The sequence below is a fragment of the Akkermansia sp. KLE1798 genome (genome assembly GCF_001580195.1).
GTDB lineage: Bacteria > Verrucomicrobiota > Verrucomicrobiia > Verrucomicrobiales > Akkermansiaceae > Akkermansia > Akkermansia biwaensis.
In genome coordinates, this window is sequence record NZ_KQ971082.1 from 140029 (window position 1) to 197699 (window position 57671).

General features: G+C 58.3%; 43 protein-coding genes and 2 pseudogenes (1 of these 45 running past the window's edge). 13 read left to right on the forward strand and 32 right to left on the reverse strand.

The window, feature by feature from the left end:
* The 3 genes and pseudogenes from HMPREF3039_RS07270 to HMPREF3039_RS07280 all read left to right on the forward strand — a co-directional run.
* Positions 1-522 (forward strand): annotated as a pseudogene (locus tag HMPREF3039_RS07270) (hypothetical protein); the annotation flags it as partial.
* A 122-nt stretch (positions 523-644) separates the two neighbouring features.
* A complete protein-coding gene (locus HMPREF3039_RS07275) occupies positions 645-1172 on the forward strand; it encodes an STAS domain-containing protein (RefSeq protein WP_067573801.1) in 528 nt (175 codons plus the stop codon).
* A 22-nt stretch (positions 1173-1194) separates the two neighbouring features.
* Positions 1195-2550 carry a DUF2851 family protein gene (locus HMPREF3039_RS07280; RefSeq protein ID WP_067952036.1) on the forward strand — a complete coding sequence of 452 codons (1356 nt, stop codon included), beginning with the start codon at positions 1195-1197 and terminating at the stop codon, positions 2548-2550.
* A 286-nt stretch (positions 2551-2836) separates the two neighbouring features.
* On the opposite strand, the gene HMPREF3039_RS07285 is transcribed toward HMPREF3039_RS07280, so the two are convergent.
* The gene (locus tag HMPREF3039_RS07285; RefSeq protein ID WP_067573807.1) at positions 2837-4237 is read right to left on the reverse strand and encodes a glutamate decarboxylase; all 1401 of its coding nucleotides are present in this window, start codon (positions 4235-4237) and stop codon (positions 2837-2839) included.
* 470 nt (positions 4238-4707) lie between these two features.
* Between HMPREF3039_RS07285 and HMPREF3039_RS07290 the strand changes: the two genes are divergently transcribed.
* From HMPREF3039_RS07290 to HMPREF3039_RS07305, 4 genes are all read left to right on the forward strand, one after another.
* A complete protein-coding gene (locus HMPREF3039_RS07290) occupies positions 4708-8361 on the forward strand; it encodes an autotransporter domain-containing protein (protein ID WP_167506763.1) in 3654 nt (1217 codons plus the stop codon).
* A gap of 294 nt (positions 8362-8655) precedes the next feature.
* On the forward strand, positions 8656-8790 hold the full coding sequence (locus HMPREF3039_RS14495; RefSeq protein ID WP_269447940.1) for a hypothetical protein: 135 nt from the start codon (positions 8656-8658) through the stop codon (positions 8788-8790).
* A 47-nt stretch (positions 8791-8837) separates the two neighbouring features.
* Positions 8838-9779, forward strand: coding sequence for an IS1595 family transposase (locus HMPREF3039_RS07300; RefSeq protein ID WP_067573813.1), 942 nt, complete (start codon positions 8838-8840; stop codon positions 9777-9779).
* Positions 9780-9786: 7 nt separating this feature from the next.
* Positions 9787-10638 (forward strand): DNA-methyltransferase, encoded by an 852-nt coding sequence (locus HMPREF3039_RS07305; protein ID WP_067573815.1) that lies wholly within the window; start codon positions 9787-9789, stop codon positions 10636-10638.
* On the opposite strand, the gene HMPREF3039_RS07310 is transcribed toward HMPREF3039_RS07305, so the two are convergent.
* Positions 10628-11215: a ScaI family restriction endonuclease gene (locus HMPREF3039_RS07310; protein ID WP_067573817.1), complete on the reverse strand. Its 588-nt coding sequence runs from the start codon at positions 11213-11215 to the stop codon at positions 10628-10630. The two genes, HMPREF3039_RS07305 and HMPREF3039_RS07310, sit on opposite strands and share 11 nt — an antisense overlap.
* A 4-nt stretch (positions 11216-11219) precedes the next feature.
* On the reverse strand, positions 11220-11441 hold the full coding sequence (locus tag HMPREF3039_RS13315; RefSeq protein WP_082770162.1) for a helix-turn-helix domain-containing protein: 222 nt from the start codon (positions 11439-11441) through the stop codon (positions 11220-11222).
* 132 nt (positions 11442-11573) lie between these two features.
* On the opposite strand from HMPREF3039_RS13315, the pseudogene HMPREF3039_RS07315 reads away from it, so the two are divergent.
* A pseudogene (locus HMPREF3039_RS07315) lies at positions 11574-11897 on the forward strand (GNAT family N-acetyltransferase); the annotation flags it as partial.
* A gap of 234 nt (positions 11898-12131) precedes the next feature.
* On the opposite strand, the gene HMPREF3039_RS07320 reads toward HMPREF3039_RS07315, so the two are convergent.
* The 3 genes from HMPREF3039_RS07320 to HMPREF3039_RS07330 are packed head-to-tail and all read right to left on the reverse strand — an operon-like array spanning position 12132 to position 17296.
* A complete protein-coding gene (locus HMPREF3039_RS07320; protein ID WP_067573821.1) occupies positions 12132-12683 on the reverse strand; it encodes a GNAT family N-acetyltransferase in 552 nt (183 codons plus the stop codon).
* Positions 12684-12696: 13 nt separating this feature from the next.
* Positions 12697-16221: a DNA polymerase III subunit alpha gene (gene dnaE, locus HMPREF3039_RS07325; RefSeq protein ID WP_067573823.1), complete on the reverse strand. Its 3525-nt coding sequence runs from the start codon at positions 16219-16221 to the stop codon at positions 12697-12699.
* A gap of 28 nt (positions 16222-16249) precedes the next feature.
* Positions 16250-17296, reverse strand: a complete 1047-nt coding sequence (locus HMPREF3039_RS07330; protein ID WP_067573825.1) for a quinone-dependent dihydroorotate dehydrogenase — start codon at positions 17294-17296, stop codon at positions 16250-16252.
* A gap of 88 nt (positions 17297-17384) precedes the next feature.
* On the opposite strand from HMPREF3039_RS07330, the gene thiE reads away from it, so the two are divergent.
* Positions 17385-18029 (forward strand): thiamine phosphate synthase, encoded by a 645-nt coding sequence (gene thiE, locus HMPREF3039_RS07335; RefSeq protein WP_231863874.1) that lies wholly within the window; start codon positions 17385-17387, stop codon positions 18027-18029.
* Between the two features lie 8 nt (positions 18030-18037).
* Here the strand turns inward: thiE and HMPREF3039_RS07340 are convergent, their stop codons facing one another.
* The 11 genes from HMPREF3039_RS07340 to HMPREF3039_RS07390 all read right to left on the reverse strand — a co-directional run bounded on the left by HMPREF3039_RS07340 (position 18038) and on the right by HMPREF3039_RS07390 (position 31054).
* Entirely contained in the window at positions 18038-18709 is a 672-nt protein-coding gene (locus tag HMPREF3039_RS07340) for a TetR/AcrR family transcriptional regulator (RefSeq protein WP_067573827.1), read from the reverse strand.
* 30 nt (positions 18710-18739) lie between these two features.
* On the reverse strand, positions 18740-19480 hold the full coding sequence (locus tag HMPREF3039_RS07345; RefSeq protein WP_067982326.1) for a TlpA family protein disulfide reductase: 741 nt from the start codon (positions 19478-19480) through the stop codon (positions 18740-18742).
* A gap of 19 nt (positions 19481-19499) precedes the next feature.
* Positions 19500-21779 (reverse strand): tetratricopeptide repeat protein, encoded by a 2280-nt coding sequence (locus HMPREF3039_RS07350; RefSeq protein WP_067573835.1) that lies wholly within the window; start codon positions 21777-21779, stop codon positions 19500-19502.
* A gap of 90 nt (positions 21780-21869) precedes the next feature.
* Positions 21870-23195: a hemolysin family protein gene (locus HMPREF3039_RS07355; protein WP_067573837.1), complete on the reverse strand. Its 1326-nt coding sequence runs from the start codon at positions 23193-23195 to the stop codon at positions 21870-21872.
* Positions 23192-24529, reverse strand: coding sequence for a hemolysin family protein (locus HMPREF3039_RS07360; RefSeq protein WP_067573838.1), 1338 nt, complete (start codon positions 24527-24529; stop codon positions 23192-23194). Before HMPREF3039_RS07360 ends, HMPREF3039_RS07355 begins: the two co-directional genes overlap by 4 nt.
* A 189-nt stretch (positions 24530-24718) precedes the next feature.
* Positions 24719-25078 (reverse strand): cyclophilin-like fold protein, encoded by a 360-nt coding sequence (locus HMPREF3039_RS07365; protein WP_147549833.1) that lies wholly within the window; start codon positions 25076-25078, stop codon positions 24719-24721.
* A 185-nt stretch (positions 25079-25263) separates the two neighbouring features.
* Entirely contained in the window at positions 25264-26496 is a 1233-nt protein-coding gene (locus HMPREF3039_RS07370) for a DUF418 domain-containing protein (RefSeq protein WP_067573845.1), read from the reverse strand.
* The gene (locus HMPREF3039_RS07375) at positions 26468-27700 is read right to left on the reverse strand and encodes an MFS transporter (RefSeq protein ID WP_067573847.1); all 1233 of its coding nucleotides are present in this window, start codon (positions 27698-27700) and stop codon (positions 26468-26470) included. Before HMPREF3039_RS07375 ends, HMPREF3039_RS07370 begins: the two co-directional genes overlap by 29 nt.
* A gap of 32 nt (positions 27701-27732) precedes the next feature.
* Positions 27733-28656: a DUF3737 family protein gene (locus HMPREF3039_RS07380; protein ID WP_067573849.1), complete on the reverse strand. Its 924-nt coding sequence runs from the start codon at positions 28654-28656 to the stop codon at positions 27733-27735.
* Between the two features lie 295 nt (positions 28657-28951).
* Positions 28952-29908, reverse strand: a complete 957-nt coding sequence (locus HMPREF3039_RS07385; protein ID WP_231863875.1) for an EamA family transporter — start codon at positions 29906-29908, stop codon at positions 28952-28954.
* Between the two features lie 150 nt (positions 29909-30058).
* Complete coding sequence (locus HMPREF3039_RS07390) at positions 30059-31054, reverse strand: alpha/beta hydrolase (protein ID WP_343124312.1); 996 nt, start codon at positions 31052-31054, stop codon at positions 30059-30061.
* A 453-nt stretch (positions 31055-31507) separates the two neighbouring features.
* Between HMPREF3039_RS07390 and HMPREF3039_RS07395 the strand changes: the two genes are divergently transcribed.
* Complete coding sequence (locus tag HMPREF3039_RS07395) at positions 31508-32371, forward strand: AraC family transcriptional regulator (RefSeq protein ID WP_067574089.1); 864 nt, start codon at positions 31508-31510, stop codon at positions 32369-32371.
* A gap of 115 nt (positions 32372-32486) precedes the next feature.
* Here HMPREF3039_RS07395 and HMPREF3039_RS07400 read toward each other — a convergent pair whose 3' ends face one another.
* The 11 genes from HMPREF3039_RS07400 to HMPREF3039_RS14140 form a co-directional block, all read right to left on the reverse strand.
* A complete protein-coding gene (locus tag HMPREF3039_RS07400) occupies positions 32487-34628 on the reverse strand; it encodes a polyribonucleotide nucleotidyltransferase (protein WP_067573851.1) in 2142 nt (713 codons plus the stop codon).
* A gap of 352 nt (positions 34629-34980) precedes the next feature.
* On the reverse strand, positions 34981-36396 hold the full coding sequence (locus HMPREF3039_RS07405; protein ID WP_067573857.1) for an efflux transporter outer membrane subunit: 1416 nt from the start codon (positions 36394-36396) through the stop codon (positions 34981-34983).
* On the reverse strand, positions 36393-37952 hold the full coding sequence (locus HMPREF3039_RS07410; RefSeq protein ID WP_067573859.1) for an MFS transporter: 1560 nt from the start codon (positions 37950-37952) through the stop codon (positions 36393-36395). The genes HMPREF3039_RS07405 and HMPREF3039_RS07410 overlap by 4 nt, the downstream gene beginning before the upstream one ends.
* Positions 37953-37963: 11 nt before the next feature.
* Positions 37964-38974, reverse strand: a complete 1011-nt coding sequence (locus HMPREF3039_RS07415) for an HlyD family secretion protein (protein WP_067573863.1) — start codon at positions 38972-38974, stop codon at positions 37964-37966.
* Positions 38971-39588 carry a TetR/AcrR family transcriptional regulator gene (locus HMPREF3039_RS07420; RefSeq protein WP_067573865.1) on the reverse strand — a complete coding sequence of 206 codons (618 nt, stop codon included), beginning with the start codon at positions 39586-39588 and terminating at the stop codon, positions 38971-38973. The genes HMPREF3039_RS07415 and HMPREF3039_RS07420 overlap by 4 nt, the downstream gene beginning before the upstream one ends.
* A gap of 148 nt (positions 39589-39736) precedes the next feature.
* Positions 39737-39991, reverse strand: a complete 255-nt coding sequence (gene rpsO, locus HMPREF3039_RS07425) for a 30S ribosomal protein S15 (RefSeq protein WP_067573867.1) — start codon at positions 39989-39991, stop codon at positions 39737-39739.
* A 98-nt stretch (positions 39992-40089) separates the two neighbouring features.
* Positions 40090-40722, reverse strand: a complete 633-nt coding sequence (locus HMPREF3039_RS07430; protein ID WP_067573869.1) for a sugar O-acetyltransferase — start codon at positions 40720-40722, stop codon at positions 40090-40092.
* Entirely contained in the window at positions 40700-41596 is an 897-nt protein-coding gene (locus HMPREF3039_RS07435) for a L,D-transpeptidase family protein (protein WP_167506764.1), read from the reverse strand. The genes HMPREF3039_RS07430 and HMPREF3039_RS07435 overlap by 23 nt, the downstream gene beginning before the upstream one ends.
* 110 nt (positions 41597-41706) lie before the next feature.
* A complete protein-coding gene (locus HMPREF3039_RS07440; RefSeq protein WP_067573871.1) occupies positions 41707-43338 on the reverse strand; it encodes a phage terminase large subunit family protein in 1632 nt (543 codons plus the stop codon).
* Complete coding sequence (locus tag HMPREF3039_RS07445) at positions 43325-48478, reverse strand: hypothetical protein (RefSeq protein WP_067573874.1); 5154 nt, start codon at positions 48476-48478, stop codon at positions 43325-43327. The genes HMPREF3039_RS07440 and HMPREF3039_RS07445 overlap by 14 nt, the downstream gene beginning before the upstream one ends.
* Before the next feature lies 1 nt (position 48479).
* Positions 48480-49745: a hypothetical protein gene (locus HMPREF3039_RS14140; RefSeq protein ID WP_067573876.1), complete on the reverse strand. Its 1266-nt coding sequence runs from the start codon at positions 49743-49745 to the stop codon at positions 48480-48482.
* Between the two features lie 153 nt (positions 49746-49898).
* Here HMPREF3039_RS14140 and truA point away from each other — a divergent pair, with 153 nt between their 5' ends.
* Positions 49899-50693 carry a tRNA pseudouridine(38-40) synthase TruA gene (gene truA, locus HMPREF3039_RS14145; RefSeq protein WP_067573878.1) on the forward strand — a complete coding sequence of 265 codons (795 nt, stop codon included), beginning with the start codon at positions 49899-49901 and terminating at the stop codon, positions 50691-50693.
* 17 nt (positions 50694-50710) lie between these two features.
* On the opposite strand, the gene nadD is transcribed toward truA, so the two are convergent.
* Entirely contained in the window at positions 50711-51298 is a 588-nt protein-coding gene (gene nadD / locus HMPREF3039_RS07460) for a nicotinate (nicotinamide) nucleotide adenylyltransferase (RefSeq protein WP_082770167.1), read from the reverse strand.
* A 28-nt stretch (positions 51299-51326) separates the two neighbouring features.
* Positions 51327-52004, reverse strand: coding sequence for a M23 family metallopeptidase (locus HMPREF3039_RS07465; RefSeq protein ID WP_067573881.1), 678 nt, complete (start codon positions 52002-52004; stop codon positions 51327-51329).
* A 193-nt stretch (positions 52005-52197) separates the two neighbouring features.
* Here HMPREF3039_RS07465 and HMPREF3039_RS07470 point away from each other — a divergent pair, with 193 nt between their 5' ends.
* Complete coding sequence (locus HMPREF3039_RS07470; protein ID WP_067574091.1) at positions 52198-54276, forward strand: alpha-L-fucosidase; 2079 nt, start codon at positions 52198-52200, stop codon at positions 54274-54276.
* Positions 54277-54837: 561 nt separating this feature from the next.
* Here HMPREF3039_RS07470 and HMPREF3039_RS07475 read toward each other — a convergent pair.
* Both HMPREF3039_RS07475 and rph read right to left on the reverse strand, forming a co-directional pair.
* Positions 54838-55596, reverse strand: a complete 759-nt coding sequence (locus tag HMPREF3039_RS07475) for a type II secretion system protein (RefSeq protein WP_067573882.1) — start codon at positions 55594-55596, stop codon at positions 54838-54840.
* 189 nt (positions 55597-55785) lie between these two features.
* Complete coding sequence (gene rph / locus HMPREF3039_RS07480; protein ID WP_067574093.1) at positions 55786-56571, reverse strand: ribonuclease PH; 786 nt, start codon at positions 56569-56571, stop codon at positions 55786-55788.
* 80 nt (positions 56572-56651) lie between these two features.
* Between rph and HMPREF3039_RS07485 the strand changes: the two genes are divergently transcribed.
* A protein-coding gene (locus tag HMPREF3039_RS07485) for an alkaline phosphatase family protein (RefSeq protein ID WP_067574095.1) crosses the window boundary here: on the forward strand, positions 56652-57671 show its 5' portion. 366 nt of this gene lie beyond the right edge of the window; only the first 1020 of its 1386 coding nucleotides appear in the window; it begins with the start codon at positions 56652-56654; its stop codon lies off the right edge, out of view.

The window sequence follows — 57671 nt, forward strand, 5'->3', positions numbered from 1 at the left end:
GCCCTGCGCAAGGCCGCCATGTACTGCCGCAAGACTGCGATGCCAGACGGCCTGTTTTCCTACCAGGAAAACGGCAAGGAACCCCGCGCGTCCCTGGTGGGGGTGGGGGTGCTGTCCCTCCAGATGTGCGGCAGCGGCTCCGACAGCGCCGCGCGCAAGGGACTGGACTGGATGCTCAAGAGCACCAACAAGCCTTTCAACTGGAAGGCGAACAACACCACCTCCAACCTCTACCAGCATTACTACGGCGTACAGGCGGCCATGAACCGCGGCGGGGACGTGTGGACGGCTTACAACAGGGCCTTCCGGGATGCCACGTTGAACGCGCAGAGAACTGACGGGAGTTTTGCACCCAACGGATTCGGAGGCCCCGGCGGCAACGTTCAAACAAGCCAGAACCGTCATGCCAACGACAGGATTTACCGCCAATGCCTGGCCACGCTGATGCTGGAGGTTTACTACCGGTTCCTGCCCGGTACTGGAGAAGGGGTCGGAATGGCCTTCAACCGTCCGGTTTTGTGACCGTCCGTCAACTATCGCCCCTTCCTGCGGACAGGCCCGCCTGTGCCCCCCATGCATCTTAAATCCTGACTTGACCGGCGCTGCTTCTCTTGTTATTCATACGGTTTCCATTATCCAATAACGTGAATAACAATTCTTCCATCCTTTTCGGCCGTTTTGACGAATTCCTCTGGATTCGGTGCTCCGGCCGCGGCAGTTTTTCCAACAGTCCCACGGTGAAGTCGCTGGGGGACGAATACATCGCCTCCGGAGGACGCCTGATTGTGATTGATCTGGAAACATGTTCCGGCATTGATTCCACCTTCATGGGAACCCTGGCGGGGCTGGCCCGCAGGCTGATGCCCATTGACGGGGCCGTGCAAATAGCCTCCCCAAGCGAACGCTGCCTTTCCGCCCTGGAAAGTCTGGGACTGGACGCCCTGCTGAGCATTGAACCGCCCACCGCCCCCTGGCGGGGCAAAGTGGAGCAAATACGCGCCAACCTCGGTACGGAGACAACCCCCGCCGTTCATCTGGACGCCAGGGACCAAACCCTCCACGTTCTCGACTCCCACCTGACTCTGAGCGAGCTGAGCGAAGAGAACGAAGAAAAGTTCCGCAATGTGACCGACTGCCTCAAGGACGAGCTGAAGAGGCAGAAAGACCAGTAAATCCTCCTCTCCGGATATGGATATGAGTTCCCTGGCCTCCCTGTACGGGAGCGCCCTGTCCGCCAGTGAAACAGATTCCGTCCGGGAACGGGCCGGTTCGCGGCATTCCGCATTGCCGGATGAACGCACGCTTCAGCTCCTGCTGCTGGAAGGCAGGTTTGGCTTTTCCTTCACGGACGACCTCGGAAGATCCGTCCGTATTCTGGACTGCGGGGACTGGAACAAGTCCGCCGGACCGGATTTTCTGAATGCCCGCATTCAACTGGACGGTGTTCCGTACACGGGAGACATGGAACTGGATTCCTCTCCGGAAGACTGGGAACGCCACAACCACGGCTCCAACTCCGCATTCGACGGCGTCATCCTGCACCTTGCCTGCACCCCGAGCCGCAAGGAATGGTTCACCCGCAATTCCCGGCATGAACGCATCCCTCTGGCCATCATTCCGGCATCCATGCTGCATGGCACGGAAGCCTTACCGGCCGCCGCTCCGGACCGTTCCTGCCGCCATGCGGAGGTTCTGGAAACGATGCCTGCCGAACAGTTGGAAATCCTGCTGCAATCCGCGGCGGCCTACCGCTTCCAGCTCAAGCACCGCCGGCACGCGCAACGGGGCGGACTGACGACTCCCTCGCAGCTTTTATACGAAAACCTGGCGGAGACGCTGGGCTACCACGCCAATAAAAACGCCATGCGCCATCTGGCGCAGCGGGCGCCCCTGCATGCGCTCCGGGATTGTCCCGAAGCTCTGCTCTTCGGCACCGCGGGCTTCCTGGTTCCCGTTCTTCCCGATTCCTGCACGCCGGAAGCCATAGCCCACCATAAAAGGCTGTGGGAGCAATGGTGGCCCCTGCGCGAGCATTTTGAACTGGCGCCGGAACGCATGTTCCCCTGGACGCTGTCAGGCAGCAGGCCAGCCAACCATCCCCAGCGGCGCATCGGTGCCCTGGCAACTATCGCCGCCGATTTTTCCGCCTTCCAGCGGCTTTGCACTCCCGACCATCTGGATGACCTGGCGGATTATCTCTCCTCCCTGAAGCATCCGTACTGGAGCAGCTATGTCACGCTGCCTTCCGCTCCTTCCAAAAGTCCCATGGCCCTGATGGGCCGCGACCGCATTCATGAATTCATCATCAACCATATTCTGCCGGGAGAAGGCTCCGAGCGGGCGTGGCAGCTGTATCTGACGCGCCCGGGCACCCAGGCGGGGGCCAGAGTTCTTTCCATCCACCAGCGCCTTCTGGGAAAGAGAAAAGATGCGGCCGCATTCCTGAAGAGGGCATGGCATCACCAGGCTCTTCTTCAGATTCATGAAGACCTGTGTTTCCGGCATTCCTGCTGCGTCTGCTCCCTGCTGGAGCATATGAAGGGGGTCTGAACGGCCCGCGTCCTTTCTTTCTGCTGTGCCCGGTTTCCGGAGAAGGCGGCTCAACGAAAAACCGGAACGGCCATCCAGCGCGGAACAGACCGGATTCGGCAGGTTCAAGTGCGGCCCATCAGGAACGGCCTCTGAAAAAACGGCGGGTACTTCCGCAGAATACCCGCGCTGTCCGGGTATAAAAAGGCTCCGCAGCCGCCAGGTCCACGCACAAACCTTGACAACTGCGGAGCCGTGCTTACACACACTTATTCATCCAACAAAAAGCCTTATGAGGCCTCCTCCATCAGGAATGGTGGAAGGAGGTGCCTTCTTCCGCGGTCATCGGCGAGGTGACCGGGTGTTTCTCGAAGAAATCGATCATGCGCTTGTAGTCTTCCAGGAAGAGGTCTGCCAAGTCCTTGGAGAAGCCCTGGCGAACCATCACGCGCATCACGACCGTATCCTGGCAATCCGCAGGCAGCGTGAAGGCGGGCACCTGCCAGCCGCGCGTCCTGAGCTTGTCGGAAAGGTCAAAGAGGGTGTAATTGGTCTTTTGCCCGTCCTTGATGAAGAAGCAGGCGGCGGGGATGCCTTCCTTGGGATCGCCCGTGCAAATGAATTCATACGGTCCCAGCTTGGCTATTTCCGATGAGATGTACTGCGCCACATCATATGCCTGGGTATGGATATTGGTGTATCCTTCCTTGCCCAGGCGAATGAAGTCGTAATACTGGCAGATGATCTGTCCGGCAGGACGGGAGAAGTTGATGGCGAAGTTGGGGATTTCCCCGCCCAGATAGTTCACATTGAAGATCAGTCCTTCCGGCAGTTCGGAAGTGTCTCTCCACACCACCCAGCCGCAGCCGAGGGGGGCCAGGCCGTATTTATGGCCGGACGTGCTGATGGATTTCACGCGGGGGACGCGGAAGTCAAAGGCAATGTCCGGAGCGCAGAAGGGGGCCAGGAATGCGCCGCTGGCGCCGTCCACGTGAATGTCAATATTGATGCCGGTCTTGGATTCATAGTCATCCAGGGCCTTGGCGATGTCCGCCGGGAATTCATAAGCCCCTGTATAGGTCACGCCGAAAGTGGGCACCACCACGATGGTGTTTTCGTCCACCTGTTCCAGCATGCGTTCAACGTCCATTTTCCATTTGCCGGGAGCCATGGGGATTTCACGCATTTCAATGTCCCAGTAGCGGCAGAATTTGTGCCAGCAGATCTGCACGGGGCCGCACACGAGGTTGGGCTTGTCGATCGGCTTGCCGGCAGCCTTGCGGCGGGCGCGCCATCTCCAGAGGGCAGCCATGCCGCCGAGCATGCACGCTTCACTGGAACCGATGGTGGAGCAGCCGATGGGCTTTTCATCCTGGTTCACATTCCACAGATTGGCAAGAATGGCGGCGCAGCGCATTTCAATGGCTGCCGTCTGGGGGTATTCATCCTTGTCGATCATGTTTTTGTTGATGCTGATGTTCATCAGCATCCTTACCTGCTTTTCATCCCAGGTCTGGCAGAAGGTTGCCAGGTTCTGGCGGGCGTTGCCGTCCAGCATCAGCTCGTCGGACACGAGCTGGTAGGCGTCCTCGGGACGCATTGCATAGTCGGGAAATTGAGTCTTGGGCAAAATATTGTCCGCCTCCGGAGAACCGAAAATGGAGTTCTCGGCACGGGCGGTATCGGGTTTCTGATTTGGAGCAAACATGACGGTATGTATTTATTTCATCGTTGCCGGAAAGCCCAGTCAGGCTTCCCGCATACATGGATAGAAGCCCGCAAGCCGGCAAGCGTTCATATTTCCATTGTCATTCCCCCTGTCATAACTTTTTAGGCAAAATACAGGAACAAGCCTTCGTTTATTAGTCATCTCTTACTAAATATCACACAATTACAAATTTTGTTATTATTTCTTATATAAATTCTAAACAGAACCTATGTATGACACAAACTCCATCTAACAAAAAATATAACGCGACATTTTTACTTTCAACGGCCAGCCGGAAATGACCCGCGGCTTTCCCTCCGGGAACACGCGTCATTGCGTGAGAAAATTCGCGGTTTAAAGACTCTTACTATTCCAGACGCCGGATGTACCACGCCAAAAGCCCACCCACCCGGGCGCCCGCGAACCGGACTAATCTGGACATCAAACAAAGAACCTTATACCGCATATTAATGAAACCAAAATTAGCAGTATCCGCCATCCTGTTCCTCATGGCCTCTTCCCTGGTGCAAACGGGGGCAGCCCAGCAGAGTGAAGACCTTTACCAGGGCACCGTCACTGCCCGGCAGGAAACAGACGGAAATATTACCTACAACCTGAAGGAAAACCTGTCTTTTGAAAACTTCCAGACAAACGACGGCGTTTACGCAGGCAGCGTTTTCTTCAACCAGACCACGGACTCTGGTACGGCCCCCAATACGTCTGTCATGACGTTTACCGGCACAGGATTGTCCATGAGTTTTGAAAATTGTTCCTCCATCCACACCGACCGCTGGACCAATACCAACGAAGGCGGGGGCGCCATCCGCGCGGAAATGCTCGTCTTCACGGACATGGGGGATCTTTCCTTCAACGGGAGCAAGTCCATCGTCAATGCCGACACCAATGCCGGGGGAGCCGTGAATGTGCGCGGAGACGCCACCTTTTCCAATATGGGCAACATCTCCTTCACCAACAACGAGCTGGGAGACAGCGCCGCACAAGGGCAAGCCCTGGGCGGCGCCTTGTTTGTAGGGGGTACAATCACCTTTGAGAATACCAAGTCCATCCTGTTCAGCGGGAATACGACCGGACATTCTCTGACAAGCTCCCACTCCAACATCGGAGGAGCCATCTATGCCGGTGCCAGTAATTCCTCCTCTCCGAACGTTAAGAATTATATTCCCGAAGGTGAAGATGCCATTACCTTCCAAGGTATTGATGGAGACATCATCTTTGAAGACAATTCCGCCTGGATGGCCGGAGCTATTTATGCCTATGCGGGTACCGTGGACGGCCAGGAAGGCACTGGAGGCGGCATGACGATCAACGGCGTCACAGGAGACGTCATTTTCAGGAACAACCGGGCGGACGCCGGAGACAAGACCTCCGACTGGAACGGCGGCTTCGGGGCTGTTTACAGCGGCCAAGACCTGGACATCTCCAACGTTCAAGGAGACCTGCGCTTTGAAGGCAATTACGCCAGCAACAGCGCCGGGGCGTTCGGCGTCAGCGGAAGCCTCAACCTCGACAATATCGGCTCCGTCACCTTCATCAACAACCACGCGGACAAGAATTATGCCGTAGGCTGGATTACCGAAGACTGGAACGTCACCCGTACGGGAGACATCACCATTTCCGGCAACAGTTCAGACGCACAGATGGGCGGCGTAGCCGTCTTCGGAAACACCACCTTTTCCAACAACGGCGACATCACTGTGGAAAACAACTCCACCGCCGGCTCCAACGGAGCGCTCCGCTTTTACGGAACGTTCAGCGTCACGGATGCAGGGAACATTTCCATTTCCGGGAACAGCGCGGACAACTACAATGGAGCCATGGAGGTGGACGGTGATGCGTCCTTCACCCGTACCGGCAACATCAACCTGGACAATAATACGGCGGGCTATCATTACGGCGTGGGACAGTTCCACGGAAACCTCGCCTTTTCCAACACGGGGGACATTTCCATTTCCGGAAACAAATCCACGGATTACGGCTACGGAGCCCTGAGAGTGGACGGGAAAACGTCCTTCGTCAATACCGGAAAGGTCACCATCTCCGGCAATTCGGCCAAGTGGGATGTGGGCGCGCTTCAGGCAGCCAACGGACTGGAATTCATCAACAACCGCGGCGGCGTGCTCATTGAGAACAACGCCGTGGACGGTGTTGCGGGGGCCATGCTCCTTTATTACGGGAACGCCATCTTCTCCGCAGACCAGGGAGACATCATCGTGAAAGGCAACACGGAAAAACGCGGAGGAAACGACCCCATCCTGAATTCCCTTGTATTCACAACCAACGGAGAAATTTCCATGAGCAGCGTGGTACTCCGTGCCCAGGAAGGAAGGACGGTCACTTTTTACGACCCCTTCCGCAATGAAGGCGACGGAGAGGAGTATGACAATATCGTCTATGACTTCAATAAGTCCGAAGGAGTGGACACCACTCCCTATGAAGGAACGGCTCCCGAATTCACCGGAACCATCCGCTTTTCCGGAGCGGAGGCGGACAGGCTGATCACCCAGGCTGCCGGGGAGTCGGAGAGCGACTGGCAGAACCGCCTGGCGGAATCCAAGTACTTTAATGTCTCCGGGAAAACCACGCTGTATGACGGCACCCTGATTCTGGAAGACGGCGTCACGTACGGCAGCAGCGATCTGACCAAGGATTCCTCCTTCACCATCGATAAAGGCGTTTTGGAAATCACGGGCAACAGTTCCGTGAACAGCAAGGCCATCGTCTTTAACGAAGGAGTGACCCTGAGGGCCGGCCGCGGTGCGACTTTCCGCGGAGACACGATCGACTTCAGCAAGGGCGTTATCTTCGACCTGCGCCCCTTCATGGACGATTACAGTTCCGGACTGAGCATTGAACAGGCCAATTCCCACACGCTCGGCGGCCTGATGGGCGTGGCGGACACTCTGGACGACTACGCCCACGAACGCTGGGCAACCAAGCAGAGATTCCTGGCGCTTTCCTACACTGATGGCACCGAAGACAACAGAACGGGCGATTTCGATGACATTTATTCCACTGCCACTGGAACGAACGTAGTCGATTCCCCCTACACGTATGAAGGCTACTGGACCAAGGAATGGGTAGATACGGACGGCGACGGCATTGACGACCAGCTTTATGCGGTCTGGAACCCCACCGGCGGCATTGAAGATATTCTGCCGGAGCTGGCCGGTGCGGACATAGGCAATTCCATGTGGAGCTCCGCTTCCAACATGAAGTCCGTTTCCAACGCCGCCCTGGGCAAAGTGGGGATCACTCGCTTCCTGCTGGGACCCAAGAATAATTTCTGGGTCAACGGCCTGGGCGATTTCACCTACCACGCCACCAGAAACGGCATTGACGGCTACGATTACAACGGCGGCGGCTACGCCGTGGGCGCCGACCGCAGATTCACGCCGAACACTATCCTGGGCGCCGCCTTCGGCAACCTGTACGGCAAGAACAAGAGCCGCACATGGATCAGCGAAGTGGACCAGACGTCCTACGTGGCCCTGCTCTACGGAGCATGGAGGAGGCAGATGTCTCCCGGCAACATGCTGAACATCCAGGGAACCCTGGGCTACGGCTGGACCCGCAACAAACTGGATTCCTACTATTCCGGCGGCTCGTCCAACGGCAAATGGGAAAACAGGATGGGCTTCGCCACCTTGCAGGCCACCTGGGACCACAACCTGAACAAGGGATGGACGCTGTCCCCGTTCCTGGGAATCGAGTACACCCAGGTGAACCAGAATTCCTTCACGGAAACGGGATATGACCCCCGCCATTTCGACAGGGGAGACCTGAAGAACCTGAGCCTCCCCGTGGGTGTGGGAATCAGCAAGTCCCTGCAATTCAGCAACGGAGTCCTGTGGGTGAACAGCCTGGCCGTGAGCTATGTTCCCGACGTGATCCGCGACAATCCGGAAACCCGCGCCAGACGCCTGATGAACGACTTTTCCTGGACTGCCAGGGGGTCCCGCCCGGACCGCAACGCCGTGCGCGTCAATTACAACAGCACCGTGGTCATCAATCCGCGGTGGACGGCCTACGCCGGTTATGAATTTGAAGGCAGAAGCAAGTCAACCTACCACCGGGTCAACGCCGGGGTAAGCTACGCCTTCTAAGTCGCAAACAACGGGCCTGGGAGAATGCTTCCTCCCAGGCCCACAGCCCCAACCCCGAATCACCGGGATGCAGTTCCTGCGGAACTGCATCCCGTTTGATTTTCCATGCGCCCCCCGCAAGCAAAACCGCCAGTTCCACAAATACTGTCAGAACGTTTATGAACAGCGGCATGAAACCATGGCGCGGCAGGGTCCGTTTGACATGGTTATATGCGGAAATCAGAATGGAGGAAAATTCAGCAGTTGCGCTTTTGGCAAATGAGGGGTACTTGATTAATCAAAATTGGACGCGGTATGAATATAAGGATAGCCGACATGGAAGACAGGGATTCCCTGTTGCTGAAACAGCTCCTGAACGTCTGGGAAAACTCGGTCAGGGCAACGCATTTGTTTCTGGCAGAGGCGGATATGGAAGATATCAAAAAATAGGGGATTATATACTTGGCTCAAGCATAATCTTATACTAACTTTCCCTCATGAACGCCCACTTGACCATCTCAGTCTTTGAACTCATGGAGAAATTCCCTTCGGAGGTTGAAGCTAAAAGGTACCTTGAAAAGAAACGCTGGAATGGCAAACCAGTCTGCCCGTTCTGTAACTGTGAAGAAAAGCAGTACCGTTTCACCAAGGATGGCGTTGAAGGTTACTACCTGTGTTCATCTTGCAAGAAAAACTACACGGTGCGGACTGGAACTATTTTTGAGAAGTCACACGTTCCTCTCCATAAATGGATTTTCGCTTTCTACCTCGTAATGACCTCACGCAAGGGTATTTCCTCACTCCAACTTTCAAAACAAATCGGGGTTACGCAGAAAACTGCGTGGTTTATGCTTCAAAGAATTAGAGAAGCTTGTAAACATAACGATGACGATAAAGGGCAAGGCGGGTTTCTCTCTGGAATTGTAGAAGCCGATGAAACCTACATTGGCGGGCGCGAAGATAACAAACACTCTTATAAAAAGTTGAACGCTGGACGTGGAGCTGTCGGGAAGACCGTAGTCTTTGGTATGCGTGAGCGTGGCGGCAAGGTTATCGCCAAAGTTATTCCTTACACCACAAAATCAACAATCCACGCCAAACTGAACGCTACGCTTAAAGAAGACGCAACATTGTGTTCTGATGAACACAGAGCTTATCTAAACTCAAAATTCACCCACAAGGTTGTAAACCATAGCGCAAAACAATTCGTGGATGGAATGACTCATACCAACAGCATCGAGAGCGTCTGGGCAGTCCTCAAGCGTGGTTTTTATGGAATCTATCACTCCTTTTCTGTAAAACATCTACAGAGATACGTGAATGAATTTATGTATGGACTGAACGAAGGAAATGTGCAAAATCATGTCTGGGATAGGATAGATTCTTTGTTGAAAAAATCATTTGGACAGAGAATAGCTTATACTTGTTTGATTCAATAAACCAACAATGCTCGAAAATATAAAGCAAATTTTAGGAATGCCATTTTATGAAAATAAATATGGTTTGATTTATAATATGGATTGTATTGAAGCAATGAAAACATTGCCCTCAGACATTATAGATATAACATTTACAAGCCCCCCTTATAATATTGGAAAGTTCTATGAAGATGTATTGGATATAGAACATTATGTAGAATGGTGTAGTATATGGTTAAAAGAAATACATAGAGTTACTAAACACCACGGTTCGCTCTGGTTGAATATAGGTTATTTATTTTTACCTCATATAGGAAAGGCGGTTCCTATAAGTTATTTATTGTGGAATAAAACTAGGTTTTATTTACAGCAAGAGATAGTTTGGAATTATGGAGCAGGTGTTGCTTGTAAAAACATGCTCTCCCCTAGAAACGAAAAGATACTATGGTTTGTAAAAGACGAAGATAACTATATATTCAATCTTGATGCTATAAGAGATAAAGATGTTAAATATCCCAACCAGAAAAAGAATGGTAAATTACGATGTAATACGCTAGGGAAAAACCCATCAGATGTTTGGCAAATAGCAAAAGTCACATCAGGTAGAGGGAGAATGTCGCCTGAACGTACTCAACATCCAGCTCAAACTCCTGTTGATTTGTTAGATAGGGTCATTTTAGGTGGGTCTCATGAACAGAATATAGTCTTAGACCCATTCATGGGTTCTGGTTCTACTGCTATTAGTGCAATCAAAAACAATCGCCGTTTTATTGGGTTTGAAATCAATGGTCATTATTGCGAGCTAGCAAAAGAGAGGATTACTTCTTTTATTAAGGAGCAAGAACAAAAGCACGAACAAATGTATTTATTCAGAGAATAGAAATAAATTTATGTTCGTAAATATCTGGACTAAGGTTAGCTTGTTGACCCGTTTGAGATTCTTGTCCCTTCCAATCTTGTTCATCTAACCACCCAAATCGTATTTTAAGAATTTGAGGGGTGGTTAAACTATTAGAAAATTTCTGGTAATTAACCAATAGATAATAACCAGATTTATCTTTAGTTCTTTTACCCGTTGTTGATGTTTGTGCGTAGCTTCGATTTGCAAACACCTTACTGGAATTGCTAGATGTTTTTATCTCAATAGAAAATTTCTCATCAAGCATGTAAACTATATCCTTATCTTTTTTCTCCTTATCAATTCTCCATTGGCTTGGATATTGCTGTGCTAATTTTAAAGGAATCAATTCGTGTAAGAGAAATCCCATAATTTGAGGTTTAGGTTGAATGTCCAACCCTATTTTATAATTCCCTATGGATGATTGAAATATTTCATCCCACGCCTCTAAAACGCATTTTTTAAGGTCTTGGGTGCTAAGGGGGTGAGAAGCTACCAAGTCTTCAGTAATTGTTTTCCAAATAGAAACATCCTGATTATAATAAGGAGATTGGAGCATATATTTATAGGGAAGAAAAGAAATTACAAATTTGGGAATTTACCCCCCGTAAAATATCACATAAAGTCATCACGGAAACATTTCTCTCTCCTCTCTCAAGACCTCCAATAAAAGTTCTATCCACTCCACTTTTCTCAGCCAACTCTTCTTGGCTTAATCCCTTCTCTAACCTCAGTTTTTTAATTTTTGCACCTATACGTTGCAATATGTTGGAATCATCCTGCATTTAATTACTATACAGGAAACAAATATGGATGTCTGATGATTATAGTCATCTAAACAAAAAGAGCTGCCTTTGTGAGGTAGCTTTTAAATAGTGGTGTAAGATAGATTTAATTGAGTTAAGTATATAATTCCCAAAAATTATGTTCCTCAAGCATTGAGAGACATTTCTCATTTGATTGTCGCAGAGAATGAGCAGGGGGCTCTTGCAGCGTTCATGGGGATAGAGGGGCAAAAGCTTGAAATGCTGTTTATTTCTCCGGAAGAAAGGGAGCGGGGGTTGGAAAGAAAGCTATTTCAATACGGAATGGAGAAGTTCGCCGTCAATACGCTGGGTGTCAACGAACAAAATCCGCAGGCAAACGGATTTTACGAACACATGGGATTCCAGGTGTTCAAAAGAACCGATCACGACGAACAGGGCAATCCGTACCCCATTTTATACATGAGGCCGGTTTAACGGGTTGCTCTGAAAAACGGTGTTTTCTTCCATTCCTCCGGGGGGAATGACCGGCAAAAAGCATGAAGACGGAAATCCGGCTTCTTCACAGGAAGCAACGCCCCGTTTACGCTCCGCAAACTGGAGAGTCAAAGCCACCGGGCGCCCCATTGCCTTCAGATGGCCGCCATGCCCCCACGGCTGCCTTTTTTATTTCCGGAGGGTCTTCCCCGAAAATAAATCGTCTTTCCCCCATTATTTGCACGGAGCTTCCAGCATGTATAAAACGTGCGGATGGAGAGGGGAAGCCGCAGACACTTCCGGATGGTTGAATTCCGCCGTTTTTTTCATTCCGGCACGCCGCATCACGGCTTGTGAAGGATGGTTCACACAGGCGGTGAAGGAGTACACCCGGTCAAAGCCCAGGCGGGAGAATCCGTATTCCAGGCACGCCACGGCTCCTTCCGTGGCATAGCCATAGCCCCAGGCTTCCGGCACCAGCCGCCAGCCTATTTCTACGCAGGGGGTGAATTCCGCCTCAAAGTCCGCCCAATGGAAGCCCAGAAGGCCGATGAGGGCGCCGGAGGATTTAAGCTCCACGGCATACAGGCCATAGCCCTTTTCATCCAGCTCCGCCCGCATGCGGTCCCACATGGAGCGGGATTCCTCCTCCGTCAGCACGGAAGGGAAGAAGCGCATCACCAAGGGGCTGGCGTTCATGGCCGCAAAAAAGGGCCAGTCCGCTTCCTCCCACGCCCGGAATTTCAAACGGGCCGATTCCGGAAACACCTGCGGTTCCTTTTTCACGAATTCAGGTTTTTCAGTTGTACATGGAGAGTTCCGTTTCCAGCGCGGCACAGCGGTTGACGCGGAATTGCTCGTCCAGCTCCAGAATCCGGCTGTGCCCCAGGCTGTCCTTGATGGTGAGGTTGACCTTGCCGCGGCCGGGATATCTTTTCAGGATGTTCCGGATATGCTCCAAGTTTTCCCTGGTGTGGCGCAGGGGACTGACAATGATGTTCAGCGGCCCCTGGTCTCCGGATTTGGTTCTGCGCTTTTTCCCGCCCAGCGGGTCAATGCCCTGGGCGGCCACGCTCTTGGAGGAGGTGCGGTCGTCCTCCCGGATGTTGGCGCGCACGGCCACGAAGACGCCGGGTTCCAGGCCGCCTTCCATTTCCAGGGCTTTTTCATAGACGTCCGACCACAGAAGCACTTCCACGCTTCCGGTAAAGTCTTCCAGGGTCAGGATGGCGAATTTCCTTCCCGCCTTGCTGATTTTGGGAATGACGGAGCGCACCATGCCGGCAATCTGGTGCTTCTGCTTGAGTTCGTGGGATTCCAGGGAGTCTATGAGGCCGATGCGCGTGTATTTTTCCGCATCAATGACGCCGCGCATGGAGTCCAGGGGGTGCCCGCAGAAGTAGGCGCCCAGCAAGTCCTTTTCATCAGTCATGCGCTGTTCCTTGGGCCATTCCGGAACGGGAGGCTCATCTTTTACCCTGGGGGCCTCAAAGGTCATGTCAAACAGGGAGCCCTGCCCCAGCGCCTTGTCCTTGTGCACCTGGGAGGCGCCGCTGAGGGCCAGGTCCACGCGCTCGAACATGACGGAACGCGGTTCCAGCGTCCAGTCCAGCGCACCAGCGCGAATCAGGGATTCCAGAATTTTCTTGTTGACGGATTTGGAGTCCAGCCTGTTGCAGATGTCCTCCATGCTGGTGAATTCCCCGTTCCTGTTCCGCTCTTCCAGAAGAATCTGCATGGCGCCTTCACCCACGTTCTTGATGGCGGCCAGGCCGTAGCGCACGGCCAGCTTGCCGGAAGGCGTTTCTTCAGGAGTGAATTTGAGCATGGATTTGTTCACGTTGGGCGGCAGGATTTCAATGCCCATGCGGTTGGCCTCCTGGATGAATACGCCGATTTTGTCGTTATTCACTTCATTGGACATCAGGCCGCAGAGGAATTCCACGGGGAAGTGGGCCTTGAGATAGGCCGTCCAGTAGGAGATGTGGCCGTAGCAGGCGGAGTGGGATTTGTTGAACCCGTACCCGGCGAATTTTTCAATCTTGTCAAAGATGGCCGTGGCCGTTTTTTCGTCAATCTGGTTGGTTTTCCAGCATCCTTCCACAAAGTGGGCCTTTTCCTTGGCCATTTTCGCGGGGTCTTTCTTACCCATGGCGCGCCGCAGAAGGTCGGCGCCGCCAAGCGTGTAGCCCGCCAGCAGCTTGGCCGCTGCCTGCACCTGTTCCTGGTAGATCATCACGCCGTAAGTTTCTCCACTGACCTGCTCCAGCAGGGGGTGTTCATATTCCACCTTCCGGATGCCCTTCTTGACCTCGATCATTTCATCCATGAACTGCATGGCACCCGGACGGTACAGGGCCAGCAAGTCAATGATGTCTTCAATTTTCTGGATGCCATACCTCCGGCAGGTATCCACCATGCCGCCGGATTCCAACTGGAACACGCCCATCGTGTCCCCCCTGTTGAGCAGGTCCAGCGTTTCACGGTCGTCCAGGGGCACGTCATCCAGTCTGAATTCCGGAACGCGCCAGCGGGCGTATTCCTCCGCGTCGTGCATGACGGTGAGGGTTTTCAGCCCCAGAAAGTCCATTTTCAACAGCCCCACTTCATAAATGGCACTCATGTCGCACTGGGCGACGACGGCGGCGTGGGGATCGGAAAGGTCGTCACGGGTCAGGGCCACGTGTTCGTCCAGGGGACGGTCGCCGATAACGACGCCCGCGGCGTGCACGCCCACGTTGCGTATCAGGCCCTCCAGGCGGGTCGCGTACCCCCAGAGTTCCGTGTACGCTTCATCGGACGCAATAAGGTCCCGCAGTTCCTCATTGCTTTTATAGCTGGATTGCAGCGTCACCTTGGGGCCCGTTTCAATCAGCTTGGAGATGCGGTCGCCGTCGGCATAAGACATGTCCATCACGCGCGCCACGTCCCTGAGAACGGATTTGGCGCCCATGGTGCCGTACGTGATGATATGGGACACGGCGCGCTCCCCGTATTTCTGCCGTACGTAGTCAATCACCTCCGGACGGCGCGTCTGGCAGAAGTCGATGTCGATATCCGGCGGGCTCACGCGCTCCGGATTCAGGAAGCGTTCAAAGATGAGGCCGAAGCGCAGCGGGTCGATGTTCGTGATTTTCATGGCGTACGCCACCAGGGAGCCGGCGGCGGAACCGCGGCCGGGCCCCACGGGAATGTCGTGGTCCTTCGCCCAGTTGATGAAGTCCGCCGTAATCAGGAAGTAGGAAGCGAATTTCAACTGGTTGATGATACCCAGTTCATAGTCCAAGCGGGCGCACAGTTCCTTGTCCGCGGCCACGCGCTCCTTGCCGTACCGTTCTTCCAGCCCCTTGTAGCACACCTTGCGCAGGTATTCCTCACGCGTGGAGCCGTCCGGCGTGCCGAATTCGGGGTACTTTTCCGTGCTGGTGGAGTCCAGCTTGATCGTGACGTTGCAGCGCTCCGCGATTTTCAGCGTGTTTTCCAGCGCGTCCGGATAGTCCTTGAATACTTCCCTCATTTCCTCCGGGGATTTGAGGTAAACTTCCGTGGAGTAGCGCATGCGCTTGGGGGAGGCCAGTTTTTCGTTGGTGCCGATGCAGATGAGCGCATCGTGCATGTCGTGGTCCTCCCTTTTCAGGAAATGAACGTCATTGGTGGCCAGGATGGGCGTTCCGGTTTTGCGGGCGATGCGCACCAGTTCCGGAAGGCACTTTTTCTGTTCCTCCATGCCGTGGTCCTGCAATTCCACAAAGATGTTGTTCTCCCCGAAGACGTCTTTCAGGGCCAGCAGGGCTTCCTCCGCCTTTTCCGGCTGGTCGTTGAGCAGCCATTCATTGAGGGGCCCGGCAAGGCACGCCGTGCAGCAGATGAGGCCCTCATGGAATTCCCGCAGGGTTTCCATGTCCACGCGCGGCTTGTAGTAGAAGCCTTCCAGATGGGAGCGGGAGACCATCTTGACCAGGTTCTGCCAGCCCGTTTCATTTTCCGCCAGAAGAAGAAGGTGTGTGTATTTGCGCCGGCCGGGAAGCTGCTTTTTCACGCCGATGGGCGTGGGGGAGAGGTACACTTCACAGCCGAAGATAGGCTTCACGGGCTGTTTCCATGGGCCTTCCGGGTGTTCCTTGTTCCAGGCTTCCGCGGATTTGTTGAGGCTGTTGGTCTCCATGACCAGCTCAATGGCTCCGAAGAGGTTGCCGTGATCCGTGACGGCGACGGCGGGCATTCCCATGCGGGAGCATTCCGCAATGAGGTCCTTGATGTGGACGGCGCCGTCCAGAAGGGAGTATTCCGTGTGGTTGTGAAGGTGTACGAAGGTGTCAGCCATGAATCAGGGTCTGTGCAGGGTGAGGGGTTCAGGAGTTTACGGGGCATTCCGCCTTCATGGCTTCCACACATTCCCGGATCAGGTTGGGGCCCCGGTAGATGAAGCCCGTGTACAGTTGGACCAGACTGGCACCCGCCTTGATTTTGGCGACGGCATCCGCCCCGCTCATGATGCCGCCTACGCCGATGATCGGGATACGGCCTTTCAGTTCCGAGGCAAAGGCCCCGATTACTTCCGTGGAACGTGCGGTGAGGGGTGCTCCGGAGAGGCCGCCCGCTTCCTCCCTGCGCGGACTGTTTTCCGCGCCGGAGCGGGAAAGCGTGGTGTTCGTGGCGATCAGGCCGTCCAGCCCTTCATCCAGAAAGACCCGGCTGAGTTCCGTGATTTGTTCGTCCGTGACGTCCGGAGCCACTTTCATGAAGATGGGAACCTGCCGCCCAGTTTCCGCCGCCATGTTCGCCTGTTCCGATTTCAGGGAAGCCAGCAGGCGCGCGGCGGGCTCAGCCGCCTGGAGGTCGCGCAGACCCGGCGTATTGGGGGAGGAGAAGTTGATGGCAATGTAGTCCGCCACGGGCCACGCCGCTCTCAGGCAGGCCAGGTAGTCCTGGGCGGCATCTTCGTTCGGCGTCACCTTGTTTTTGCCGATGTTGACACCAAGCACCCCGTTGAAGCGGGTGGCCTCCCGGATGTTTTCCACGCCGGCGGCAATGCCGTGATTGTTGAAGCCCATTCTATTGATGATGGCACGCTGGGGAATGAGGCGGAACAGGCGGGGCTTGTCGTTGCCGGGCTGGGGGCGCGGCGTCAGCGTTCCCACCTCCACAAAGCCGAATCCCACCTGGCCGAAGGCGCTGACCGTATCCGCCTCCTTGTCCATCCCGGCGGCAAGGCCCACCCTGTTGGGGAATTTCATGCCCAGGATTTCCACCGGATCGGAAGGTACGCCACCCATCAGGAGGGGGAGAACGCGCATCCTTTCAGCCATGCGCAACCCGAACAGCGTCAGGTTGTGGGCAGTTTCCGGATTCAACTGGAACAACAAACTTTTGGCAGCAGAATATAATGCGGGGGACACGATGGGGGGGAGTGTACCACACAGCCCTTTACGGTCAAGATTGGGAAGCGTCTTGCCCGGATGATTTTATCCGGTACAATTCCCGTGCATGAACCGGATGGAACGCCTCAACGCCTGCCGCCTGTACGGCATTGTGGATTTGGGATACACGCCTGAAGATCAACTGATACCTGTCTCAAAAAAACTGCTGGAGGGAGGACTGGGCATTCTTCAGCTCAGGGCGAAGAACCACGCCCCGGAGCACATAGAGCGCATGGGCCGCCAACTTGCCCCCCTGTGCCGGGAATACGGCTGTCTTTTCATCATCAACGACTACCCGGAAGTCGCCCGGAGCATCGGCGCGGACGGGGTGCATCTGGGGCAGGAAGACGGGAAGCTGGAGGCCGCGCGGAGCCTGCTGGGGCCGGACGCCCTCATAGGCCGCTCCACCCACAGCCCGGAACAGGCGCTGGGCGGCTTCCGGGAGGGGGCGGACTACATAGGATTCGGCCCGCTGTTTCCCACAGGCACCAAGCCGGGAAGGCAGGCGATCGGCCTGGAGCACATTGCGGGCGTGCAGGCGCAGCTTCCGGAGGATTTCCCCGTCTTCTGCATCGGCGGCATCAATGAGGCCACCCTTCCCGCCGTTCTGGATGCCGGGGCGACAAGGGCCGTGATCGTTTCCTGGCTGCTCACGCATCCCGACATCACGGGAACCGTTGAGGCGGTAAGGAGGCGGCTCGGAGAGGCCTAGAAAGGGTTTTATGCGTTCCCTTCTTCATCCGGAGAAAGAGCCGGACGGGAAATGAGCAGCACGGCCGTGTCCACGATCATTTTCAGGATGCGGTCCTGGTCCTTCATCCAGGGCTCCTTGTCGTGAAGGTCGGGGCGCGTGGCGTATTTACCCAGCGTGGCATGAAAGATGGAGCTCATGATATGAACATGCCAGGACAGGGAAAGTTCATCTCCCCACGGACAGATCTGGCGAACCCTTTCCGTCATTTCCCGGATGACCGGAGCATAGAATTCGTCATAGATTTTCTCAACGAGGCATTCCGGTTCCTGCGGCAGGCGCCACAGCAGGCGCATATGGTCCGGGCCGCCCAGGCTTTCGTCCAGAAGTATGCGGAAGGCAGGCTCAATGAATGCGCGGGCGTACGCCCTGAGGGACGGTTCCCTGTCCGCCTCCTTCAGCAGTTTCATGCGTTCTTCCATCAGAGGTTCCGCATAATGGCGGAAGACGGAGAGATAAAGCCCTTCCTTGTTTTCAAAGTAATAAACGATGGAAGCCAGGTTCACCCCGGCCTCCGAGGCGATGGCGCGCATGGTCACGCCGTCAAAGCCGCTGCGGGCAAAAAGCTTTTGTGCGGCGCGGAGAATTTTGCCGCTGGTTTCCGCGGAACGGTCGGCCTGGGATTTACGGACTGCGGGCATCGTTTCAAAAACGCGGGAAAGTTTTTGCGCCTAGCGTGATGGTCGGGAGGAACCGGCCGCCTTCACCAACTGTTCCATATTCTGGGAGGACTGGAGCGCTTTTCCGTCCTTGTCCATCAGAACCATCGTGGGAATACCGCGCGGAGCGACCTTTTTAGCCATTTCCGTCAGGTCCTTCCGCAGCAGGACGGGCCAGGGCATGTTGTTGGCCGCAGCCCATTTCTGGGCGGCTTCCAGATTCTGGTCCAGATTGCACATGATGACTTCCACATCCGGGTTTTCCTTCACCACCTTGTTGTAGGATTCCACGCTGTGCGGGGCGTTACGGCAGCACGGGCCGCACCAGCTTGCGCTGAAATACAGAATGAAGTATTTGGCGTTCAGCTTGCCGTCCTTTTTCTTGAGCTTGCCGTCCTCCAGCATGTAGGTCTGCCCCTTCATTTCCTCAGCCAGCGGTCCGGACGGCATGGAAGACCATTCGGAAAGGGGCTTGCCGATAACGTCCTTGTGCTCCTCCAGCCATGTGCGGTCTTCATCAGAAAGTTTTTCCAGCGGCATGGTGATGGGCTTTTTGGCCGTGGTCACCAGTTTGACGGTTTTCATGTTCAGGGCTATGGGACGCGCTTCCACCGTGGTACCCGTAGTTTTGTTCGTCCAGGTGCGGAGGGAGGGGTCCGCCGCGGAGTCCCGGGATTCCGCAAAGCCGAGGGAAGCGCCCAGCAGGAACGCTCCCGCCAACAGAGTCCGAATAGAAGAAAAATTCAAACACATGACATTGATATACTACATCTTATTTTCCATGTCGAGAAGCTGATTCCAGAATTTGCCTGGCCTGTGCGTGCCTCGGCTCCCGGCGCAGGGTTTCCGCGGCGGCGGCGGCGGCATCCCGGTAACGGCCGTTGCGGTACAGCATGACCGCCAGGGTGAAGGGAATATCCGGGTTTTCCTTGTCCAGGGAGGAACAGTTTTCCAGATCCTGAATCGCCTGTTCCAGGCGCCCCACCTTTTCATTGAGGAGGGCTCGGTTGAACAGGGCGCGGATGAAGGCGGGTTCTATTTTGAGCGCCTCGTCAAAGGATTGGAGCGCCCCCGGCTCGTCATTGTTTTCAATCTGGCCCAGGCCCAGCAGGTACCACAGGTTGGCGTCCCGGGGAGCCAGCCGCACCGCCTCCCTCATCTGTTCCACGGCTTCCCCGCTGCGACCCTGGGATGCCAGGAATACGGCGTAGTCCCGGTGCACCACGGAGGAGGTGGCATCCCACTTCAACGCCTTGGCAAACCATTGTTCCGCCGCCCTGGCGTCTTTCCGGCTGATGGCGATCTGCGCCAGCTTCATGGCCCCGGAGGGCTGGTCCGCCTGGTGCAGTGCGGCCGCCGTCAGTTCCTTCATGCCGGGGCTGTCCGGCGGCAGGGAATCCCGCAGGGCCCATTCCGCCTGCAGGCGCACGACCTTGAGCGGGTCATTGAGAAGTTTTCCGGCGGAGGGATTGTTCGCGCGGCCCATTACCTTGGCGGCGGCGGCACGGGTCAGGGCATCCGGATCATTCACCGCTCCGGCAGCCAGTTCCTGCACGGCGGGTTCATGAGCCCAGGAGTCCATCAGGTCCAGCAGCGTGGCGCGCCATGCCCCCACTTCCTCCTTCCTGAAGCATTCCATCAACAGGGGCAGAACATCCTCCTTGCCTTCATACGCATGCTGCACGGCCCTGGTACGATCCCTGTATTTCGCCATTTTGGGGTCCGGCCCGTAATATTTTTTCACCGCTTCCGCGGCCCATTCATTGCTCTTGTCCCGATGGCACATGGTACAGGCGTTCGGGATGCCCAGTTCCACGCTCAGCAGCGGGTCCGGGGAATTGAACGAATGGTCGCGGCGCGGGTCGCGCGCCATGTACAGGCTTTCCGGCATGTGGCATTCCACGCACCGCGCGCCCATGGTGGGCTGCGGGCACGGAGTATGTTTGGAGATGTCGATGACGGGGGCTTTCACTCCGTTGACAGCCTCTCCCGTACCGTGGCACCTCATGCAGAGCGTGTTGTCCTCCTGGGGAAGCTTGAGCGTGCCGGTATGCGGGTCATGGCAGTCCAGGCAGGTGACGCCCGCCTTGCCCATGCGGCTCAGGCGCAGCCCCGTTTCACAGTAGTCCTCGTCCCTCTGCATGCCGTTGGGCCAGAATACGCCGGGCTGAACGGGAAGCACCAGCTGGAAGTGGTCGTCAAAGCGGTCCCCCACGGCAAAATCATGGTCGAATTCATCGCGCCGGGCATGGCAGGAAGCGCAGTTGTCGTGAATCTGCTGAGGCGTCAGCTTATTCTTGGTGGAGATCATGCATCCCGTTCCCGCCTCCGGCTTGTCCAGCAGGGGGCCGTGACACTGGATGCAGGTGACCCCGGGCTCCTTCCAGGTGGAGGCGTAGCGGTCCTTGACGGGATCATAGTTTTTATGGAACAGGGACATGTGGCACCAGGCGCACTGGGTGTTCCAGTTCATGCCGCGGCCCGTCCAATGGCCCCAGTCGCCGGGCTGGCGGACTTCCTTGCCGAAGATATCGAACCATTCCTTGCGGTTCACATCCCATGCGGCGCTGAGGGTATGGTAGCCGCCGTCTTTCGCGGGAACCAGGTACTGCACCAGCGGGATGCGTCCCGTGGCCCATTCCGCCCGCCAGGAGGTATTGGCCTGTCCGTCGTGAACGGTACGTCCCTGCCCGTCCGTGGAAAATTGGAGAACGCTGCCGTGGGCGCTCAGCTTCATGTTGTGGAAAGCCTCGGATTCCCACTGGTCCCCCAGCTTGCGAAACGCCCAGGCGTGGTCGGAACCGGCCCATTGCCTGAATTCCTTTTCATGGCAGGCGCCGCACTGCATGGAAACGGGAACCTCATTCTGGTCCCAGTGCTCGCTGCCGCCCGTAAATACGGCCGGCTGGACGCCTGTTCCCGCCCGTCTTTCCATCCATGCCTTCATCATGGTTCCCAGCCCCACGAGCGCCCCCAGCACGACAATAAGAACCACCCATTTTTTCACGGATGGCTTTTTGCTGGAAACGCGGGAAGGTTCAGGTTCAGACATGGCGGGGAATATCTTGCCACATTATAGACGCTCCACCAAGGAACTTTTACGCAAATCCCCCGGAAACGCTGAGAAAGTGGCGGAGAACAGTTATTCCTCGCCTTCCAGCGCCTCTTCCCGCATCAGCGGGGTAATCCGGGTGACAACGCACCGCTCCACCCCTCCGTTGTCCGTCCGGGTCACCTTGAATTCCAAACCGAGGTAGCCGACAATATCGCCTTCCCGCGCCGGAGCCTGGAGCAGGTTGAGGACCAGACCGCCCACGGTGTCTATTTCCTCATTCTGCAAGTCCATGTCCAAGGCTTCCCCCAGTTCGCCGATGCGGGCCAGGCCGGACACGTCGCAGGAAAATCCCACGGCGTCCGGCGGCAGGTCCGTCAGAACGCGGATGCGGCCGCGGTCCCAGCCCATTACCTCGGAAAATACGTCCGTCAGGGTGAGCAGGCCGGAAGTGCCGCCGTGTTCGTCCAGGATAATGGCCAGCCGCACGTTGTCCCTCCGCATGATTTCCACCACATTGTCAAATTTGACGGTTTTGGGGACCTTGGGAATGGAATGAATGTATTCGGCCCCCAGAGATTCGCCCCGGAGCATGATCCGGAACAGGTCGCGGGCATGAACCATCCCGACCACATGGTCCAGGTCCCCACGGTAAACGGGGTAGCGCGTGCGGCGGGTGCGGCGCACGATTTCCCGGATCTGCTCATGGTCCGCTCCTTCCGGAATGGCGTCTATCCGGACGCGCGGCGTCATCACTTGGTGCACGTACAAGTCGTCCAGGTCAAACAGGCAGTCCATGATGCGGCCGGATTCTTCCGGCAGGGCGCCGTTTTCATGACTTTCCTCAATGATGTACTGGAGTTCCTCCGCGGAATGGTAGTGAGACTTGGATTCATTCCTGTCCACCCCCAGAAGTCCCAGGAAGAAGTTGCCCAGCGTGTTCATGCCCACCACGAGGGGATACAGGCAGAGCTGGATGACGTACATGGGCATCGTGATGATGAGGCTGAGCTTCGTGGCGTATTGCAGGGCCAGGGCCTTGGGCACCATTTCCCCCAGAACGATGTGGAGATACGTCAGCAAGCCCACGGACAGGACGCTGGCCGCACCGTGCGCCACCAGCCAGGAAGCCCACCCGTACCGGCCCAGCCATTCCTGAATCCATACGGCCATGGTATGCTCCCCGTACATGCCCAGCCCCAGGCTGGCAAACGTGATGCCGAGCTGGGCCGTGGCAATGTAGCGGTCCTGGAGCCTGGGAGTTTTCAGCACCTGGGTGATGTGACGCGCCACCATGTTTCCGGAGGCCGCCATCTGCTCCAGGGCCGCGCGGGGAGCGCCGAGCAGGGCGAATTCCGCGGCCACAAACAGCCCGTTGAGAACGATCAGCAGCAGAATAATGAGAACCGTCATCATATGTCCACCCCGCTTTCCACGGCAGATTTACCTTCCGCCTTTTTTTCAGGAGGAAGCAGCAGGACGGAGGATACGCGGTTGTGATCCATTTTCTCCACCACCAGCACGCGCCCGGCGATGATCAGCCGGTCCCCCTCCTTCGGGATGCAGGACATGTGCTTGATCACGCAGCCGCCCACCGTCGTGGCTCCGTTCATCAGGAAGGGAACCAGGCATTCCGCCTTGTGGGCGCGCATCATTCCGGGAATTCTGACGGAGCCGTCAGGCAGGTATTCCACCTTTTCACCGGAGCGGATGAATTCATCGTCAATGTCGCCCACCATTTCACCCAGCAGGCGTTCCAGCGTCACCAGCCCCACGAATTTTCCGTATTCATTCAGTACGAAGGCTTCCTTGGCCTTTTCCTCGCGCAACTGGGACATGAGCATTTCCACCGTCTGCATTTCCATCACGCACGGCACCTGGCGCAGCATGGAGCGCAAAGGGGGAAGAACGCCTTTTTCCGTGTAAGCGGCCACCATGTCCTTGATGTGCAGCATGCCGATCACGGATTCGCGGTTGCCCTCATAAACGGGGATATGGGTGTGGGGCCTGCCGGAGATCATTTCCAGAATATCCTCCTGCGTGGCGTCCACATCCAGGCAGACCAGCTGAAAGCGGGGAATCATGATCTGTTCCACGGTGCGTTCCGCCAGGGAGAGCGCGCTGTGCAGCCGCTCGTGCTCGTCCTCTTCCAGCAGGCCGCCCTCATGGCTTTCATCCAGCAGCATGTTGATTTCCTGCTGGGAGTGGATGTGCTGGTGGCCGCCCGGCGGCAGTCTGAAGAGCTTGAGCAGCAGCAGGCCGCTCCCGTTCAGGAAGTCAATGAACCACGCAAAGAAAGTGAGCGTCCAGCGCATGGGGTAATACGTGTACAGGGCCGCCTGCCGCGGAAATTGGAGAGCCAGCGACTTGGGCATCAGTTCCCCCAGAATCACCTGGAACACTGTCAGCCCCACCAGAACGACCAGGGCGGAAACGGAGGCGGCCATCACGGAGTCCATTCCGCCGAACCGTTCAAACAGCGGAAGCAGGTAGGAAGACAACTGCACCTGCCCGTACGCACCCAGAATCAGGCTGGAAATGGTAATGCCGAACTGGCAGGCCGCGATGTAGCGGTCAAGCTCGCGGGTGTTCTCCAGGATTTTCAGCAAATGAACGGCCACCTTGCTGCCGCCCTCCGCCATTTCACGGATCATGTTGCGGCGCACGCTCACGGCGGCGAACTCTGCGGCAACGTAAAAGGCGTTGACCAGAATCAAAAGGAGAATAACGAAAATGATGAAAAGAATCATGAATTCCTGGGGTGTCCGTAAAACGCAACGGGCATCCGCATCATAGAAACCGCAAAAGTCCTGTCAAGATTTCCCTGCATAATTTTATGCCATGGAAAAACCTCCCCTTCCCTGCCGTTCAAGGTTCCGCCATTTGCCGCGGATAGTCACATCTCCACTGCAATGTTTCCCGTTTTCCGCGTTATTCCGTTAATCCTGGTTCAGTTCAAAAGTGACTTCCACGTCCCCGGAGCCAAGGGTCTTCGCAAGCCCGGCGGCATTGTCAACGCGCCCCAGCCGCGTATAGCTGTAGGATGTGGAAAAAGTTTTGTAGAAGAGAACCAGTCCCCCGGCGCCCCACAACATCAAATCCCCTTCACACACGGTTCCCGGGTTGGCAGCGGCAACGGGCAAGTGCCTGGAGAGGCGATAAAATTTTTCATTCCCGTTGACGTCCTCCATCTTGAGCGTCAAAGGCAGCAGTGCCCGGAACGCGGCCGCAGCCGCGTTATTTGAAAGGGTGGCCGTGAATGTTGAGGAGCCGACGGTTATTTTGATCATGTTGTTCATGGCGTTGTTTTTTTGCGAGTGATGACCGGCAGCCATATCTCCGTGGGAAGCATCGGCCCCGGAATGTCCAACGGCTCCGTCCGCATCGCATGAAGTCATGCAGAGCAAGACCGCCAAGGCAGGAGAGAAGATTATTGTTCCTGACGCTTTGCGGGAGAAGTGCATTTTTTCATATTCGTCACGATTTATTTTAAGAGTGGGAGCCATTTTCCGTAAGTCAGCATGCGCCATATCCATTCCAGGGGGCCGAACAGGCAATAATGCAACCAGATGCGGCTGAATGCCGCCTCAACGAGATAGACACCGGCCGCCACCAGCATGACGGCAACAAGACCGGTATCCGCACCAAAGCCGAAGCCGATGCCATAAAAAATAATCATGCCCAGCACGGACTGCCCGATGTAATTGGTCAGAGCCATTTGCCCCGGAGCCGCCAGTATTTTGAATATCCGGCATTCCCTGCGGTGAAGGTACCACAGGCTGACGGACGCCATATACGCCAGCCCCACAGGGAAAACGCCAAACGCGTACAGGGCCGAATGGACCGTCATCCCCCACGGATGGCCGTTCATGGAGCTCCACGCATAGAATACGGAGACGGGAAGTCCGATCGCGAAGCCGTACATGGATACTTTTTTCAAGAGCTTTTTGTTGCCTTCCAGATTGGCATACAAGCGGTTTCTGCCAATGTAGAATCCCAGCAGGAACAATCCCATCACCTTAAAGAAACGGTTGCCGTCAATGAATTCCTGCATTCTGACGAAGGCCCCCTGCACCAGGAATTTGAAAACGTCCGTGTAGCTGGCGGCATCCCTCAGCCAGAAGGCGAAGTTGTCTTCCGTAATGCCGTATTTTACACAAAAGTACTGCTGCATGTGGACGACTGGGGCGGACGGGTCCATGCCGGAGACGGCCCTCGCCGCATCCGCCGCGATGGGGACCAGCAGCAGGAAGGCGGAAGCAAGGAGCAGCCCCTTGTTGGATACATTCCGGAAGAGGGGCAGAAGCAGGCCCAGCAGGGCATAAAGCATCAGGATGTCACCGCTCCAGAGGAACATCAGGTGCAGGAAGCCGATGACCAGCAGGATTCCCATCCTCCGGTAGAAGATGCGGAAGCCGTCCGCATGCTTCCGCATGGCGTTGGAGATGATGATGGAAAATCCTATCCCGAAGAGGAGTGAAAACATCGTGTAGAATTTTCCGTCTATCAGGATGTACTGGATGTATCTGATGATCCTGTCGATTCCAGCCGTGGGCATTGCCGACACGGCGTCGCTTTTCAGAAAGGTATAGAGGGAGAATTCCGGGAAGTTGGCCAAACAGATTCCGAAGAGCGCCAGTCCCCTTAAAGCATCAAGGATGACATGGCGTTCTTTTGGACGGACCGGGTCAATGTGTTCTGAAGGATGGTTGTTCATGGATGTTTTTCAAGATTTGAGAAGATGAGAGAGGCTTTGAGGAACGATTCCTGAGGAAGATGAAGACGATGCCCGCCACGAGAAACAGGAGCGCCCCCAATACGGAATAACGCGTATTGAAGAAGGTAATGAACAATCCGCAAACGGCCGTTCCCACCGTCGTTCCAAGATTGGCGGACGCGAGAAACAGGCCATTGGCAAAGTCGGGAGCTTCCGGCGCGGCATCCGTGATGATGTATTGCATGTTGTTGCTGGCAATGCCCGCCAGAATTCCCAGAACAAAGATAATGACTACTACCGGGACAAGCCAGCCACCCAGCAGGAACAAGGACGCGTAAACCGCAAAGAGGACAAACGGGATAAGGGTTACACACCGCACGGCATTCATGGAAAGCAGCCTGCCCGCCAGGACGTTGCCGACGATATTGGCCAGTCCGTACACCAGCAATACCATGCCAATGAGTGTGTAGGATATTTCCGTTACCGTTCTCAGATAGTCCGACATGTAGCTGAAAAAGCCAAACATGGCCGCGTTGATCATTGTAACGGCCAGAATAGCCTGCCAGGTGACTGCCTTTTTCAGAACACCGAGCTGGGTTCCATAGGAAAGCCGCTCCCGGACGGGCAGAGAGGGAACAAAGAGCAGCGTAGCCACAAGCACCACGGCATTCACGGCGGCAAAGAACAGCATGGCCATGGAGAACGACGCCATACTTGCGATGAAGCTGGTGACCGGAACACCCAGGACCATTCCGGCCGATACGCCGATGAAAACCCTGGCAACAGCCTTGGGAGCTCCCGCCTTTCCTGCCGACGCCGCAGCCACCGTGAAGGCCATGGAAACGTAAACCGGGTGAAGGAAGGCGGGAATGGCCCGGGCTATCAATACGACTGTAAAACTGTCGGTAAATGCTGAAACGAGATTGCTCAGCGTGAAGGTTCCCAGGGTCAGCAGCATGACCGTCCTGCGGTTGACCCTGGAAAACAGCATCGGCATGACGGGAGCGGACAAGGCCACAATCAGCGCAAACAGGCCGACCGTCCACCCGGCGTCCGGCACACTGATCTGAAATGTCTCCGCTATCTGGGGAAGGATCCCCACGACTCCCATTTCCGTATTGATGATCCCGAATACGCCGGCAGTAAGGATAAAGACAAGCAGACCGCCCGCATTTCCCGCATGCTGGTTGTTTTCCCGTTTCATTGTTTAATCGTGTTCGGTCCCCTTTTCCGTTTTTATTCCGTGTACTGCCTTTCAGAGGTTCTCTTGCCGGCGGATGCCGGGTGCCATGCAGCCTGTCCGGATTCCGCCCCACGGGTTTCCACGGAACAGTCACCCGGCGCCTTGCAGTGGCTGTCCAGAATGATTTCCCCGTACCCGTCCGCCACAATGCGGCCGCTGCGCGGATTTTTGACGCTGCGGACAGTTCCGCTGATTTCCGCCTGCACGCTGGCGTCTTCAAAGGCCAGATCGGCATCTTCCGCCATAGAGCAGTTTTCCATGACCAGATCCGTGGCGTAGCACAGGGGCTGGGTTCCTGAAATCCGGCAATTGACCAGGCGCAGGTTCTTCGAGTGCCAGCCCAGATATTCGCCGTCCAGCACGGAATCATATACCGTTACGTTTTCCGTGTTCCAGAAGGCATCCTTGGAATGGATTTCCGCATTGCGTATTTCCACGTTTTTACAGTACTGGAAGGAATAGTTCCCCCGAAGCCGGAATTGATTGATCCGTATATCGGAACCGTGCATGAATATGTAGTCGCCCTTGTCCGCCGCCACCTGGTCCAGTTCCACATGGCTGCAATGCCAGAGGGTTTCCTGGGCATTGGGCAGCCGGACGCGCTCCAGCTTCAGCCCGTCCATGTCGCGGAACATTTTCGGGGCTTCAACAAGGGTGTCCACCATGCGCAAATTCCTGCAATACCAGATGGCGGCCCGGGCCCCTTCCCGGAAGATGCAATCCTTGAGAAGAAGGTCTTCATTGTGCCAGAAGGGGTATTTCCCCGTGAATTCACAATGAGCGGCTTCAATTCCGGAGCATTCCTTCAAGGCCGACTCTCCGGGGAGAATCGTCACATTGCGGAGTCTCAGGTTGCGAGTGGCAAAGAGGGGGCGTTCGCCTCCGTACGATGCGTTGCTGATGTATTCTTTTTTCATGATGATGTGTGTTGTTGAAAGTATCGTTAATGTCTGCCGGGGCAGGAGATTTTTTGAAAAGGACGCTTGTGATGCCCCTGTTCTTCAGGGTTTGTAATTTCTGCTGTTTGTATTCAGGGTTAAAGTTACAACAACTGTAATCAGGATGGACCGTTTTTTCGCGGTGGCATGAAAAATTGTTTCCGGCGGCAGGTTATTTGGTGCTGGCGAGAGGAAGTCCCGGCATGGGGTGTCAACAAAATGTGATTGTGACGATGCGGCAGGGAGAGGTTCGGGGAATGGGGGGAATAGGGAGTCATGGAATTCCTTTCCGGATGTAGCTGCCGGAAGGTTTTCTGATCAGGGAGATGCTGAAAAGGATGATGCAGAGCCCCATTATTTGAATCCAGCTTATCGCCTCACCGCCCAGCATCGTGCCCAGTACCACCGCCACAAGCGGGTTTGCGTAGGCATGGGTCCCTACTTCCGTTGCCGGGCGCACCTTGAGGAGCCAGATGTAGCTGGTGTAAGCGAGGATGGAACCGAACAGGATCAAATAGACCAGGGAAAGCCACGCAGCGGACGGAATCGCTTCCCAACTGACGGCAGCCGTTTCACGGCCCAGGAACGAACAGACCCAGAACATGCCGCCGGCAAAAAGCATTTGCCACGCCGCACCGGCAAAATCGTTCACCTTTTCTTCGGAAGACGATTTGTATTTTGCATACAGTGTTCCGAGAGCCCAGGAGATGCAGCCTACGACCAGGAGAACCACGCCATATTCGTGATGGACGTTTTTCTCTCCATGGAAGAGCTGTTCCAGAAACAGAAGCCCCACCCCCAGGAATCCCGTGACAATGCCTATGGAAACGGCAGGAAGCCTGAAATTTGTTTTCCACATGGGGATGTCCAGAACCATGATCCAGATGACGGTTGACGATGCAAGGATGGCCACCAGACTGCTGCTCAAGTATTGCTGTGCGAGCATGATGACCGCCATGTCAATGAAAAGCAGGATAATTCCACTGACGGCGGACTTCCGGATCAGGCCGCCCCGGAAGATGCCCTCCCCCCGGATGCGGCTGAAGGTCAGCAGCAGTATTCCCGCCGCACTGAAACGCAGGCCTCCCAGCAGGAAGGGTGGAAATCCCCTGAGGGCCACGCCAATGAAGTAGTAAGTGGACCCCCAAACGACGTAGATCAGAAAATACGCAAGAATAACAGCCAGGCGTCCCGGTTCTTTTTTTGTCGTGCTTTCCATCATTGTCGTCATGTTCCGGTGTCGATTTCCGCGGAGGACTTATCAGGAGAAAGCCATGCAGGTTTTCCCGTTTGTCCCTGTTTTGTTCGTGAACCGCCGGGAGCATCGCCGCGGGAAGGTCCGTGACCAATGCTCCCGGCCCGCTCTTTTAACGCGGGAGGATTATTTCAGGTGTTTAGTGAAGAAGTCCGTCAGCTTGTCGAACGGAATCAGGTTTACCCGGTCATAGAGGTCCACATGTCCGGCCTTAGGCACCCAGTACAGTTCCTTGGGTTCGGCAGCCCTCCGGTAGGCGTCTTCGCTGAATTCCCGTGAATGTGCCTCCTCGCCCGTGATGAACAGCAGGGCGCGGGGGGAGATGGTTTCAATGTCCGCAAACGGATGGAAGTTCATGAATTTTACGTTGCTGGTCAGTGTGGGATGCGTGGTCAGTTCCGGCGACTGGCCGCTGGGGGTGAATTCGCCTCTCGGAGTGCGGTAGAATTCATAGAATTCCCTTTCAATGGGGTGGGAATTTTCGTTGAGTTCATGCACTGTTCCGCTGGTGTATTTGGCTGCCCCGCCAGTGAATTCCACATAACGCTGTTCCGCCGCTTCCGCGAGAATCTTCTTCCTTTGTTCAAGAGTCTGCGATTTCCGGAGCCCGTTGCGGTTGGCCACACCCATGTCATACATGCTGACGGTGGCGACGGCTTTCAGCCGCGGGTCGATTTTGGCGGCGCTGATGGCAAAGCTTCCGCTGCCGCAAATCCCGATGGCCCCGATGCGGCCGCGGTCGACAAACGGGCGCGTGCCCAAAAAGTCCACGGCCGCGCTGAAAGCTTCGGCATACATGTCCGGAGAAACGGCGTTGCGGGGTTCTCCCGCACTTTCACCCCAGAAGGGGAGATCAATGGCCAGCGTCACGAATCCCCGTTCAGCCATTTTCGCGGCGTACAGGTTCGCACTCTGTTCCTTGACGGCGCCCATGGGATGCCCCACGACGATGGCGGGGTATTTCGCATCCTTGTCCATGTCTCCGGGCAGGAACAGGTTTCCCGCCACCTTCATTTTATACTGGTTGTTGAATTCAACTTTCTGCGAGGCGACCTTGCCGCTCTTGTAGAAATTGTCCGCGTCCGCGGGCTTGTCCTCCGCACAGGAGATGCCGCCGGACATGACGAGCGCGCCCAGGGCCGTTGCCGTGAGTTTTTTTACCTTGCGGTTGATGATGGATTTCGAGTTCATTGCCTGTTTCTTTCTGTTTGCTTGATTGAGGTTTTTTCATGGGGCGCATGAAGGGTTTCCGGCATGTTTCAGCGCAGCTTCCTTGCCCCAGGCCGCCGGGGGATGGCGGGAAACGGGCTGTGCCTCGCCTCTTCCACCTTTTCCCTTTACGGTCCTGTCCGGTCTTCCAACCGGATAATGGCAATATAACAGAATATCCGGAAATCAGTTAGCCCGATACTTTTGCATTATTGCCCAATCCTGCAAAATGGAGATGAATGGGATTGCTCCCGGCCATTCCTTGAATACAATGGGGACATCATGAAATGGACGAATGAAATGAAGAAGGGGTTTTCCGAAGTTCCTTCCTTCCCCGCCGCACATGAACCGTTACGGCTTGCCGGTATGATTGCCAAATGGACGGAAGGGAAGCACCGGACAGAGACAGCTATTCCCGGACTGGTGCTTCACCGCTGGTCGTCCCCCACGGAACCGAACAGCTACATGTTCGCCCCCCATCTTTGCCTGATCGCACAAGGGGTCAAGCGCATCCTGCTGGGGGATGAGGCCTATGTCTATGACGCGCAAACGTTCGTGGTTTCTTCCGTGGAGCTCCCGATCGTTTCCCACATCCTGGAAGCCACTCCGGAAAAGCCCTACCTGGGGTTGACGCTGGAACTCGATTTGAAGGAGATATCCCGGCTCATGCTCCACGGCAGCCTCCCCCCGGCCAGTTCCAGCCCGACGGACCGGGGAATAGGCGTCAGCAAGCTGACGCCGCCCCTGCTCAACGCCGTGGAACGCCTGCTGGCATTGCTGGATACTCCGGAGGAAATTCCCGTTTTCCAGCGCCTGGTGGAACAGGAAATTTACTACCGCCTGCTGATGGATGAAGGCCAGGGAACCCGGTTGAGGCAGATCATCATGGCGGAGAGCCGCAGCAACCAGATCGCGCGCGCCATTGACTGGATGAAGCAGCATTTCGACCAGCCCCTGCATATCAGCGAACTGGCGAAACACGCAGGAATGAGCCCTTCCGGCTTCCACCAGCATTTCCGCGCCCTGACAGCCATCAGCCCGTTACAATTTCAAAAGAGAATCCGCCTGAATGAGGCCAGACGCCTCATGCTTCTGGAAAACATGGATGCGGGGAATGCCGCCTTCCGCGTGGGCTATGAAAGCCCTACCCAATTCAACCGGGAATACAAGCGCATGTTCGGAAATCCGCCCCGCACGGATATTAAAATGCTGCAATCCGCGCAAGTTTGACGGGAATCAAGGAGGGCCTGCCCCAACGGCAGCTCCCAGACAAAAAAGGGGCCGCCTTCCCGGTTGAGTACCTGGGAGAGACGGCCCCTATGATTACAGGCTCAATGGAGAACCGTTATTCTGTGATGCCGGCGGCTTCGGCTTCGGCAGCCTTGGCGTCACGCAGAGCGGCACGGATGGACATTTTTACGCGGCCCTTGTCGTCGATGCCGATGCACTTGGCAGTCACCACGTCTCCCACGCTGACGACGTCTTCCGTCTTCACCGTGCGGCCTTCGGCCAGTTCGGAGATGTGAATGAGGCCGTCCTTGCCGGGCAGCACTTCCATGAACGCCCCGAAGGTAGTCGTGGAAACGATCTTGCCGGTGTACAACTCACCGATTTCAATGGTCTTGAACATGCGGGTAACCAGTTCCATGGCGCGGTCCAGGCCTTCCTGCTTGGAGGCATAGATGTGCACGGTGCCGTCTTCCTCAATGTTGATGTCGGCGCCGGATTCCGCCTGGATGGCCTTGATGTTCTTGCCGCCGGGGCCAATCAGTTCGCCGATGCGGTCGGCGGGAATCTTGGTGGATTCAATGCGGGGAGCGTTCGGGCTCATTTCCGCCGGGGCGGCAATGGCTTCATGCATCACGTTCAGCACGTCGGAACGGCCCTTTTTGGCCACATAGATGGCTTCTTCCAGAATGTCCAGCGGGATGCCGGGAAGCTTGAGGTCCAGCTGGTAGCCGGTGACGCCCGCGTCCGTGCCGCAAAGCTTGAAGTCCATGTCGCCGTAGAAGTCTTCGGAACCGATGATGTCCAGAAGAGTCACGTAGCGTTCCATCTGGTCGCCATTGAATTCGGTCACCAGGCCCACGGAGATGCCGGCTACCGGACGGATCAGCGGAACCCCGGCGGCCAGCAGGGACATGGTGCCCGCGCAGACGGTGGCCATGGACGTGGAGCCGTTGGATTCCATGACTTCCGAGGAAACGCGGATGGCATAGGGGAAATCCGCATCCGCCGGAATGACGGGAGCGATGGAACGTTCCGCAAGGGCGCCGTGGCCAATTTCACGGCGGTTCTGGCCGCCGAAACGGCCCGTATCGCCCACGGAGAAGGGCGGGAAGTTGTAGTGCAGAATGAAGCGCTTGGTGTCTTCACCGCCGGTGTAGGAGTCAAAGTACTGTCTTTCTTCCAGCGGAGCCAGCGTGGCAAGGGCCATGGCCATGGTTTCACCGCGGGCGAAGAGGGCGGAACCGTGAACGACGGAAGGCAGGCAGTTGATTTCCGCCGTCAGGGGACGCAGCTGCTTGAGTTCACGGCCGTCGGCACGCTTGTTCTTTTCCATGATGGAAATGCGGAAGGCCTTTTTCTGGATGTATTCAAACACCTGCTCCACATCAAAGTCCGTGGCTTCCGGGTGGCGTTCCTTGATGGCGGCTTCCACTTCGTCGCGCAGGGCGCCCACCTTTTTCTGGCGTTCCACCTTGCTGTCGGCGTAGATGGCGTCTTCAATGCGGTCTCCGGCAATTTCATAGCCGATTTCCAGCAGTTCCGGCTTGGCGACGATCAGTTCATAGGAGCGCTTGGGCTTGCCGGCCACGCGGGCCAGTTCTTCCTGCGCTTCGCAAAGCTTGGTAACGTTTTCCTGGGCAAAGCGGAGGGCCTGCACGAATTCTTCTTCCGGCAGCTCATTCGCGGAGCCTTCAATCATGATCACGTCCTTCTTATTACCCACGTACACCAGGTCCAAGGTGCTTTCCTTGCGCTGGGTATTGGTGGGGTTGATGACGAACTGGCCGTCGATTTTACCGACGCGCACGGCGCCCACGGGGCCCTGGAAAGGAATGTCGGACACGCAGAGGGCGGCGGAAGCGCCGTTGATGCTGAGAATGTCGGAATCGTTTTCACCGTCCGCGGAGAGCAGGATGGCGATCACCTGGGTATCGTAAAGATAGCCTTTGGGGAAAAGGGGGCGCAGCGGACGGTCCGTCATGCGGCAGGTCAGGATTTCCTTTTCCGTGGGACGGCCTTCGCGCTTGAAGTAGCCGCCGGGGAACATGCCCGCCGCAGCGGCTTTTTCCTTGTATTCCACGGACAGGGGGAAGAAGGTCTGGCCTTCCTTCACCTTGGTGGCGCTGACAGCCGTGACCAGAACCACGGTGTCTCCGCAACGCACTGTCACGGCGCCGTCCGCAAGACGTGCCATTTTACCGGTTTCAATCGTAACGGGATTTGTACCAACGTTGCATTCAACTGAATGTATGCTCATTATATTATTGTCTTTCAATCACCCGCAGCCTCATCTGCTCATCCAGGCCGGCTCCGGGCGGAAAACCTGAATGACGTTAGGTACGGGCAGTGCCTCAGGAAGAACTTATTCGCGGCCCTCGCTTCCCGGAATGGAAAAAGGACTCGCGCGGCAGGACGCACATCCCATGCGGATCAAGCGTTCCATGCCAGTCTTACCGGCCTGACAGCCCGTGAAAATCCGAAAATTTCTCAAGGCATGCCCGATGAAAAACGAGCGGGAACACAGTCCCCGAACGTCGGATGCCAGCATAGTCCCTGTCAAGGATAATGCAAGCAAATAGTTCGATAACGCGCCTTTCCGCAGTTTTCCCTCATGCGGAATCCGGCCTCCTTTGCCACCCGCCGCCCAGAGCCTTGCAGAATTTGACAATGGCATTCAAACGCATTTGCGCCGCGTCCGCCATGTCCAGCTCCCCGCTCAGCAGGTTCCGGTGCGTGTCCAGGGCGTCCATCAGCCCCAGGTACCCGGCTTCATATTGTTTGGAGGCAATGTCCCAGCTCCGGCGCAGGCAGGTTACCTCGTCCCGGGAAGCCTCGTAGGCTTCCGCGCTTTTCCGGCGCTCCACCAGGGCATTCCGTATTTCCCGGAAGGCGTTCAGCACGGCCTGTTCATAGGCGGCCTGCACAGCCGTGCATTCGGCGGAGGCGGCCCGCACCGCGGCGCGCTTTCTGCCTCCGTCAAACAAGGTTTGCAAGATGCCCGCGCCCATATCGTAGTTCCTGGACGGGCGCGACAGCAGGTCTTCCAGTCGGGTGCTGACCTGCCCCAGCCTGCCCGTCAGCACCAGGGAGGGGAGCCTGTCCGCACGCGCCGCCGCCTTTCCGTAAAAGGCCGCTTTCAACCGGGCTTCCAGTTCACAGATGTCCGGACGCCGTTCGATCATATCCCCCGGTATTCCTGCCGGAATGGAAGGAGGGGACGCCAGCAGATCCTCCCGGCCCCCGGTAAGGCGTCTTCCCGCCATGATCTGCCGGGGGCTGTCCCCCACCAGCACGGCCAGAGCGCTTTCCGCGCGGGACAGCTCGTTTTCCGCCAGCTTCAGCTGGGCCAGGGTTTTGGCCCGCTCCGCCTGAACGCGCCGCAAGGCAAGTTCCGGATACTGTCCCTGAACAAACCGCTTTTCATACATGGAGCACGTCTGTTCGTAGGAGGCGTGGACATGCCGGATGATGAGGCATTTTTCCTCCCACGTCCGAACATTGATGTAGGCGGAGGCCACTTCCGCGGTGAGTCTCAGATAAACGGCATCCCGCGCCGCGGCGGAGGCCAGCAGGTCCGCACGGGCCTCTTCCGTGAGGGCTCTCAGCCTTCCCCACAGGTCAACTTCGTAGGAGAGCACCCCGGACATGCCCCACAGATCCCTGGCGCGGTCCGGCAAATTGTTCATGTAGCGCTCACCCTCCGACAGTTCCTGCCTTTTCCCCTCCGCCTGAAATCCGGCCTGCGGCATCAGGGAGGCCCCCGCCTCCGCCGCCATGGCCGCGGCACGGTCCACCAGCGCGGAAGCACGCACAAGATCGCGGTTGTGTTCCACGGCTTTTTCCTCCAGCCGGTTCAGGGCTCCGTCGTGGAAGACAAACCACCAGTTTTTTCCCACGGGGGAAGACCGGGCCGTTCCGTCCGGAATGTCCATCGCGGGCCTTTCAAATGCAGCCGGGCCGCCGCATGCCGCCAGCAGAAGGGCCGCGGCCGCCGATACGGAAACAAGGGAGACCAGAGTATTCATGAAGCTGTGTTTCGTTCCTTTCCGGATTTCAGGCAAAGCAGCGCAAAGAGGACTCCGGCGGCCCCCACGATTACGGTGCAAAGATAAAAGGCATCCACGGAAAATACCTGGCTCTGCAAGGCTACGGCATGGTTCAGCATGGCGTTCACGGAGGCATGGATGTCCGCCGCCGTCCCTCCCGTTTCCGAGAAATGCCGCTGCCACATGTCGAGCGTCTGCACCGTGCCGGGAGAGTCGTCCCGGACCTGTTCCGCCATGTCGAAGCGGTACCCCGTCTTCATGTGGGCCAGCACGGTGCTCACGCTGCCGACATACATGGAAATGAAGACGTAGCGCACCGTGTTCAGCGTCCGGGAGGAAGCCGCGGCGGATTTAGCCTCCACTCCCCGCAGCGCGAGCGGCGTGGCTACATTCAGGCAGAAGGCGTACCCGACACCGAAAAGGCCCAGGGGCCACGCCACGTCCAGCCAGGAGCAGCCGGCGTCCAGCCGGGACAGAAAGAAGGCGGAGGAACCCAGCCCCAGCAGTCCCGCCATCATGCCCACCCTCAGGGCCAACCTGCCTTTCTGCATCAGCGGCAGAACGATGGCCGCACCGGCACAGAACCCCGCTACCAGCACCAGGAACACCCATGCGATTCCCGCGGGCTCGTAGTTCATGACGTTGCGCATGAACTGCACCGTTCCCACGCGCACCCAGCAAATGCAGAAGATGTTGCACAGGGAGGCCAGCAGCCCGAACAGAAACCGCCAGTTTCCCAGCACGCGGACGTCCAGCAGGGGCGTCCGGTGGGTCATGCAGGAGATGGCGGCCAGCACGAAGGCGCAGAATCCGCCGTACATCCAGCACAGGACTCCGGGAGCCGTCCAGCCGTCCGTTTCCCCGTAAATGAGCACCATCAGGATGCACACACACCCCGCCGCCAGCGCCAGGAAGGAGAACCAGTCAAATTTTCCGTTTTTGGGAATCTTCGTGTTGGGGACATACAAGGTCGTCAAAACCGCCAGCAGGGCGGCCGCCACGCCCACGATCACAAACAGCCCCTTCCAGTGCCAGTACTGGACCAGCAGGCATCCAGCCACCGGGCTTGCACAGGAAGCCAGCCCGATGGAACACAGTTTCGCTCCCATCGCCGGGCTGCGGCGCTCCGGCGGCAGCGCGGCATTGACCAGGCCCGTGCCGTAAACCAGGGCCAGGCCGCCTCCCGTCCCCTGAAGGAAACGGGCCAGAACCATGATGAAGAAATGGTCCGCCGCCAGTCCAGCCAGCGTCCCGGCCAGCATCAGGAGCAGTGCCGTCCGCAGCGATCTTCTCAATCCAAGGCGCGCCCACAAGTACGCCGCCACGGTGAAGGACAGGGCCGTTCCCAGCGGACACGCCGCCCCGGACCAGGAAACGTCCAGGGTACCCACGACAAAGGTGCCGGAGAGGTCGGGCGTGGCAGCCGTGATGCACCCCATGTTCAGGAACGTGAGCATGGTGCAGGCACAGGCCATCCCCAGCAGCAGCCACCGCCGCGCTCCGGACATTTCCTTTTCATCCGCATTTCCGCCCATAACGCCCCTGATCAGAAACCGATGGAAACCGTGCCCTGCATGCCGGGCCGGAATACCACGCCGTCCCCGCTTTCCGGCAGGCTTACCTTGATAGGGAAGCGCTGCATGACCTTGGTGAAGTAACCGCTGACGTTTTCCGTGGAGATGAGGGAGAACATGGCGCAGGAGGCCGCGCCTATTTCATACACCTTTCCGTAAAACACCCGGCCGTCATAGCCGTCCAGCGTGAACCGCACTTCCTGCCCCGTCCTGATACGGCCTATTTTCGTCTCCTCCACCCGGACATTGAGCCAGATGTCATGGCTGTCCACGATGGAGAAGAGTTTCTGCCCTGCACTGACCATTTCCCCGCCGTTCACCAGCTTGCGGGCAATGATTCCGTCCACGGGGGATTTGATCACGCATTCCTCGCACAGCACTTCCAGTTCATCCTGCTCCGCCCTGGCCGCCTCCAGCTGGGCCTGGGCCGACCTTTTTTCCTCTTCGCGGTAGCCTTCCAGGCGCAGGGCCAGATTTTCCCGTTCCGCCTTTTCCACGGCCTGGGCCGCCAGGTAGGAGGCCCGGACGGCGTCGCGGTCAGCGGAGCTGATACCCGCTTGGTCGCGCACCAGTTTTTCAATGCGCTCGTAATCACGCCGTGCGTGTTCGAGATTAGCGGCCGCCTGGGCGGTTTTGGCCCGCTGGGATTCGATTTCCTGAGGGCGGAATCCCGCCAGCATTTCATCATACCTGGCCTGCATGAGCTTGACTCTGGAACGCGCGGCCAGCAGGCGCGCCTGAACGGCCCGGCCGTCCAGATGGGCGAGCGTCTGTCCCTTCTTCACCGTGTCTCCTTCCTCCACATCCACGGCAACCACCCGTTCCGCCAGCTTGGTGCCCACGGACACGATGCTCGCCTCCACGCGGCAGTCGTCCGTACTCATGGAACGGCTTTCCCGGATATGCCAGACTCCCCAGATGATGCCGCCCGCAGCCGCCAGAGCCATGCTTCCCAGGGAAACGGCCTTCAGATGCTTGCTCATGCAGTGACGGAATTGCCGGTTTGAGAGAATCCCTGGATGAACAGGTCTATGGTCAGCTTCATGGAAGCCACCTTGTCCCCCCACGATTTGCCGTCGTCATTCAGGCAGTACATGAGCATGTACCCGTGCAGCGTGTTGACGAAGGCTCGCACCATGAGGCGCACATCCCCCGCCCTGACCTTCCCCTTTTCCTGCATGGCGGTCATGTAGTCGCACAGGAAGGCGTGAAGCTCCCGCGGATCGCGCAGAAAGTCCTCCCCGTTCGTGTCCACGGAATCCAGGGCGCTCAGATAGGCACGGAACGCGTTCCTCTTGGCCTTCGTTTCCTGAAAGTAGAGCCGCGCCGCCAGTTTTAGGTCATGCTCCAGATTCCAGGTCCTGCCGTTTTCAAATTCCCTTTTCAGTTCGCTGGCGTACGCCCTGTACCGGATGATTTCATCCAGCAGGGATTTTTTCGTCGCAAAGTAGCGGAATACGGTTTTTTCACAAATGCCTGCCTTTTTCCCGACCTCCTGCACGCTGACCCGGTGAAATCCCCGCTCGCTCATCAATTCAATGGCCGCCTCCACAATCCTCCGCAGCGTATTTTGCTGGATTCTTGTCATCTGTTCCATAGATGTCTGTCAGGCTAACAGACATTTTCAGCCAGTCAAGCCTTCCTTCCCATCCTGGCGGAGGCAGGAAAACCCGTACACCGGGCCACAAAAAACGGCCGCCGCGAAAAACGCAACGGCCGTATCAAACGGGAATATGCTCCTCCGCTTAGCGGCGCAGTCCAAGACGCTGAATCAGGCTCTGATACTGGGCCAGATCTTCACGCTTGACGTAGTCAAGAAGCTTGCGGCGCAGAGCCACCATTTTCAGCAGCCCGCGGCGGGAGGAAACGTCGTGCTTGTTTTCTCCCAGGTGGGCGGTCAGGTGGGCGATGCGCTTGGTCAGAAGGGCGATCTGGAAGCTGGAGCTACCGGAGTCCTTTTCGTGCATCTTGAATTCCTGCAGATTGATTTCGTTACTCATGAGTGTTTTTCTTGAATGTGTTTAGCTCGTGGCAGCGGCTAATCGACACTGTGAGGGCGTCAACTATGCACGATCGCCCTTTAAAGGCAATTCAAATTTCACGGCATCCGGGAATTTGTCTCCGCCCTGCCGTCCACGCGCCTGTTTCCGGCATAAAATTCGCGGTCTCTTTCCGCAATGGGCCGCAGAACGCGGCAGGGATTGCCCGCGGCCACCACGCCGGGGGGAATGTCCCGGGTCACCACGCTTCCGGCTCCTATCACGGAGTTCCTGCCGATGCGCACACCGGGAGCCACCGCCACGTGGCCGCCTATCCAGACGCCGTCTTCAATGACGATCGGCAGTGCGAATTCCAGGCATTCCTGCCTGAGGCCGGGGTCCACGGGATGACCCGCGGTATAAATGCCTACATTCGGGCCTATCAGCACGTCGTTTCCAATTTCCACCCGGGCGCAATCCAGAATAACCAGATTGAAATTGGCGTAAACGCGGTCCCCCAGGCTGATGTTGGAACCGTAGTCGCACCTGAACGGGGGCTCCAGATAGCACCCCTCCCCAACGCTTCCCAGGAGCTCGCGGGCCGTTTCCCGGCGCAATTCATCATCCTCCGGGTCCGCACCGTTATAACGGGCCGTCAGCCTGCGGGCCCTGAGGCGCCGCGCGGCCAGTTCCGGATCGCGGGCGTCGTACAGACGCCCGGAGAGCATGTTATTCAGTTGGTGGGAGTCCATGGCCGGGAGAAGGGGATGCCGCCTCCGCTGGAGAAAAGGAAGGGAGGGAGGATTCCGCCACGGGCGAAGCGCCCGAGGACGCTGAGGCCTCTTCATTTTTTCCTGCGGATTGTTCCGACTTTAAAGGAACTTCCAGTCCGGGGGAAGAAGAATTCCCGCCAGACCCGGCTACCCCGGTTACTCCCGACTTGTCCGGAGAGGGCCTGTGCACCGTTTTGAAGTGGGAATCCGGTTTCTTCTGCAGGTCATGAACGTTCCAGCTGCCGTATTTGACAATGACGCGCGTCCCCACCGGGGCGACCTCAAAGAGATTTGCGGCAATCAGATGGGGAATGCGTATGCACCCGTGCGAGGAAGGATGGCCGGGCAGATACCCTTCATGAATGCCTACCGCCCCGTTCACCCTCATGAAGTAGGGCATTTTGGCCGGCTCAAACCTTTCGCCCGCCCTCGGGGATTCCTTTCTGATGTCGCCGTCCCGCTGGCTTCCGTCACTTGATACAAAGGTCCCGTAATAGGAATGATGGTCCCTGTCCTTGGAGGAGATGCGGAAATAGCCGTCCGGCGTCATGCCGTGGCTTTTTCCGGAGCTGATGGGAGCATAAGCTATGCGGTGCGTGCCGCGGTAAACGTACATCATCTGCTTTTTCTTGTCCACCACGATCAGAAGCTTTCCGGGCAGGGAAGGATCATCCTCCCACTTGAGCAGATGGCCGGGGATGGTTCCCTTCCCCTCAAAATACCCGGTCAGTTCCTCCACGGGTGTGGAGGAAGCCGGAGGAAGAGAGGCATTCCACCCGCCAGTACCGCAGGAGGTTACCAGAACCGGAATACAGAACAACAGGGCAGGCAGGGAAAAACGGGGCAATTTCATTATTTCGTGCGGCAGCATCACTCCGTTAGACAACGGAACGCCGGAAAAAAGAACCGTTTTTTGACGAAACTGTCAACCATCAATCAAAAAAACGGTTCTTTTCCTTTCCCTCACCACATTTTGGCCCTCCTGCGGCGCGGCCGCTCGTCTCCGGGTCCGTGGAGCAGTCCGTGGGACCAGGCTTCCGCAAAGGTGCGGGCGGCGTCCGCCGTGTGGGAATGGGCGTCATGCACGGGACTTTCCGCCAGGGAACCGCCCGTTCCGGGCAGTCTGGACCGGTACAATTCCAGATGCTCCACGCCTCCCGGCTCCTCCTCCCCGCGCAGATTGCGCGCCCGCTCCTGGGTGCGGGCATGGAAGAAACTGCGCTCCAGCAGTTCCCGGAGCATGTTGATGCCGCGCCATACATCCGTTGTCCGGGGCACCACGCGCACGTTGACCAGCCCCAGCCTCGCCATGTTTTCCACGTAGGAAACGCCGTGCGCGTCCCGGCGTGCGGCGTCATGGGGCAGCAGGTGGGCCGTTGCCGTCAGGCCGTATTCCTTTTCCCATTCCCTTATTTTTTCCGCATAGTGGGCCAGGGGCTGCTGGTTGGCGGCGTAATGGTCCAGCCAGTGGATGCTGTCCCCCATGACCTGGACCAGCCAGATAGCCGTATGGTCGCTCAGGCCCAGGTCCCACGCCGTGAATGTGGGAGCCTCCGGATCCGCCGGGAATTCCATTCCCACGCGTCCCCGCTCCCGCAGGGCCATGATGCGGCTGCCGTAAATGCTTCCCTCCTCGCCGGTGGAAAACGCCTCCTGGGGAGTTCCCGGATATTCCTGCTTCATGGCCGCGCCCATCACGCGCGCCATGCGGGCATACCACCGCTTCTGCCCCGCGTCCAGCTTCACGCCCGTTTCCCGCTCCAGGGAGAGGAAGTAGGAATCCAGTTCCCTGCTCCACCTACCGCGCCCCGGCAGGGAGTATTCCTCCTGGTCAAACCAGCTGAAGAAGAAGAACCGGAAGTCCAGCGGGGACAGCTCGCTCTTGCCCATGTTTTCCATGGCCTGCCGCGTCAGTTCGTAGTTCACGCCGTAGCGGCCGCCTTCATGGGTGCTTTCCTTCAGGATAAAGCCGCCGGGCGGCACGGTATTGATGGCGCCGGAGCGGATTTCCCGCGCACGCCACGGGGCATGCACGGAGACGTGAGCCAGCTCGGAAACATGGAGGAACTGCATCGTGCCGCCGCGCAGGTTGGTGCCCACCCGGACATCGCTACCGTTGGAGAAAGCCAGCCGGGTAAGCGCCGCCGTACAGGGGCGCCATTCCCCCTTTTTTTCCACGCCGGACATGCGCTTGATTCTTTCCCCCAGGCGCGCCAGCGCTACATCCATGGCGGAGGGTTCCGGCGGCAGGTAGTCCAAGTGGTCCCACGCGAAGTGGAGCTTGGCCAGCTTTGCCTGGGCGTCAGGCAGGCTTTTATCAATAATGCCGCAGTGGAAGTTGGAACGGAACAGGCTCATGTCCAGCATCAGGAGGGCCACATACGTGGAGATGCCGAGCTGGCGCGCCTTCAGAATGTCGTTCCGGTACCACAGCCCTTCATGCAGCCGCCTCTGGGCCTTGTTCATGGAGAAGCGCTGGAGCTGGCCCGCCTTGTTTTCTATCCAGTACAGGTGTTCCAGCCGCCAGAGCTGGCTGGACAGGACAGACTGCCACGGCAGACTCCACGATTCCGTCAAATGTTCATGGTTTTTCATATTCCTGCATCAATTCCTTCAATAACACGCCCTCCCGGGTCATCGCCCTCAGGGCATCCGTTCCCCTGTCCAGCGGCAGCCGGAACGCCAGGGGGTCATTCAGCACGTGGGAAACGAAGCGCAGCCCCTGCACCATCACGGGATGAAACAGGTCCAGCCTGCCGCGCAGATAGTCTTCCCTCACGCCCTGTTCCTCATACAGCCTGATCACGTCTTCCATGAAGCACCCCACGGCCTGGTCCGCATTCCACCAGTACCGTTCCTGTGCGGCGGCATCACCGAAGGTCTCCAGAATCCGGCCCAGGAAACGGCCGCGGCTTTCCCGCGCCACGGCGGCGGAAGGTTCTTCACCCGCCCCCGTAAAGCATTCCAGCGGAATGTAGGATTCCCGTTCAGAGACGGCGGGGCGGCCGTTCCCGTCCAGATAGACTCCGTTCCAGGCATGCACCACGTACGGCGCACGCGCCTCCTTCACGGGGCTTTCCGGAACGCCCGGCATCAGGCGCACGGTATGCCCCGGATCATCCGGATCACGGTAAAGAACACAAGTGGCGTACATCGCACGCGCCTCTTCCGGGTCAGGCAGGAAGGGGAGCATGCCTCCACGTACTTCCTGCTGCCTCCGGTCCAGCATGTCAATCAGCACCGCCGCTTCATCCAGCGGCACCTCGCGCGTCCAGGCGGACGTCACTCCCTCCGGAGCCGCTTCCGAATCCACGCGGTATTTCCTTCCCTGCCAGACGATGCCGGATTCCGCCGCTTCCGGACGGCCGGCAAAGTCACGCCTCACCGTCTCCAGCGTCTCTACCGCCCTGGCCACGTCCGGACGGCCGCGCCAGGCGGCGGGGGTGGAGACGCCGCGCCGGACGGAAAAGTCATCCTCCACGTAGGAGGGAGCCTCCAGAACCGGAGCAGGCAGAGAACCGTTCACTGTCCGCGGAAAGGCGTTTTTCGCGCCTCTGAACGGTTTGCGCACCAAATGCAGGTACAGGCCGGGGCGGTCCGGGTCCGGACGCCATGAGTTCAGATCCGGGAATTCCCGCAAGGCCCCGGCCAGCTCCACCATGCGCGCCGCCGCCAGACGCCCCGCCCGGCGAAGGGAACCGCCTTCATAACCGTCCAGGGAAGCCAGAGCCCTTTCCAGGTCCGTCCGCACATGGACGGGCACGGAGGACAGAACATGCCCCGCCATCAGGCTGTGAGCGTACCGTTCCATCATCGGAAGGCGGACTTCCGCACTCCCGTTCCCGCTCCAGGCGCGTTCCGCCCGTATCCGCCCGTTCATTCCCACGGTTTCCCGTAGCATGTCCAGAAATCCGGCGTCCACATCCTTTCCATCTTTCAGCATCCCGTTCAATGCAGCCGCGCGGCGGCTCAGTTCCGCGAGGGGCTGCGGGGCCCTTTCCGGGCTGGCCGCGCCGTAACGCGCCCATGCGGCCACCGTTTCCGGCACGGCTTCATGGTCCAGACTGGCAAAGAAATATTCCTTGGAAAGCTGGGACAGCTCCTCGATCAGCTCCGTTTCTCCGGGGAACGCCTTGCGGCGCGGGACACGCCCCATGCGCTTGAGCATTTCCCAGGCCGCTTCCGGGGAAAGCTGTTCCGTGCGCATCAGACGGTCCCAGACGACTTCCGCCTTGTCCTCAATCAGGGCCAGGGGATTGGCCGTGTTATGCAGACGCAGGCGGTGCATGACCAATCCCCTGGCAGTGGGCACGGGCTGGTTGTCCGCATCCACGCCCAGCCTTTGCACGCCGCCCACGTATTTGCCGTGGATGTCCATGCGCTCCCGCAGGGCGTCAGGGCTCATCAGCTTTTCCGCGGCCACGCGTCCTGCGCCCGTCACTTCCAGCAGGTCTCCGGACCCGGAGGCTCCGCGGAAGCCGTAGCCCGCCCTCAGCATGTCGGAGACGGCCAGGGCCGTCAGACCGTCATACAGGCAAGGGAGACGCTCGCCGCGAGCATTTTCCAGACCACCGGACAGCCTCAAATGCGTGGGGTCCCATTCCGGATGTCCGTTGACGGCATGCCACCGCCACCCGCGGATCAAATCCTTCTTGGCAATGCAGGCCGGGGAAAACATCATGGAGACATTCGCCATCAGGTCCGCCGCGGCTCCCTCCCGCGAGGAATGCCACGCCGACCATGTTCCCGAGGGATAGCGGACTCTCCACAATCCGTTCCCGCGGACGCCCGAGGACTGGAACAGGCGGGGCGTCAGGCAGGACAGGTTTTCCACAGCCTTCTCCGTACCGGGATAGATACGGGGGGCAGGCTCTTCCGGCCCGGCGGACAGCCGGTCCGCATCCAGCACGGAGGCAAATTCCGCCGCCCGTCCGGGAGAAGTTTCCAGATAGCGGGACAGCAGGCGGGAGTAACTTTCCACCGGCGTATAGCCGCGCCCCACGCAGACGTCAAAATCCGCCATGTTCGGCAGCACGTGGAACAGGCTGTTCACGTCCGCCTGGGCTCCCCATACGCAGCGGTTCATCTCCTGCAATTCGGGGCTGACGGACTGGCGCTCCCTGTCTCCCAGCCGGGACATCATCGCGCTCATCCGGGACAGGGAGGAGACGAGCCCCTCCGGAGTGGAGGAATTCTCCAGCAGCTCCGGAGCGTTCAGCAGGGAGCTCCCCTCCTCCAGCCAGAGGCGCGCCCTGCCGGAACTGTATTCATCCCGGCAGAAGGACTGCCACAGCCTTCCGGCCACGTGGCCGGCCACTTCCTCCTGGGAAGCGCCGTGCACGCGCTCCATGACGCCCTCATATACATTCGCACGGGCTCTTCCGTCCATTTCCCGCGTCACGGCGTCCCAGTCCTGCCGGGAAAACTTCACCGCGGCGCCCGCTTCCTCCGGATAAGCCAGCAGAAGCATTTTGTAAGGGCGGGCGGCGCCCTGTTTCAGCCTTTCCGCCACAAAGGAGCGGCGCACGTCTTCCGCCCGCATGTCGTAATCCGTCTCATTGCGCAGACGCCACGGAATTTCCAGGCCGTTCCTGTTGCGGATCAGGCCCAGGTCCTCCGCCTCCTTCCGGCACAGGAATTCATACCAGGAGGAAAGGGCCTCCTCCGCGGAAGATTTTCCGGAAACGCGCTTGAGCGGAGAACCCGGGGCGGGGTCCATGCCGTACGCCGTCCTTCCCTCCGCGTCCAGCGATTCTCCCACGCGGGGCAGGCCGGCGCGGAGCAGCCACCGGGAACGCACCTCCGCATGGTCCGGATGCAGGGAAAGCTTCCTCAACGCTTCCGCGGATTCCGGGAAGTCAGCCATGCTCCACGGTTTGGAACGCACGGGGGAAGGCAGCTCCAGAAAATCCCGCACCTCCCGTTCCGTCCTCAAAAACGGTTCTCCGCCCTCGCCCAGGGCGCGGGACCATTCCAACGCCTTCCCGGAAATGTACAGGGAGCCCCACAGCGGGGAATTGCGCAGGGATTCCTGCAAAAGCTCCCCGGCCCGGTACACGTCCTTTTCCCGCAGAATGCGGGCCGCTTCATCGTCCGGAATGCCGAACACCTTGAGAGGAGTCCCATCCCCCAGAAGGGAGGACGGATGGCGGAAGTGATGCAGGGCCGCCTTCCCCGCCCCGATCAGCAGGAAAGGCATCATCATGCCGGCCTCCCTCAACTGGTCGTCCGGAGAAAGCTGCCTCTCCTTCCATCCTTCCCAGTCCACGCCGGATTCCTTTCCGGTGGCCAGGCCGACCCCTTCCTGAGCCAGCATGGGGGTCAGTTCCATCAGCTTGTTCTCCGCGGCCATCTTCACGGCATCCGCGGCAAGGGCGCCCGTTCCGGAAAGAACCGCTCCGGCGGCGGCCTCCACACTTCCCGCGGCACGCATGGACTGGAAGGAGCGCATGCCCTGGCCCAGCATTTTCTGCCCCAGCTTCGTCATTCCGAAGGAAAGGAGGGTGTTTGCGCCGCCGGACAGAACGGCCCCGTCCATCTGGGCGTCAAAGTCGCCGTCCGGATTCATGCGCCGCGCATCCGCCATGTGCCGGCCCGTCTCCCCGGCCATCAACACGCCGAGCCCCGCGGGCCCGGCAAACGCCAGCGCCGTGGATGCGCCCTGCTGAGCCATGTCCACCATCATTTCACGGAACCACGGTGCATCCCTGCCCCCGCGCAGAGGGGCGAATTCCATCCGCGCAAAATTCCTCAGGTCCTCAAAACTCCGGGAATACCGGTCCAGGGCCTCCTTCGTTGTTCCGTCCGGCATGACCCAGGCCGCACCGTTCACGGCAAACTGGCCGACATTTTCCGCCGTCTCCGCAGCCCCGCGTTTCAGCGCGGACTCCAGGGCCGTCCTGAAACCGGGCCGGGAACGCATGTAAGGAGCCATCATGCGGAACACCTTCTGCCGATCATCGCCGCCCAGCCCCGCCAGACAGTCCACGGCGCGCACGACGTCCGGAATGCCCTTCACCGGCTTCCAATTCACCTGCACGGCAGGGAAGCCGCCTTCCGGCGGCTCTTCATTGGCCACCAGGCCTTCCAGCCCCTTCCGTATCACGTCTGCGGCTTCCGACAGGCGGTTCCGGTCATCCAGCGCGTCGGAGACGGCCCTGCTCCTCATCTTCTCCGCCACGGACCGCAAATCCTCCGGCCAGCGGGAAACGGCCTCCTGTCGCCGTTCGTCCGGCTCTTCCGAAGTCCCCGCCAGGGCCCGGTCATAAGCCTCCTGGTACAGTTCAAACAGCGTCTCCCGCTGGGAAAGGCGCACTTGGTTGTGCTGGGAGACCGCTACGAACAACTCGTTGTCGGACTTTCCGGAAGCCCCGTACTGGCGCGCCACCTGTTTCCTTATCTGCCCCCAGTCCTTCCGGATGCGTTCGCGCGGAATCCCTCCGGTGTCCGCCACCCAGGACTGCATCACGCAGGCGGCCACCCGCTCGCCGTCCGCCATGCCGGGGGCGTACATAGCCTCCGCCTCACGCCGCACCTCCCGGGGGATGGTTGCCACATCCCCCGTCAGCACACTGTTCCAGTACTCTTCCCGCTCCGCCGCCTCGCGTCCCGCATCCTCCACGGTTGCGGCAGGCGCAGCCTGTGCCGGAACCGCCTCCGTCTTCCTGGTTTCCTCCGCCGGAGCCTCTTCCTGCAGGAGCGAGCCGCCCTGCCCTTCTTCCCATTCCGCTTTCATGTTACTGTTTCTCCTTCCTGTTTTTCATATCCCGGAAGCCGACCCATCCGGCATCCTGCATCCGGTTTTCCTCTTCAAAAACCCGCTCCATCTCCGCGACGGCATTCGCCGGATTCCTCTTCACGGCATCCAGCAGGGCCCACTGCACCCGCTTCCATTCCTCCACGGCCCGCGCATCCGTCACCGGTCCCCAGGCCCCGTTCCGGAACATGGAGGACAAGCGGCGGGAAGCCGCCCGGCGCACCTCCTGCGGCACCTGCTTCATCGCCTCCCGCCTCTCGGCCAGCATCTTCACCTGTCCGGCGGGAAGTCCGGAAGTAGCCACCTCAATCACGGCGTCCGTATCCCCGTCACCGCCGCAGTCCTCGTCAATCAGGCGGGTCATCCGGCACAGCAGCCCCGCATCCGCCGGGAAGCTGATGCCGGAAAGCTCCGCCTCCCGCATGCGGTCACGGGCATCCGCATAACGTCTCAACTGGCCAGAACTGACCAGGCCGTATTTCTCCGCATTCGCCAGCCCTTCGTCGCGCAGCATGCCGCCGCCGGCCACGGTACGGAAAATGGAATCCGCATACCGCCGTTTCAATTCCCCATAGGCCGCTTCAGCTTCCCGGGCCACCTTCCTTTCCATTTCATTCAGGGAGGCTCCCTCCTGTTCAGCACGAACGACGGGCAGAGCGGCCGCCGGGTCCCGGCGCACTTCTTCCACAGCCCGGTTCAGAGCAACCCGGTCGCGCGCGTCCTCCGCCATGCGCCCGGCTTCCTCACCGGTCACAAACACGCCCGTCCCCTCTTCAATCCTGCGTTCCGCCAGTCCGGCATCCCCCTGCTCCACGGCGGACTCCACGCTTCCGGTCCAGGAACGGCGCGCCTGCTCCACCTGGCCAAGACGGGACATCTTTTCCAGGTAAATGCTTCCGGCGGCGGCCAGATTTTCCCGCGCCGCCTCCACGCGCCCCTTCACGCGGCCGGACATTTTTTCCGGCAGGTAGGAAGGCAGCCTGTCCGCCAGGGCCTTCTTCCACCTGGCTTGCAAATCGTCCGCGGCGCCAGCGGAATCCAGCTCCCGCATCACGTCCTGTTCAAAGCGGTAGAGGCCGTCCCGGGCCTCGGCCCATTGTCCGGCGTCCCTCACCTCCTGCATCCCGGCCAGCATGTTCCCTGCCGTTCCCGCCAAATCCGCCACCCCGGCGGACAGGCGGCGAACGCCTGCGGCCTGGGCTTCCAGCGCATCCAGCGGGATCATTCCGGACAGATCCGGCCCCATGCGCGACATTCCAAAATCCTGTATTCGTATAGCCATGTTCTAATGGCTTTCAAGCTAGGGAGCGGACGGAACACCGGTCATCCATTCCAAACCGTCACTGTCTCCCTTACTTGCCTCTTGCCAAAACGGAGGCATTCCAACACAATCCCCTGCATGCCCCGCATCCGTTTCACCACCGCCTACGACGGCCGCCCCTACCTGGGCTGGCAAAGCCAGCCGGGAGGCCGCACCGTGCAGGACAAGCTGGAACGCGCCTTTTTAACCCTTTTCGGGGAAGCCGTCCGCATCCACGGGTCCGGCAGGACGGACGCCGGAGTGCACGCCCTGGGGCAGGTCTTCCACGTGGATGCGCCGGACACCCACCGCATTCCCGCAGACAAATGGCCTGCGGCCATCAATACCCGCCTGCCCCGCACCATCCGGGTCATCCATGCGGAGTACACGGACCCCGGCTTTCACGCCCGCTTCAGCGCCACGGGGAAAACGTACCGCTACTGCATTTCCAGCGAACCCATCCTGAACCCGTTTGACGCGGGCCTGGTCTGGCACCGTCCGCTGGCCTGGAGCCTGGACACCCTGGCGGAAGCCGCCGGGCTCTTTCTGGGGGAACACGACTTTACGGCCTTTGCCGCCCTGAGGGGCAACGAGCCTCGCCCCATCCCGGAAGACTACTTCCAGCGCACCATTACCCGTGCGGACGTGAGGCGGGAAGGGAACCACACCTTCATGACATTTACGGGCACGGGCTTCCTTTATAAAATGGTGCGCCTCATGGCGGGCGCGGCCCATGAGGCGGCACGGGGGAAAATCACGCTGGAGGAATTAAACCGCCTCATCCGTTCCCCGCGCCCGGATGACAAAAGCCCGTTCTGCGCGCCGCCGGACGGCCTTACCCTGATGCAGGTGCATTACCCGGATTCCTTTCCGGAAAACAGGCCGGAGCAATAAAAAACGGCCTCCGGCGATTACTTTTCCGCCATTCCCCGCGGAACGCCGTACAGTCCTTCCCTTCTGATGAAGCTTTCCACTTCCGGATTCAAATGAGGCACGGGACATACGCCCGCGCGCAAGGCTTCCCGGATGCCGGTGGAAGATGCTGGTTCATCCCCTTCAATAAAAACGGCCCGAACCCCTTCCCTGGGGGCCGGAGCGCCGCCCCGGTGGTACACAATGAACGTCGCCATGTCAGCCAGATGCCTCCAGCGGCCCCATTTCTCCAGGGAATCCCACTGGTCCTTGCCCATCAGCCAGAACAATTCCGCTCCCGGATGGCAGGCAGCCACGCTTTCCGCCACCCGCCATGACCAGGAAGGCGGGGGCCAATTCAAGTCCATCCGGTCCAATACGGCCCAGTCCAGCCCTTTCAGGGCCAGTTCAATCATCCGGCAGCGCCGGGCGTCCGAAACGGAAGGAGCCTGTTCCTTCAGCGGGGAAAGGGAACAGGGCATGAACAGCACGCGGTCCAGGCCGCAACGCTCCCTGGCGCGGAAAGCCACGCGTACATGGCCTTCGTGCACGGGATCAAACGAACCGCCGAAAATGCACAACTTCACCGTCCGTCACCTCCATGAAGGCAGGAAATCAGAGTCCCTCCGTACCCTTGTAGGGAAGGAACCCGCCGATGGGAACGCGCACCATCCTCTTTTCCAGCGGCAGGCGCCGGAACCGGTTGATGAAATCCGTCAGGCGGCCGTAATTGCGTTCCGTCTTGGGAATCCCCTGATGGCCGCAGTTCACGTCCGGATTGTAATGCAACTCCACATGAAGATGGGCCGGATACATGCCGCGGTTCGTGCCGATGGTGCCTACCTGGGTGCCGCGCAGCACCAGCTGCCCCAGCACCACGTTGATGTCATTCAAATGGGAATAAAGCGTCTGGCAGCAGAGGACCTTGCCGGACTTGGGCTCCCGGAAGGCGTGGCGGACAATCACCACCTTTCCCCAGGCGCCCCGTGCGTCCGCAGCATACGTGACGACGCCGTGGCCCACGGAATAAACGGGGTCTCCCAGGTCGGTATTGCCGCCGCCGTTTCCGTTCCAGTCCTCGCCCATGTGCCGCGGGCTCTTCAGGCGCAGGCCGCGGGAACGGTAATAGCCCTTGCCGTCCGGCTTGCCCACCGGAAAGTCAAAGCCGTCGCACAGGGGGACGAGCGCAAATTTGCTGTCCCGCTTGGCCATATAAACGGGGGCGCTCTCGCTGATGAAGGCCGTCCCGGTCAGAAAAAACAGGGCCAGCAGTAAAAAACGGAAGTAGAACATAGGGGAAAAAAGTTTCCATATGCTAGACAGCGCGCATGCCCGTATCAAGCGGAATTCTCAGTATGTCCCAGTTAAAATACCCAAGCCGTTCCCCCGTCCGGAACGCACCGTTTCCCTTTCAACTTGACAGCAAAGCCCCTCTATGAAAGAAGGAGGGAGCATTCTGCGTATTTCTGCAACACATATATTCTCCATGAACAAGCTTGCGCCCCTCTTTGTTGGAACCGCTCTTTCCTCTCTCATGCTGCCCGGACAGGCCGCAGACCCTCCCAAACCTTACGGTGCCGTGCCTACTCCCCAGCAGGTGAACTGGCAGCGCATGGAATTTTACGGGTTCATCCACTTTGGCCTGAACACATTTACCGGCAGGGAATGGGGATACGGAGACGAAAACCCGCAAATTTTCAACCCCACGGATTTCAACGCCTCCGAGATCGTGGAAACCTTCAAGAAAGGCGGCATGAAGGGCATGATTTACACGGCCAAGCACCACGACGGCTTCTGCGCCTGGCCCACCAAGTCCACGGAACACAACATCACGAAAACCCCGTGGAAAAACGGCAAGGGGGATGTGGTCAAGGAATTCGCCCTGGCCTGCAAGAAGCACGGCATCAAATTCGGCACCTACCTCAGCCCGTGGGACCGCAACCACGCCGAATACGGCAAGGAAGGCTACCTGAAAGCCTATTACCAGCAAATCCGGGAACTTCTGAGCAACTACGGCCCCGTGTTTGAAATCTGGTTTGACGGAGCCAACGGCGGCGACGGCTACTACGGCGGAGCCCGTGAAAAACGCAACATCGGCGATGCGGAGAAATACTACAACTTTGAAAAGATCGTGGAAATGATCCGCTCCATCCAGCCCAACTGCATCATCTGGGGCGCCGGCCATTATGGAGACGCCCGCTGGGGTGGCTCTGAAAAGGGACATGTCAATTATCCCCACTGGAGCACCGTGGGCCTGAACGGCGGCGGTGGCGGAACCGGCAAGCGCGGCGGCGAACGCTGGGTGCCCGCGGAAGGAGACACCACCATCAACCATTCCGGCTGGTTCTGGCACCAGGGCCAGGCTTCCCGCGTCAAGTCCCCGGAAGAACTCATGCAGGTATGGTTTGACTCCGTAGGCCGCGGAGCCAACCTCATCCTGAACGTGGCCGCGGACAAGACCGGCAAACTGGACCCCGCCGACGTCAAGTCCCTGATGGAATTCAAGGAATTGCGTGACAAGCTGTATGCCAAGAACTTCGCTCTGGGGGCCACGGCCACGGCCAGCCAAACCCGCGGCAACGACAAGAAATTCTCTCCTTCCAACATGACGGACGGCAACCTGGACACCTACTGGGCCGTGGAGGACGACAACCTGACGCCCTCCGCCGTCATCACGCTGCCCAAGCCCGCCACCTTTGACGTCATCCGACTGCGCGAACAAATCCGCCTGGGCCAGCGTGTGGACTCCTTCAACATCGACGCTTTCATCAAGGGCAAATGGGTCTGCATCGACAACGGAGGGAAAACCATCGGCAACCAGGTCATGCGCCGGCTTGACCGCCCCATCACCGCCCAGAAGCTGCGCCTGCGCATCACGGGCAGCCAGGCTACGCCCTGCATCTCTGAATTCGCCCTGTTCCGCCAGCCTGCGGGAGCCGTACGCCCATCCATCTTCCGCCGCGGCGACAACCTGATCATCCTGGCGGACGGCAAGAACAAAATCCTCTACACGACGGACGGAAGCGAACCCAAGGCCGGGTCCCCTGTCTATTCGCAGGGAGCCAAATTCAGCGAAAGCGGAGTCGTCAAGGCACGCTGCCAGTTTGCCAACGGCAAGCTCGGCCCCGTCAGCCAGGCAAAATTCGGAATCAGCAAAACCGGATGGAAAGTGAAAAGCTCCACCTCCGGCAATGCGGCCGCCGCCATTGACGACAACCCGGAAACCTCCTGGACCGCCACTGCCGGCGTTCCCCAGTCCTTCGTGGTGGACATGGGCAAGCCTTACCGGGCCACCAGCTTCTCCTACCTGCCGCGCCAGGACGGAAAGACGGAAGGCATGACGGACAAGTACCAGTTTGAAGTAAGCGCGGACGGCAAAACCTGGAAAAAGGCGGCAGAGGGAGAATTCTCCAATCTCCGCGCCAATCCCATCGAACAAAACGTCAACCTCAAGAATGTCGACGAATCCGTGCGCTACTTCCGCTTTACCGGAACCAATGCGCTGGACGGCAGCGGAGCTTCCGCCGCGGAAATCAATGTCTTCGGCACTCCCGCCCAGGGCTAGCGAATACAGCGCCGCTTGTTTGAACGTCCCGGCCCGAAAGGACCGGGACGTTTTTTATGCCCATGAAAAAGAACAGGCGCATTTATCCGCTGGAGAGGAATTTCTCTGTTTCACGGCTTTCAGGCAACGCTATGGCTCCTTGAAAAAAGAGTTCCGGAATAATGGACGGCTCCCGTTCTCGACTTCCCCTTTAATCTATTCCTCATCCCTCTTCTGAGGCGCATCAGGAGGCAGCCCGAACCAGAGGGGCCCGCCAGAGAGCAGGAGGTTCCGAAACCACCGAATGAATCCTTCGTATTCTCCAAGGCCCCTCTCAGCAGGGCAGATGGAAGAACGCTGCCCGGTTCCGCCGGAAAGGAAGGAACGCCAAGGAAAGTCTTTCTAGATGGAACTGCCTTGCGTCATCCTTTTCCCTATCCTGCCATTCTAAAACCGTCTGCCAGTCTTCCATTAGCCTCCCATCAGTCTAAGTAGAATGCCTTTCTCCAGCAATACACACATACAAAAAAGGCGCGCCCCGAAGGACGCGCCCCACAAAATCATGCCGACTTGGGAAAAGACTTATTCCTGGCCGCTGAAATCAGGAGTAAGGATCAGGAACTGGTCGCTGATATCCTTGCCCCTTCTCTTGGGAATGAAGGTATCCTGAAGGTCGTCGTTGTCGTTCAGTTCCAGTGTTTTGGCACTCTGGGCGGTCGTGAAGATCAGTACCTTACCGCGGAAACTTTCCGGGTCAAAGCGGACAGCATTGCCGGCAACCACTGTGGAGCCGTCATCGCCGGGAAGCACGGAGGTAACCATCAGGGGATATTCGCCAACGGAACTGCCGATACCCACCTTCTTGTTGTTCTCACCCTTGCGCATCACGTAGGAAATGCCCACTTCACCAGGAGTCAGGGCCTTGCCGTCATAGATTTCACCGTCGGGAGTGACGGTGGAACCGCCGGAAGCAGTCTGGACCTTGGCGTAGAAGTTGCTTTCAGACACGGACTCATTGGCCAGAAGCTGGCGGAAATAGTCATTGGAGGTGTCGCCCTGCAACGGCCCCAGGCCAGCCATGTAGCTGTGCTGGGCCACCACGCGGTCAGCGGTGATATCGTCCGGGAAATTGCCCAGCTTGCTGTTGGACTTGAACTCGTTCATCGCCACGCCCACGTTCTTCATGTTGGTCAGGGCCTGCATCTGGTCTCCCTTGTTGATCTGGTTGATAATGGGACCATACGCCACGGACGCGAGCAGCGCGATAATGGCGATAACGACCAAAAGTTCGATCAGGGTGAAACCCCGGCGTAACTGGCGTGTTGCAAAAGATACTTTCATTGTTGAATCTAATGGAATGTTTACAGTTTAAGAAAACCGCATGTGGTTATCTATGTTCGTTTCTACTATTAACGTCATTTCCTAGTCAGGACAAGCATATTCTCACAAAATTCTCGGACCTGGAAAGGCGGTTCCGGATTCCCGGAAATACAGGACGTTTCCCTGCCCGGAGAAATATGGAAAACGTCTTTACTTGCCCCGGCCGAAAAAGGCGCTCAAATCTTCCAGCGCTCCGGCGTCCGGCTTGTCCGCCTCCGCAATGACGCGGCGCTGAAGTTCAGCGATCTCGTCCAGCCCCTTGCGTCCCAGCTCCAGCATCCTGTTCATCTGGTCTGCGGTAAAGACGGCTTCCTCCCCGGAACCCTGCACTTCCACGAACTCGCCGCGGTCCGTCATCACCAGGTTCATGTCCACTTCTGCGTCCTTGTCTTCCACGTAGCAAAGGTCCAGCAGGGCTTCCCCTTCCAGCATTCCTACGGACACGGCGGAAACGAGCCTCTTGAGGGGGGATTCCGCCAGCTTGCCCGCAGCCACCAGCTTGTTCACGGCAATCGCCAGAGCCACGGAAGCCCCGGTGATGGAAGCGGTCCGCGTTCCGCCGTCAGCCTGGAGAACATCACAGTCCACCCAGATGGTGCGCGCGCCGATCTTGCCCAGGTCCACGGCAGCCCGCAGGGAACGGCCAATCAGCCGCTGAATCTCGCTGGAACGTCCGTCCAGCTTGCCCGCCGTGATGTCGCGGCGCTTGCGGTCCAGCGTGGAATAAGGGAGCATGGAATACTCCGCCGTCAGCCAGCCGCCCTCCACGCGCTGCACCTTCATCCAGCGCGGCACGTCCTCTTCAATCGTGACGGCGCAAATCACCTTCGTCCGTCCGAAAGTCACCAGCACGGAGGCCGTGGCGTTCGGAGCGATGCCCGTTTCAAAGCTGATCGGGCGCAACTGGTCCACAAGTCGTTTATCCTGACGTTCCATGCGAAGAATCATGACGGATGCGGAGCGTTTTTTCAAATGGAAAGATGGATTTCCTCCACCAAACCGGTAATATTTCTCCCATGAAACTTCCCGCCACCCGTGTAGCCGTCCTTGATGCAGTGGCCCTTTCCCGCCAGATGATGGAACATATGCCCAGGCTTTCCGCCTGGGCGGAACGCCAGAGCGTTTCCTCCTTCCCTCCGGCCTTTCCGGCGGTCACCTGCACGGCGCAGAGCTCCTACATCACCGGGCTCTCCCCGGAGGAGCACGCCATCCCAGGCAACGGCTGGTACAACAGGAACATGAGCGAGGTTCAGTTCTGGAAGCAATCCAACAAACTGGTGCAGGGGCCGCGCATCTGGGAGAAGCTGAAAAACCTGTACGGTCCCTCCTTCACCTGCGCCAAGCTCTTCTGGTGGTACAACATGTACTCCACCGCGGACTGGAGCATCACGCCGCGCCCCATGTACCCGGCGGACGGCCGCAAAATCTTTGACATCTATACGCAGCCCATGGACCTGCGGGAAACCATCAAGCGGGACCTGGGTGAATTCCCCTTCCCCACGTTCTGGGGCCCCATGGCCGGCATCGGCGCCACGCAATGGATTGCGGACTCCGTCCGGTGGATTGAACAAAAATACCGCCCCAATCTCAACCTGGTCTATCTGCCCTACCTGGACTACGACCTCCAGAAATTCGGTCCCTCTTCCGGACAGGCTGCCAAAGCGGCCCGTGCCATGGACGATCTTCTTTGCGACCTGATCGACTTCCTGGAACGGGAGGGAGTCACGCCGATTGTCGTGAGCGAATACGGCATTTCCGACGTCTCCCGCACGGTAGCCCTGAACCGCCTCTTCCGGGAACGCGGCTGGATCACCGTCAAGCCGGAACTGGGAACGGAAATGCTGGACGGCGGAGCCTCCAAGGCCTTTGCCGTGGCCGACCACCAAGTGGCCCAGATTTACGTCAACGATCCCTCCGTACGGGAAGAAGTAAAAGCCCTGCTCTCCGCCACCCCCGGCGTGGAGGAAATCCGGGAGACGGACTTTTCCGGCCTGAACCCTGCCGCCTGCGAGCGTCTGCCGGACTTCACCGCCGTG

Excerpts from the sequence above, each read along its gene's own strand:
- HMPREF3039_RS07280 (WP_067952036.1), top strand. The coding sequence starts at position 1,195 with ATGAGTTCCCTGGCCTCCCTGTACGGGAGCGCCCTGTCCGCCAGTGAA.
- HMPREF3039_RS07285 (WP_067573807.1), bottom strand. The coding sequence starts at position 4,237 with ATGTTTGCTCCAAATCAGAAACCCGATACCGCCCGTGCCGAGAACTCC.
- HMPREF3039_RS07290 (WP_167506763.1), top strand. The coding sequence starts at position 4,708 with ATGAAACCAAAATTAGCAGTATCCGCCATCCTGTTCCTCATGGCCTCT.
- HMPREF3039_RS14495 (WP_269447940.1), top strand. The coding sequence starts at position 8,656 with ATGAATATAAGGATAGCCGACATGGAAGACAGGGATTCCCTGTTGCTG.
- HMPREF3039_RS07300 (WP_067573813.1), top strand. The coding sequence starts at position 8,838 with ATGAACGCCCACTTGACCATCTCAGTCTTTGAACTCATGGAGAAATTC.
- HMPREF3039_RS07305 (WP_067573815.1), top strand. The coding sequence starts at position 9,787 with ATGCTCGAAAATATAAAGCAAATTTTAGGAATGCCATTTTATGAAAAT.
- HMPREF3039_RS07310 (WP_067573817.1), bottom strand. The coding sequence starts at position 11,215 with ATGCTCCAATCTCCTTATTATAATCAGGATGTTTCTATTTGGAAAACA.
- HMPREF3039_RS13315 (WP_082770162.1), bottom strand. The coding sequence starts at position 11,441 with ATGCAGGATGATTCCAACATATTGCAACGTATAGGTGCAAAAATTAAA.
- dnaE (WP_067573823.1), bottom strand. The coding sequence starts at position 16,221 with ATGGCTGACACCTTCGTACACCTTCACAACCACACGGAATACTCCCTT.
- thiE (WP_231863874.1), top strand. The coding sequence starts at position 17,385 with ATGAACCGGATGGAACGCCTCAACGCCTGCCGCCTGTACGGCATTGTG.
- HMPREF3039_RS07340 (WP_067573827.1), bottom strand. The coding sequence starts at position 18,709 with ATGCCCGCAGTCCGTAAATCCCAGGCCGACCGTTCCGCGGAAACCAGC.
- HMPREF3039_RS07345 (WP_067982326.1), bottom strand. The coding sequence starts at position 19,480 with ATGTGTTTGAATTTTTCTTCTATTCGGACTCTGTTGGCGGGAGCGTTC.
- HMPREF3039_RS07350 (WP_067573835.1), bottom strand. The coding sequence starts at position 21,779 with ATGTCTGAACCTGAACCTTCCCGCGTTTCCAGCAAAAAGCCATCCGTG.
- HMPREF3039_RS07355 (WP_067573837.1), bottom strand. The coding sequence starts at position 23,195 with ATGATGACGGTTCTCATTATTCTGCTGCTGATCGTTCTCAACGGGCTG.
- HMPREF3039_RS07360 (WP_067573838.1), bottom strand. The coding sequence starts at position 24,529 with ATGATTCTTTTCATCATTTTCGTTATTCTCCTTTTGATTCTGGTCAAC.
- HMPREF3039_RS07365 (WP_147549833.1), bottom strand. The coding sequence starts at position 25,078 with ATGAACAACATGATCAAAATAACCGTCGGCTCCTCAACATTCACGGCC.
- HMPREF3039_RS07370 (WP_067573845.1), bottom strand. The coding sequence starts at position 26,496 with ATGAACAACCATCCTTCAGAACACATTGACCCGGTCCGTCCAAAAGAA.
- HMPREF3039_RS07375 (WP_067573847.1), bottom strand. The coding sequence starts at position 27,700 with ATGAAACGGGAAAACAACCAGCATGCGGGAAATGCGGGCGGTCTGCTT.
- HMPREF3039_RS07380 (WP_067573849.1), bottom strand. The coding sequence starts at position 28,656 with ATGAAAAAAGAATACATCAGCAACGCATCGTACGGAGGCGAACGCCCC.
- HMPREF3039_RS07385 (WP_231863875.1), bottom strand. The coding sequence starts at position 29,908 with ATGACGACAATGATGGAAAGCACGACAAAAAAAGAACCGGGACGCCTG.
- HMPREF3039_RS07390 (WP_343124312.1), bottom strand. The coding sequence starts at position 31,054 with ATGTCCGGCGGCATCTCCTGTGCGGAGGACAAGCCCGCGGACGCGGAC.
- HMPREF3039_RS07395 (WP_067574089.1), top strand. The coding sequence starts at position 31,508 with ATGATTGCCAAATGGACGGAAGGGAAGCACCGGACAGAGACAGCTATT.
- HMPREF3039_RS07400 (WP_067573851.1), bottom strand. The coding sequence starts at position 34,628 with ATGAGCATACATTCAGTTGAATGCAACGTTGGTACAAATCCCGTTACG.
- HMPREF3039_RS07405 (WP_067573857.1), bottom strand. The coding sequence starts at position 36,396 with ATGAATACTCTGGTCTCCCTTGTTTCCGTATCGGCGGCCGCGGCCCTT.
- HMPREF3039_RS07410 (WP_067573859.1), bottom strand. The coding sequence starts at position 37,952 with ATGGGCGGAAATGCGGATGAAAAGGAAATGTCCGGAGCGCGGCGGTGG.
- HMPREF3039_RS07415 (WP_067573863.1), bottom strand. The coding sequence starts at position 38,974 with ATGAGCAAGCATCTGAAGGCCGTTTCCCTGGGAAGCATGGCTCTGGCG.
- HMPREF3039_RS07420 (WP_067573865.1), bottom strand. The coding sequence starts at position 39,588 with ATGGAACAGATGACAAGAATCCAGCAAAATACGCTGCGGAGGATTGTG.
- rpsO (WP_067573867.1), bottom strand. The coding sequence starts at position 39,991 with ATGAGTAACGAAATCAATCTGCAGGAATTCAAGATGCACGAAAAGGAC.
- HMPREF3039_RS07430 (WP_067573869.1), bottom strand. The coding sequence starts at position 40,722 with ATGGACTCCCACCAACTGAATAACATGCTCTCCGGGCGTCTGTACGAC.
- HMPREF3039_RS07435 (WP_167506764.1), bottom strand. The coding sequence starts at position 41,596 with ATGAAATTGCCCCGTTTTTCCCTGCCTGCCCTGTTGTTCTGTATTCCG.
- HMPREF3039_RS07440 (WP_067573871.1), bottom strand. The coding sequence starts at position 43,338 with ATGAAAAACCATGAACATTTGACGGAATCGTGGAGTCTGCCGTGGCAG.
- HMPREF3039_RS07445 (WP_067573874.1), bottom strand. The coding sequence starts at position 48,478 with ATGAAAGCGGAATGGGAAGAAGGGCAGGGCGGCTCGCTCCTGCAGGAA.
- HMPREF3039_RS14140 (WP_067573876.1), bottom strand. The coding sequence starts at position 49,745 with ATGGGGCCGGATCTGTCCGGAATGATCCCGCTGGATGCGCTGGAAGCC.
- truA (WP_067573878.1), top strand. The coding sequence starts at position 49,899 with ATGCCCCGCATCCGTTTCACCACCGCCTACGACGGCCGCCCCTACCTG.
- HMPREF3039_RS07465 (WP_067573881.1), bottom strand. The coding sequence starts at position 52,004 with ATGTTCTACTTCCGTTTTTTACTGCTGGCCCTGTTTTTTCTGACCGGG.
- HMPREF3039_RS07470 (WP_067574091.1), top strand. The coding sequence starts at position 52,198 with ATGAACAAGCTTGCGCCCCTCTTTGTTGGAACCGCTCTTTCCTCTCTC.
- HMPREF3039_RS07475 (WP_067573882.1), bottom strand. The coding sequence starts at position 55,596 with ATGAAAGTATCTTTTGCAACACGCCAGTTACGCCGGGGTTTCACCCTG.
- rph (WP_067574093.1), bottom strand. The coding sequence starts at position 56,571 with ATGGAACGTCAGGATAAACGACTTGTGGACCAGTTGCGCCCGATCAGC.